Source organism: Fulvivirga imtechensis AK7 (assembly GCF_000331535.1).
Lineage (GTDB): Bacteria > Bacteroidota > Bacteroidia > Cytophagales > Cyclobacteriaceae > Fulvivirga > Fulvivirga imtechensis.
Genome location: NZ_AMZN01000049.1, coordinates 1 through 57671, shown reverse-complemented (window position 1 = coordinate 57671; position 57671 = coordinate 1). Strand labels below are relative to the sequence as shown.

The window sequence follows — 57671 nt, the reverse complement described above, 5'->3', positions numbered from 1 at the left end:
ATGGCATTCATAAGTTATTTAATATTGTAACCAATAAAGAGGGGACGGCAGAGGCAGTATTAATACGGGCTGTGGAGCCTCTGGAAGGTATAGATATTATGTTGGAAAGGCGTGGTTTTGCAGAGAAGGACCAGAGGCTCACCTCAGGGCCGGGTAAGCTGTCGCAGGCCCTTGGTATCGGATTAAATCATGATAAGCTCAACCTCTTTGGTAATAATATCTGGGTAGAGAATGGAAATGGCCTTAACGGGAAAACGGTAATTGAGAAATCGCCCAGGATTGGTGTTGCCTATGCGAAGAAAGATGCCTTACTTCCGTGGAGGTTTTCTTTGAGGGATAATGTATGGGTCAGTAAAGGTAATAACACTTATAATTTTTAAATATTTTATATCATAACCATATATTTGTATTGTGAATAAGATACTATGTCCTGTAGATTTTTCCGAAACTTCGCTCAATGCGATTGAGTTTGCTGCGGAAATTGGTAAAAAATTTCGTTCCACCATTACACTGGTGCATATATTCACCGAGACCGACTTCAATAAAATCGTGGGTGAAGAGCATATTGGCAGGTCTTTTAAGGAATTGCTCAATATGGCTGATGCCAGAATGAAGCAACTCGCAGATGAGATCAATGAAGAATACAAACCCAAAGGGATCAGTCATTGTGATTATCATGTCGGGCTGGGCGATCTTATTGACAGGATACTTTCCTTTGTTGAAGAGGAGCATTACGACCTGATCGTGATGGGTACTACCGGTATCAGCCGTATCAGGGGGGTATTCTTTGGAAGCAATACTGAAGATGTTATTGAAAAAGCGAGGGTTCCTATACTATGTGTTCCTAAAAATGCTTCTTTCCAGGGGTTTAATAAAATAGTGTATGCTTCTGATTTTATGAAAGAGGACCGGATGGCCATTCAGGAGGTCATCTCTTTTGCCACGGTGTTTGATGCCAGGATCAGTGTTTTGCATGTCAATTTGGATGATAGCGATGACAAGTATGAGCAATTCATCGAGGATCTTAAAAGTTTTATGCAATACAAAAAGATCAATTTTGTAAATAAAAACTTCAGAGAAAATATAGGGTTAGGTATCGAGGAATTTATGCAGGAGGAAAACAGCGATCTTTTAGTTGTTTTTAAGAAACAAAGGAGTTTTGTAGGAAGTATTTTTCATAAAAGCCTTACCAAAACTTTGTCATATTCTACTGATAAGCCGTTCTTTGTACTCAAACTTAAGAATAATATTGTAGACTGATTTTCGTTGAGGTCCATATGATAGGAAAGCGCATAACCGGGTTGTTGGTGTTGGTTTTATTTTTTTCAGCAGCTACTTTACATGCTCAGGAAAAGTATTTGTTTGTAAATATCAACACTGAATATGACGAGCAAAACCCCGTATTAAGCCCTGATGGACAAGTATTGTATTTTACGCGTAGCAACCATGCTGAAAATGCCGGGGGCGTATTGGATAAAGGAGATATCTGGTATAGCGAATTGATGCCCGACCGTAGTTGGTCTGTTCCTAAAAATGCCCGGAGACTGAATAATAAAGGCTGGAATGCTGTCCTTGGTTTCTCATCCGATGGCTCAACAATATACCTGCACAATCATTACACAGAGATGAATAACCGGGTTAAAACGCAAGGCATTGCCAAAGCGCAAAGAAGAACCGGTGGATGGTCTGCTCCAGAAGACATTGATATCCCTTATTTCAAGAACCTTTCGGCTATTCAGGGCGGAAGCATCTCCATGGATGGTAAGGTATTGGTGTTGTCTATAGAGTCATATGGGACAAAAGGCGCGGAAGATATATATGTTGTTTTAAAAAAGGGCAATGATCAATGGGGAGAGCCTAAAAACCTTGGAAGCACAGTTAATTCAAAGTATCAGGAATTTACTCCTTTTTTGGCTGACGACAATCGAACGTTGTACTTTTCATCCAACGGACGTGGAGGCAAAGGGAGTAGTGATGTATTTGTAACTCAAAGACTTGATGACAGTTGGACGAACTGGAGTACTCCGCAAGGTGTAGACGAAGTGAATACAAAAGGCAGGGAGTTGGGATACAGGTTGTACGAGGGCTTTGCTATTTATTCCTCAACCATTAGCAGCGATGGTTACTCCGACTTGAAAATACATACTGATAGGCCACTGGACTCGATTATAGTGGTAAAAGAACCAGAAGTTAAATTAGATTCCGGTATCCGAATAGTAGAAGCAGGAAAAGAAACTCTGGTGGCAGGCCCGGCTATCACAGTATATGGAAAGGTAAAAGACGTAAATACTCAAGATCATATTGACGCTATTGTTACCATTGAGCATAAAGATCATGATTTCAAAAAAGAGGTGGCCACGGCAGATGATAATGGGTACTACTCTTTAAGCATACCTGCTGCCGGAATTTATGAGGTCCGTATTGATGCACCGGGCTATATCAGCAAAAGAGAAACACTGGATGTTTACACAAGGGAGATGAAGCTAGTAGAGATGAATTATGAACTGCAGCCCATATCAGTAGGAACTACTGTGAACCTCAAAAATGTGCTGTTTCAACAGTCTACAGCTAATATTCTCGATACTTCGTATGAAGAACTTGACCTGGTGGCAGATATTATGAAGCAAAATCCATCTATGAAGATCAGGTTGGAAGGCCATACTGATAACCGTGGGGTGGCTAAGCATAATCAGAGACTCTCTAAAAAGAGAGTGGAGGCCGTAGAAGAGTATCTGGTGAAAAAAGGTATATCGTCAAACAGGATCTCCGGCAAGGGATACGGAGGCAGCAAACCCATTGCTGATAATGAAGATCCCGAGCTACGCAAGCTTAACAGGAGGGTAGAGTTTACCATCGTGAAAGAATAATTCGATTTACGATTTACGATTTACGATTTACGAATAACCATTAACCATTAACAATTAACCATTAACAATTAACCATTAACCATTAACAATTAACCATTAACCATTAACCTCATATCTAAAAAGCTTCCGATCTGCGACAAAAGGTCCAAAAGGCAGGAGTGAGGCTATGAGCGCCCAGAAAACTTTGGTTATGGTCCATTTAAGTTGTATGGCAACAATTACTACCCAGAGACAATATCCGATAAACAACACGCCATGTGCCATTCCTGCATAAAAGGTGGGCCCGGGTATATTCCAGCCATATTTTAGCGGCATGCATATGCCTAGCAGCACTATAAAACTGATGCCTTCCATAAAGCCAAGTACTCTCAGTCGTCCTAAGTTTGTCATAGTAGTTCATTTTAGAAACAGGCTCCTATAGCCAAAAAACAGGTTGATTCCCGGTGCCCGATACCGATGAAATTTAATCGCCAGCGCCTTATGGACAGTTTCAATTGCCATAATTCCTGAAGTAAGAGGCAAAGAATTTCACGGTGGCGAAATTATGCAATCCACCATGTTTGAACAAAATTAATTGGCTATATGGTTAATTAATATTTTATGTGGTACTTAGTCGTTCATATCTCAGCTACGTGACAAGATAATGCCATTACTAAAATCAAAATATACACCACCGTTTTACCTTAAAAATGGCCATTTAGCCACAGTGATCCCCAGTTCTTTCAGAAAAATACAAGGTGTTGCTTATAAAAGAGAGCGTATTTCCACCCCGGATGGAGATTTTCTAGATCTCGATTGGCTGACTGATGACGCCAGTAAGCTGATCATTATCTCTCATGGCCTTGAAGGGAATACCGACAGGCCCTATGTTAAGGGCATGGCCAAATATTTTCATGAGCATGGCTGGGATGCTCTTGCCTGGAATTGCCGTAGCTGTAGTGGCGAGATCAACAGCAAGGCCAGGTTCTATCACCATGGCGATACTGAGGACCTGACGTATGTAGTGAGTCACGCATTAAATAAGTATAAATATACGGACATTGTGCTAGTCGGCTTCAGTATGGGAGGTAGCATGACGCTGAAATATCTTGGAGAAGCGCCAGAGCATTTGCCTCCGCAGGTAAAGGGTGGCGCAGCTTTTTCGGTGCCTGTAAATTTGGCTTCCAGCGTGGCAGAGTTGGCCAAAGAAGGAAACAACTTTTATAGAAAACGATTTTTAAGCAAGCTGGAGAAGAAGATCAGGGAGAAGGCGCTGAAATATCCGGATCAGATCAAAATGTCGGATTTTCGCCAGGTCCGTTATTTCCCTGATTTCGATAATTTATATACTGCACCTTTGCATGGCTTTGAGAGTGCAGAAGACTTTTACTTCAAAGCCAGTGCCGAGCGGTACATGTATCAAACAAAAGTGCCCACTTTGCTGGTGAATGCATGGAATGACCCCTTTTTACCTGATGAGTGTTACCCGGTATCCGCTTGCAGAGATCACCAGTTTCTTTATTTTGAAGCTCCGCAATATGGTGGTCATGTCGGGTTTACGCTAAAGGGTAGTGAATTTAACTATATGGAGAAGCGTGCGATGGAGTTTTTCGGTAACGGTGAATTATAGCTAAATTCAATCTTCTTTGACATGATTCAGAACTGCCTGGACCCACTTATCTGATAGTCGAAAGTTGGTTTCCTTCAATGGCTTTACTTTTTTAATAACACCTTTATTTCTGGCAGTAATCAATACACCCAGCGAACCCGATATCTCTATTCCCAGCTCTTTTGCTATCTTTCTACCCTTCAATTCATCTATGATCAATAAACAATATTTTATATTCAGAGGCCAGGGATATAGATGTGGCTTCTCCAGCATCAAGAAGGCCAAATAAACCTTTGTGTAAGTCAGACTTTGGATTTATAATTTCAATCCATTGAGGAATAGGTCTATTGAATTCGGATACGACAATCTCCGTGATTGTAATTTGTCCAAGGCCCTCTTTTAGTAGTTCAAATTCGCCAATTCTTTACTTTTATTTGTAAGATAGGTTTTTATAGAAGACGAATTTTCCGGAGGATCAATCCAAAATCTCCTGCACGCGACCGATCTGCCCGTCTTCCAATCTCACTTTTATACCTCTGTGGTGAGTAGGCGATTTTGTGAGCAGGTCTTTTACAACTCCTTCTGTAAGTTTGCCTGTTCTCTGATCCTTTTTTAGCACTATTGCCACCCTAAGTCCTGGTTTTATATCTTTTCTGTTTTTTCCGTTCATGGTTTGTTCTCTTTGTGGCAAAAATACATTTTTAATTGCAACAGCTCATTTTGAAATACGCTTTCGTAAGACTACTTTAGACGTTTAAACCACCAACCGATGATGAAAACAATAGCATTTGCCTTTTTTGCCTTAGTAATTATTTGCTCATGTGACCCTGGGAAGAAGGAGGAAACAACCAAGTTGCCTGAAAATGAAGAGGAAGGTACTCATTACTCTTTAAAAATGGATATGCTGGGCGAATGGCGTAATACCAGCATGAAAGTAAAAATAAATGCAGACAAGGGAGATTCCATTATTAATGTGCCCGAAGGACAATGGGAGGAAAGATTGAAGATCAAGCCGATACGCACGACCTTTAAGGAAGACGGTACTTATACATCAGAATACCGGGACCTGGAAGATGTGGTGATTATGACACGAACGGGCACCTGGTCAGTAAAAGGAGATACTTTGACAATGGGTGAGGAGGGAAACACTTATAGCTATGCCACCAGGATAGTAGGGAACGAGGCAGTATTTGAAGGTTATATCGATTGGGACGAAGATGGACAGGAGGATGATCTTTATTGGGGAAAACAGCAAAAGCAATAATAGTTGTGAGTAACTAGTCGTGAGTATTGAGTTAAGGTCTAAGTGCTCTATACTAACATCTCAATACTGATCTAAACATGAAGAAATTAGTTAAAGTCCTACTACTGGTAATACTCCTGGCAGTTTTTATTTATGTCATTAGTTACGCATGGCGGGCATTCCCGATCATTAGTGGGTATGGGGCCAAAAATTTATGTAGTTGCGTCTATGTTTCGGGAAGAGCTCCTGAATCAGCCATAGCCAATGAGTTGGGCTCGTTTCCACTTTCATTAGGTACTTTTTATGTTGATCCTTCGGATTCATCTGCATATGGAAAGGTTTTCGGGATGGCGACTAAAAAAGCCATTTATCGTAAAGGTTTAGGCTGCACATTGCTATCAGGTTTGGATGAGGGAGAAGTAAGAGGTCAGACTTATCACTTACCGAAGTTTACTTCAGCGCCAGATACTTTACCATGGCCTTATGGTTCTCAAGTCAGGGATACGGTGCCTGAAGGGGTCGATATACTAGCTTTAAAAACAGTAGTACATCATGCCTTTAAGGAGACAGACCCGGAGCGCCCTCAAAACACCAGGGGTGTGGTGGTGGTTTATGATGGTCATTTATTGGTAGAACAATATGCTGTAGGGTTCGATAAAAATACACCTCAAATGGGGTGGTCTATGACCAAGAGCATTACCAATGCCCTCGTGGGTATATTGGTGAAAGACGGAGCACTTAACATTTATGAACCAGCTCCTGTTGAGCAGTGGCAATCAGCCGGTGATCCAAGATCAGCAATTACTACTGATCAGTTGCTGAGAATGAGCAGTGGCTTGTATTGGGAGGAGGAGTATGGAGGGCCCAGTGCCGCCACCGATATGCTCTTTAAAATGGCTGATATGGGCGGTTATGCCGCCAGCTACCCGTTAGAATATGAGCCTGATGCCCATTGGTACTATTCAAGTGGTACTTCTAATATTTTATCGAAAATTATCAGAGATCACATTAAAAAAGATACATATTATGCTTTTGTAAGAACCCGGCTGTTCAATAAACTTGGTATGACGAGCGTTGTTGTGGAACCTGATGCGTCTGGTACTTTTGTAGGGTCTTCCTATGCATATGCTACACCAGGAGACTGGGCTAAGTTTGGGCTACTGTACCTGAATGATGGAGTTTGGAAGGGAGAAAGAATTCTACCTGAAGGATGGGTGAAATATTCATCCACACCTACTCCCGGAGCTCCCAGAGGTGAGTATGGGGCACATTTCTGGCTCAATGCCGGACCCACTGGTAGTCCTGAAGATCGGTGGTACCCTGATGCACCAACCGATATGTTCAGTATGAATGGCTATGAGGGCCAGCGGGTGTTTATTATTCCATCCAAAAAAGTAATTATCGTGCGGACCGGACTTACAAAACGTGGGAATTTTGACTTCAATAATTTTTTAAAGGAAATATTAGCGGCTTTGCCGGAGTAGTGGGCGCATTTAACCGGGTATTAACGTGAGTTCGATATAAAATACTTGAAAATAGACGGTCAACCTGCATGCTCCGAGCTTATTCTCGGGGAGCAACCACCAACCTTCAGTTGATTTTGTGAATAATGACAAGTTAACCGAACGGCCTTGAGAAAATGGCGTCCCGCTGACGGGCACAGCCTTGGATTCTGCTATGTCGAATTCATGTTATTAGGAAGATCAAGCGGAGTGAGAGATAAGAGTGAGGTTCTTTGAGCCTGATTAAGTATTAACTTTGAAACGAAAAAAGCAAAGGCATGCGCAAACAATTAGAGGGTGTGGTGGTTTGTTTTGTATGATGATAACAATAATAACCGTTATAGTTGTGCTTATTACGGTGTTCATAGCTATAGGTTATAAAAAGAAGAAGAACCGTAACCAGAGGTAAACAGGAATGTTTTGGACATAAGACCCTGTCCGCTGCGGTGTTATCCTTGTGCTAATAGCTAAGTCAGTCTGATAGCAGGAGAATTTGGTGTCCATTTGATTTTTACAGCCGACAGTTGATGGGTTTCAAGCCGGGTTTCTATTAGCGGTGTGAATCCATTTTTTATATAGAACAGGAGGGGAGATTGATATATATCACCATTAGTTTTTTTATAACCATTGCTGTCTATGACCCAACCGTTAAGTTCTGCATTATTTGTCTTCGATTTTTTCAATATACGGCTTCCAAAGCCTTTTCCCTGCAATTCATGATGAAGGATCATGGCAAACCATCGGTTGTTGTCCCTGTCAAATTCGGCATACCAGCCCCTCACCTCATTGTTTTCATTGACCAGCAAGATGTACAACTGATTATGTAGCTTCGAAAGATAACTTTCAAACTGTTCTACCGAATCATAATTCAGGCAAGCGGGGTACTCATCATTCCAAAGTTGATAAATTTGCTTTTTTTGCTTCTCATCAAGTGTGGTGGTTTCCAGGAAGTTCATGCATACTATTCGTAGGGGTCGACTCTCAGCGCCTCCGTTTCGAATGATACGGAATAGGTGTAAGCTTCAACAGTTAGCCGGTTTCTGCCAAATGATATAAAAGACCATCCAATAACAATTATTGCCAACAAAACTTCAACTTTTCCCATTTTCAGACCTAAGCTCGCGCCTTACAGCTTCGAGCGTTTCAATTTGCCTTTCAAACATGGTTATAACTTCCCGAAGTTCATCCTGATAGCCGGCCATACGACCATCCGACTCAAAAACTTCTCCATTACCACTGGTGTAGATATCGCTGGCAAAAGCCAGTTGTGCATCTTTATACTGCTTTAAAATTTTGGTTAAGTCATCAATTACTGCGTTGAGACTTGAAATGAATATGGTATTCTTTTCTGAATTCCCACGTTGCTGTTCCATTGTATTTCAGCGATTTAGAACGAAGTTTAAAAAATGAGTTTTATGGTGCTTCCAAACCTTCTAAAATACGGTATAAATACAACCGAACAAATAATTAATGAAAATTTTACATGAGTGGATGCCGGTTAATCCCATAAAGAAGCATCCGCCTGACGGCTACAAACCGTGCAGGCGGGCATTGGGTTTTTATTTTCTGGCTTTTATCTTTCTCTCTACGATCAGGTCTGCCATAACAGGTTGAAGAATAGCCTCTCTTTCATCGTTGATCAGCTTTTTGATCAGTTGCTGCTCTCGTTGTCTTCTTAATGCCCTTAAATGTTGTGTTACCCTGATCTCAAAATCGCTGAGTACATTCATATAGTTGATAAAGGCGAGGTAGGGTGATGAGTAAGGGGTAAAGTATTTATGTACTTCTCCATCAGCCATATCCTTGGTACACATATAGTAGAAGTGGTCACTGGTTTGAAGGTATTTCCAGTCATTGAGTATCTTCTTATCTGTACATTTTTTCACTTTCTTTTTCAGCTTATATAGCGAATCAAAGGCATCATGTTGTAGTTCATTCCCAAGCCATGCGCTTAAATCACGGGCCTCGTCAGCCCAGGATATGGGATTTGATGCGCTCAGGCTGTTTCTAACGTCAAGCTGACGAATAGCTTCCGTGGGGGTGACAAAGGTGAACGGAGATGAGGTCAGTAGCTCGAGTGACAGGCTGGTTAGAAAATCAAAGATGCCATTAGCCGCCCATTGGTGTTCGCCAAAGGTTTCATAATCCATAAAAAGATTCACAATTTGCTGCTCTTCAGGCAGCTCGTTTAGCCATTTGATAAATTTCTGGCTGGTAAGCGGCCATTGCTGCCACGACTGGTCCGAAAACCGGAAGGCAATATCATCGCTAAGCCGGTAATTTTTAAGTAAGAGCTTCAGGTTCGGAGCTGCCTGGCTTTTGTAGATATGATTGGGACTTTGAGGACCCAGGATCTTTTCGGTGCCTTCCGTTAGCATGGCTTCAAAGCCCATCATGGCAACCTTTCTGGCAATTTTATCACTGTATATTAACTCGGTGTTCCTGAAGGTGGTTGGGGTAACACCAAATAGCTGCCTGATCCTCTTGATGTGTCGTTTTACCTGCTTTTTAAATTCATCTCCCGAAACTAAAGATGCCAGGGAATGACTGTAGGTTTCCGCGAGCAGTTCAACATGACCGGTCGCCACCAGTTCCCGGAAGCTTTTAAGCACTTCCGGTGCATAAAGCTCAAACTGGTCCAGAGCAGTGCCGGAAATAGAAAAAGCTACCTTAAACCGGCCGGGATAAGCGCGGATGATATCCATCAGGATTTTATTGGCAGGTAAGTAGCACTTTTCAGCGATCTTACGGATTATACCGGCATTGCTGTGGTTGTCAAAGTAGTTGTCATCCTTACCGATATCAAAGAAACGGTAAGTCTTAAGCCTGAAGGGCTGATGAACCTGAAAATATAAGCATATGGCCTTCATCTACACAAGTTGTTTAGTGGTGGATTCGTAAATATTTTTGATCTTAATACCTGTGTTATCCCAGTTTAGTTTGCGGATATCATCTGTTCCATTTTGCCGGAAAGCCTGAGCCAACCCTTTGTACTGAAGTACTGCAGCGATGGCATCTGCCAGTGCATCTACATCCCAAAAGTCTACTTTTATGGCATTGTCCAAAACTTCCGATACTCCCGATTGCTTCGAGATGATAACAGGTACGTCTGCTTGCATAGCTTCAAGAGGAGCTATGCCAAAAGGCTCTGAAACAGATGGCATGACAAAAACATCACTCATGCCATACATTCGGTCTACTTCATCACCTTTTAAGAAGCCTGTAAAGTGGAAACGCGAACTGATCTTCAATTGCGCAGCTCGTAGTACCATGCGATGCATCATGTCTCCGCTTCCTGCCATTACAAAACGTACATTGGGCACCATCTTTAGTACTTTGTTGGCGGCCTCAATGAAATATTCAGGCCCCTTTTGGTACGTAATGCGCCCCATGAAGGTAACTATCTTATCTTTAACAGGTTTAGATTGCTTTAGATGGAAAGGTTTTGGTAGTATACCGTTATGTACTACCGATACCTTTTCGGCAGGGATGCCATATTTGTTGATGATTATCTGCCTGGTGTATTCACTCACTGCTATAATATGATCGGCTTGCGTCATGCCCTCCTCTTCGATCTCAAAAACCGGCACATTCACATTTTCCCCGGAGCGGTCATATTCAGTGGCATGTACGTGTATGATCAAGGGCTTTCCGCTAACTTCCCGCGCTGCGAGGCCTGCCTGGTAGGTGAGCCAATCATGAGCGTGGATAATGTCGTGATCATATTCAGCGGCTATCTTTGCTCCGATCAGGGCGTATTTTTGCACTTCTTCTAAAAGGTGTTCGTCATACTTACCGGAAAGCTGGAATTTGTGAGAGAATGCGGAGATTGCCTCCTCATGCAACCCTGAAACCCCGGAAGTTATGGTTGTTGCCTGATCGGTGCTGTACGGGGCCAGTGCAGACTGCGCCTCAATGTACTCAAGCCGTTCTTTCCATTTCTGAAACCCTGGCTCAGAAAGGTCAATAAAAGTACCACTCGCACTTACCAGTCGGAAAGTGGCGGCATCTTCATCTCCATAGAGACGGGGAACCACAAAGGTGATCTGCACGCCCTGCTTAAGCAAAGCGGTAGTTATACCATAACAGGCAGTACCAAGACCCCCTGAAATGTGGGGTGGGAATTCCCACCCGAACATTAATATTCTCATCGTCAATCTTGTAACTCCTTTACTTTAGTTGTTTTTCTTTGTTTTCTTTGAGGTTTTGAGGTTTTATATAAATTCAATAGTTGTTTCGTTCTTAAAGCTTCCGCCACGCTCCATGCCTGGGCTATTGCCCCGCCGGGTTTATGGGGTGCGTCTCCTGAATATACTTCCGGTATAGTACCCAGAGCACATTCCACTACCGTTGGTTCCAATCCTTTATACAATTTTTCTATCTGTTTCGCAGCGCTTTTGCCGCGCACCTTCAAACATGCTTCCGCATAGTGGCCGAGCAACCATGGCCAAACAGTTCCCTGATGATAAGCCTTGTCTCTGGCGGGCTGGTCGCCACCGTAGGAGCCTATATATGCGGGGTCTGACGGTGAGAGGGTACGCAATCCTCTTGGTGTTAAAAGTTCCTTTTCTATCATTTGTATGACAGCCTCTTCCATATCTGCTCTTAACGGGCTGTAGGGTAGGGACACAGCAAAGATCTGGTTGGGACGAATCTCCCAGTGAGCCCCGCTGTCGTCTGCGTAGTCTGCCAAATATCCTTTACCTTCATTCCAAAATGTATCTATAAAGGCACTTTCGATCTTATCAGGGTACATGTCCCAGTTTTTAATGAAATCTGTATCATTTGCTGCTTCCGAAGCTTCCAGGCTGAAACAGATGGCGTTGAACCATAATGCGTTAACTTCCACAGGCATACCGAGCCGGGGTGTTACCGGGTATCCGTCTATAATAGCATCCATCCATGTTACCGCATAGTTGGAGTCACCTGCCCATATCAAGCCATTGTCACGGGCTTTGATGTTAAAATCTGTTCCATCTCTGTAATTTTCCAGAATAGAGCGCACGTAGCTACTGTATTCTTGCCAGACACCCGCCAGATTGTTGGTATGGTAGGCATATTGTTGGAGTGCCCATATAAACCACAAGGGCGCATCAACTGAGTTATAGGAGGTTTGTACATTGGGGAACAGTCCTCTTTTAAGGTCTCTGACAGCGGAGTCTATAATGCCTTTGAACAGGCCCGTTTTATTGGTGGTAAGTGTTAGACCCGGTAGAGCAATGAATGTGTCGCGTCCCCATGGACCGAACCATGGCCACCCTGCAACCACAACAGTTCTTTCATTTTGTCTCATTATGAATTGCTCTGAAGCATTGATCAGGCAATCTTCAAAATTGGTTAGCGTATGCCAGGCATTCTTTTCTTTTTGAAAATCCCGCTTAAGTATACGCGGGTTGGTTTCCCTTAGGCCTATGTTGAATATTAGTTCTTCACCTTTTTTGAGTGAGAACTCAAAAAAACCCGGTACGAACAGTGATTCGGTGTATTCATATCCCCTTTCCTTTTCCTTTTGGTATTCGAGATTGTGGTACCAGTCGGGAGTTGTTACGAACGTACCTTTCTTCGAATGTTGGAAAAAGAGTGGTTCATACTGAGGAAACATAGTGAATTCAATGCCATTGTTCAGTGCTTTTGCAACGGCATCGTTATGGGGTGCAACCTGCCGAAGCGTATGAGCATTTCTATAAGCCAGAAAAGGCCTGAGCTGCAGCTTTACAGTTCTTTTTGCTTCCGCCAGATAGTATCTGATCAGCAATCTGTTTTCTTTTTTGCTCAGCACGAGTTCCTTTTCCAATCTAAGGCCATCCATCTCATATACCCATCTGGGAGTAGTTTCATAGATCATAGCTTGTAAATATTGCTGTCCTTCGGGAAAATGTACTCCCGGATATTCATGGACAGCCAGGCTAAAGCCCGAATCCGCAGTCAAAACCGATTCATCCAGGCTGGCCAGCAATACATGCCATTGATCATCAAGCTTAGGTTGTGGCACGGCTAACAGTCCATGATATTTCCTGGTGTTGCAGGTGCAGACCGTAGTACTGCAGTATGCCCCCAGTTCATTGACCAACAAAATCTCTTTTTCTTTAGAGTGGGTCAGGTCTCTTAAAAACGGTTCGGTTAATTTTAAGTAAGACATGGTTAGTTGATTTTTAGTGTCAAAAAACGTTTTTTTTTCATAGATCACAGATGACATCCCTCATCAGTTGCCGGGATAAATGTCATGTTTTGATCTTAGTGGACAATGTATAGGAACTAAACATTTGAGGGTTTTATATGTTTCGGTTTTTGGGTGGGGAAAGGGTGGTTTTTTTTACTATTGAGGAGCATGTTCCTCATCTTCTGTTAGTTAAACAGAAAAGAAAATTTTTGAATTATTAAAAAAAAATGAGACAGGAAAAACATTAATTCCTGAAAGAAAAAGCATGTTTCACCACCTATTTTAATCGACCAGTTATTTTGGGCAAAGTCTTTTTAAGGATCAGATAGCCCATAGAGCCTGATAATAAAGAGGCTATGATAATACTCACCTTTGATGCCTGCACGAATTCATTTGATTTGAATGCAAGACCAGATACAAATAAGGACATGGTAAATCCAATGCCTGCCAATGCACCAAGGCCAATAATATGCCACCAGTTGGTGCCTGGCGGAAGGGAAGCTAGTTTAAATTTGCAGGCCAGCCAGGTAAAGAGGAAGATACCCAGGGGTTTTCCGATAAACAGGCCGGTAATAATGCCCAGACTAACGGGCAAGGTAAGTATGGCTTGTATGTCTCCCGATATGGTGACCCCGGCATTACTCAATGCAAAAATTGGCATGATGAGAAAAATTACCCATGGATGCATGGAATGCTCCAATGATTGGAGGGGTACTTCATACTGGCGGGATTTTTTTTCGATTGCCACAATTACTGTTTGCTGCTGTTTGGAAAGTAGAGGACCTTTTAACCGGGGGGCGCTTTTAAGCTTGTCGATCAAAGGTTGGATGTCGGCAGTGAATTCATCAGTATTTATTGTCATGCGAGCTGGAATAGCAAACGCAGCCAGCACGCCAGCGATGGTGGCATGAACCCCCGAAAGCAGGAATGCCAGCCATAGCCCTAATATACCGGGGAGCGCATAGGCCCACTTTCTTTTCACACCTGCCAGGTTCATTGTTATCATCAGGCCGAGAAAAATCGCACCAATAACCACATTTGAAAAAGTGATCTTTGAGGAATAGAAGAAGGCAATCACCAGCACAGCGCCCAGGTCATCGGCAATGGCGAGCGCTGTAAGGAAGATCTTCAATGTGAGAGGCACTCTCTTTCCCAGCAGAGCCAGGATGCCGAGTGAAAAGGCAATATCAGTAGCCATGGGTACACCCCAACCAGCAGCCGAAGGTGTGTTAGCATTAAAGATAACATATATAAGAGCGGGAATTACCATACCCCCAATGGCAGCAATAATGGGAAGAGAAGCCTTTTTCCAGGAGGAGAGTTCACCCGCCATGATCTCGCGTTTTATCTCCAGCCCGACTACGAAGAAAAACATAGCCATTAGACCATCATTGATCCATAATAGGATTGGCTTTGAAATGATGGCATCTTTTATACCAAAAGTAAGCTTAGTAGCCCAAATTCTGGCATAATCATCTGCCAAAGCTGAATTAGCACAAACAAGGGCTACTATAGATGCAATGATAAGAACAATACCCGAAGATGCTGCATTAGAAGTAAATTGATGAAACAAGCCTTTAAGCCTTGTTCTTATTCTTTTTGACATATCAGTAGAGGTAAATTGTACAAGCGACTACTATTGATATTACCAACTTGTATTCTGTGAAAATGTTCAAAAGAATACACATAGTGTTTCTGAGAAAACTCAATGCTCTTCTATAGTTGGTATAGTTGGTGTAGTATGCCTTAAGATTTGTTTTGTCTCTATATTTGTCGCATCATGCATATCGCTGACTCAGGGCAGAGGTATTTAAATTCTCTACTGCCCATAACGGTTGTGGGAACTTCTGACCGTTCAGTTTTTACAAAGCCAAGCTTGCTGAAAAATCCTTCTGCTGTTTCCGTTAGCAAATAAAGGTTGCTCAGGTTAAGGGCTTTTGCTGTTTTCAAAACCTCTTCAATCAGGGTAGAGCCCAGGCCCTTTTGCTGCTCCCGGGTATCTACAGCAACAGACCTCAGGAGAGCGTACTGTCCGTACAGTTCAAGGGCAGCAATGCCTTTTAGCCTTTCGCCATCGTATGCACCGATCATATGGTGTACGTTCAGGTCAATATCCTCGAAAGGGAGTCTGGTCTCTGCCAGCATGGTCACTACTTGTCTGTGATGTGACTGGTCAAGTTTTTTGAAGGTAATCATAGTATTTCTAACAACAGTTATAGCATTCTACCACACTAGCTTCTAAACCTCTTAAACTGATTAATCAGCCCATTGGTAGAACTATCATGAGACTGCACTTCATCCTTACCAAAAAGCTCAGGAAGTATCTTCTTGGCCAACTGCTTGCCTAATTCAACACCCCATTGGTCAAAGCTGTAGATATTCCAGATCACTCCCTGAACGAAGATTTTATGTTCGTACATAGCGATGAGACAGCCCAGTGTTCTGGGATCCAGCTTTTTGAAGAGGATCGAATTTGTAGGCCTGTTGCCTTCAAAAACTTTGAACGGCTTTAAGGTCTCTAATTCTTCGTCAGGCACTATGCCTTTCAGTTCTGCTATCACTTCCTCTTCTGATTTTCCATTCATTAAGGCTTCTGTTTGTGCAAAGAAATTGGCCAGAAGTTTCTCGTGATGGTCAGCAATAGGGTTGTGAGTGATGGCAGGTGCGAGGAAGTCGCAAGGGATCAATTTTGTGCCCTGGTGTATCAATTGGTAGAAAGCATGCTGTCCGTTGGTGCCCGGTTCTCCCCAGATAATAGGGCCTGTCTGGTAATGCACTTTTTTGCCATTCCTACTCACATATTTGCCATTGCTCTCCATATCGCCCTGCTGGAAATAGGCCGCAAAGCGATGCATGTACTGGTCGTAGGGTAGTAGGGCGTGGGATTCGGCCTGAAAGAAATTGTTATACCAGATGCCCAGCAGCGCCAGAATCACAGGTGCATTACGTTCAAAGGGTTCATTTTTAAAATGGTTGTCCATGGCATGTGCACCGGCAAGCAACTGCTTAAAGTTGTCGAAGCCAATGGTGCATGCAATGGATAATCCAATGGCTGACCATAGCGAGTAGCGACCGCCTACCCAGTCCCAGAATTCGAACATGTTCTGGGTGTCAATGCCAAATTCACTCACCGCTTCTGCATTGGTGGATATAGCGACAAAGTGCTTCTTCACCAATTCCTTTTTCCTGGCATGGTCGAGGAACCAGGCTCTTGCGGTGAGTGCATTGGTCATGGTCTCCTGTGTGGTAAAGGTTTTGGAAGCGATCATGAACATCGTTTGTTCAGGGTCGACATGTTTTAGTGTTTCGGCTATATGGCTTCCATCCACATTCGATACAAAGTAGACCTCCATGTGAGGCTTTTTATAGGGCTTCAAAGCCTCTGTAACCATTACAGGCCCCAGATCGGAGCCGCCAATACCGATATTTACAATGGTGGTTATTCTTTTTCCGGTATATCCTCTCCATGCACCACTGATGATAGCATCTGAAAAGTCTTTCATCTGGGCCAGAACGGCATTCACCTGGGGCATTACATTCTCACCATCTACCTCTATGGGGGTGCCGGATTGGTTTCGAAGGGCTATATGTAGTACAGACCTTTTTTCAGTGGCATTGATCTTTTCACCATTGAACATCGCTTCAATGGCCTTATCCAACTGGCATTCTTTTGCCAGAGCTATCAGGAGGTCTAACGTTTCTGTTGTGATCCTGTTCTTGGAATAATCAAGGAGGATATTTTCAAATTGCAGGCTAAACTTGCTGAAGCGTTCAGGGTCCTTTTTGAACAGGTCCTGCATCTTCAAATGATTATTATCCCGGTAGTGTTGTTCTAGTTTTCCCCATGCGGTCGTCTGGGTAGGATCTATAGTTGGAAACATATTTTCTTGTTCTCGTTGTCTCTTCTTTACTTATTCGCAGGCGAATTTATGAAAGCCGGTGACTTAATGAAAATTTCTGAAAAGAATTGTGTGGTCAGCGGAATACGCAAACGTTGGCATAAACCACTTCCCTGCTGGTTGTCAAATAAATAAGGATGGTCATGCAGAAAGATATTGTTGTTCTTCCTGTGCCATGTGTGAGGGTAATTTAATAGTGAAAATTGTTCCTTTACCCACCTCACTTTCGACATTGATCGTGCCCTGCAGCTTCTCTACCAGCGTCTTCACAATGGAAAGCCCCAGCCCTGTAGAGGTTTCTCCTCCGGTTGGCCGGGCAGACAGGCGTTTAAACTTTTTGAAAAGCTCTTTTTTGTCGCCCTCACTCATGCCTTGTCCCTCATCTTTAACGATAAAGATGACCTGGTCTTCTTTGGCAGCAATCTCAAAATAAATGGCATGGTAGGGGAAGGTAAACTTAATTGCATTCGACAGCAGATTATCCAAAATTCGAGTGAGGTAATCCCTGTCTGATTGGATGTACGTCTGCTCCGGCAACTGACATGTATAATGCAGGGTTATGTTCTTTCGCTCAGCCGGAGCTTTGTAGTTTCTTATCAGGTCTTCGGTAAATTTATTTACTTCAATCGACTTGCATTTGGCAGTGGTGGCTTTGTTTTCTGCCATATTGATCATAAGCAGGTCTTCTATGAGGCTCATGCCATTCTTGCACACATTTTTTATCAGATGGATAAATTCCTGTTGTTTTTCGTTTAGCGGACCAGCATTTCTGATCAGTTCGGTCAGGCCCTGTGTTTTTGCTATGGGGCTACGCAGGTCATGGGCCACCACTCCTATGAGGCCATCCTTTTCACGGTGTAGCTCCTGAAGTTTTATGTTTTTCTCGTTCAGCAGCTTATTTTGATCCTCCACAGTTTCAAGCGTTACCCGCAACTCCTCATTGAAGTGATTCAGTTTCTCATTTTTTTCTTCGATCTCGCTCTTTTGTTTTCTAAGTAGTTGGTTCACCTGCCGTCTTTTCGCAATGATATAGATCAGAACCACAGCTAATAGAAATAGAAAGAAGACTACCACTATAAATAGTTTCCGTTCATTGGAGTGGTTGAGCTGGGCTAATTCTTTAGCCTGATTGAGACGAAGGATCTCATTGTCCTTTTTTTCCGTTTCATAGCGTGCTTTCACTTCGGCTATCTCTTTGCTTTTCAGGTCATTGTTGAGGCCGTCTTTTAAAGAGTCATACTTCCTATACCATTCAAGGGATCCCCTGTAATTGTTTTGCAATGAATCAAAAACAACCATGTGCTGGTAATTTTCCATCAAAAGCTCATTGAAACTGTTATCGATGGCCAGTTTTCTGCCTTCTTTCAAATAGCTATCGGCTGCTGTATAATTTTTTAGTTGTAGATAAACAACCCCCAGGCCATTGAGACAATAAGCCATGGTTTCCAGATTATTTATTTCTTCACTGATCTGGTAGGATTTGTTAAAATATTCCAGGGCTTTATTATTTTGTTTCATGAGCATATACGATTCGCCAATGTTGTACATTAAGATGACTTGAACTCTTTTACTGTCGGTACTGATACTTTTAAGCCCAAGTTCATAATAGTTTATGGCATGCTTATGCTGCTCCAGGCCTGCGTAACATAACCCTATGTTGTTATAATTAAGTGCCAGCGAGGTTTTATGATCACGGGTTTTGTTAAAATTTATTAACTCTTCATATATCTCAATTCCTTCCGTAAATTTCTTTTGTTCATAATATATTAACCCTATGTTATTCAGCAGACGGGCTTTGCTGTCTTCCAGGTCATGGTCCTCAGCGATCTTCAAGCCCCGGTAATAGTTTTCTATAGCATCTGAATACCTGGATTGTCTTCTGTAAGATTCTGCGAGGCTGTTGTATGCCAAAGCTAACCCTGCGTAATCGTTTATATTGCTGTAGATTTCTACAGCGGTTTGTGAGTATTTTCTTCCTTCATCGCTTAATCCCTTGTAGTTGTACTGCATGGCCATGTTCAATTGTGCTTTGGCCATGGCCATCTGATCATTATTTTTTTCTGCAGCTTGCAATGCTTCGGTATAAAAACTTATTGCTTCATCGTGTGCGGATTGATTAGCATGTATTTGCCCGGTCAGTAACAATGTTTCAATGCTCCCGGAACTATTCTTCAGCGCCTGATAGATCGCCAACGCCTTTTTACTGTGGTCAAGTGCAGATGTATAATTATGTATGCTCAACAGTACTTTACCTTTTTGTAAGTGTACTTTAGCCATACCCTCACTGTACGTTAACGCTTCAGCCAGTTTCTCTGCTTCATTGACAAGATTCAGCGCCTGATCCGGTTGCTTGGCTTCCAGCCAATAGTTGGATAGTAGCACAAGACGATTTACACGGAGGGTATCCTGAGGAGATTTTTTGATTGCCAGTGTCAGGCTGTCAATTTTCAATTGAAGAGGATCCTGTGTGAAACCATAGAGGCTGAATATTAACATTAAAAGTAATGTAAGGTAAGTTTTCATCTATAGTTATTTCTTAAAGCTCAACTTAGGTCATATACTATATTCAAAAAGAATACCATATGATTTAGACCAGGTTATGCAAGAGCAGAAATATTATAGGATAAAAAAGTATGAATCGCGTGAGGCTATAATTTTAGGAGGCGCTGCCAACCAGGCTTTTGGAATACAGAGGCATGAGAAATCCCAATTTGGGAATAAATTTTTGTTTTATTGTTCAATGTAGCTTTGAAAGTGATGTAATAAATCAGGGGTACATGATAATTCCCTGCAACTGATGTTGCCTCAACAGAGGCAGGCTCTTACAGTTTAGCTAAGGTCTCACTTTAATAAAAAAGGAATTGTCATGCCGACTTTGGAGGCGTCTTACTAAGCCGTTTCATTCATACTAGTAATCCTCTCTTTCATCCCCGGGCATGCTCTGAGGCAAGCTCGGGACAGGCGTGATGACGCCCTTAACTAAAGAGCATTGATCTCTCTACTACTCTATGTATTGGTGAAGCCTGGGAAAAGATTAATGTTTTAATAAGCCACACTGTGGCCTGAAGTGTTAACACAGGAGCCATATTCAAGCTTCGGGAGAGGTGCTTCTGACCACAACCTCATTTGCCTTTCGTTCAGGAGGAATATAAGAGTATGTGAGTATGAAGTGTCAAAAAGGCCCCCTTGGGCAGAGCATTAGTGGGGCAGGCATAACTCAGACTATTGGCTTTTTCTCAGAGACTCTAAATAGTATTGAGGAGGGAGGGTAGTTGCCGATGGTAATTCTCATCTAATTTGCTTTAACTACTGATAAAAATGTCTAAATTACGAGTTTAGCCAGTGCTTGCAAGAAAGCTCCGGGTGGCTTTAAGAAAACCTCCAGATCAAGCTCGCCTTTGCGTAGCCGCTTTGGCAGATCAACGGCTTGTGTGTACGCACCGAAGTGCTATGGCATACAGGTGAAGTCTTAAAAGTGGAGTCCCCTGGAGTTGTTATAGTTGTCGGGATGCGCATTTTTGGGACATTACGCAGATAAAGGCGTTTTCTTAGAGACACCAACTAAAGAGACTATAGCCGCTTCAAACACTGCTATGAAAGTTTTGCGTTTTAATCCATCATGATTTTATAAATGGGAGAAAAAGAGATATACAAAGCAATATTCGCTTCAGCCCCGGATGCCGTTGTTGTAGTTGATGCTGATGGAAAGATTATAATGGCCAATGATCGTGTAAAAATGCTTTTTGGTTATGATAAGAACGAGTTGATTGGTCAGTCAGTTGAATTCCTGATCCCTGAACGGTACAGAAATATACACGTTTCTCACAGGACAAATTATGTAACAAATCCTAACCTGCGGGAAATGGGAGCAGGGCGCGAACTGATTGTTAAAAGAAAGGACGGTAGTGAGTTTTTTGTTGAAATAAGCCTGAGCCCTCTGGAAACCAGCAAGGGAATGCTGACTTCAGCAACACTAAGAGATGTTTCGGAGCGTATACGAACCAGGAAGCAGTTGGAGCAATCACTGGTGGCTATAGAAAAGAAAAACAAAGAACTGGAGCACTTTGCATATGTGGCTTCACATGATTTACGGGAGCCTCTGCATACCATTATGAGTTTGGTAAATCTGATCGAAAAGGAATATAAAGGTAAACTGGATAAGAATGCAGACAGATATCTTGAGTTTATTCTACAGACCAGTATTCGAATGGAAGCACTGATCAAGGACCTGCTTGATTACTCCAGAATTGGTACAGAACAGGAACAGCAGGATGTAAACTGTAACGAAATTGTAGATGAAGTGCTTCTGGATATGGATGCACTTATACAAAGGACAAAAACCGTAGTTGAAAGAAGTATATTACCCACACTTAAAGGCTATCCCACAGAGCTGAGGCAACTATTTCAGAATTTGATCTCAAATGCTGTTAAATTTCGCAGGCCGGATGCATATTAGTATACATGCCATGTTAAAAGAGGGACATTGGCAGTTTTCAGTTGCCGATAATGGTATCGGCATTGATGAAAAGTACAAGGAAAAGATATTTATGATCTTTCAGCGGTTGCACTCGCGCAAGGAGTACGAAGGGACTGGCATAGGGCTGGCACAATGTCGTAAGATCGTGGAATCTCATGGTGGTAATATATGGGTAGAGTCGGTGCCAAATCAGGGGAGTACTTTTTTCTTTACCATTCCAAATAGTCGGGACCAGCCGGCAACAGATCAGGAAACATGACAAAGATCATGTTTCCGGGTGACCTATCTCTTTCTGATAAGGGCTCCAATTGAGGTACTTTGGGTTGTTTAATATATACAATCCAATGCTTAAAAAAATATTTTTACAAATCACGCGATGGGGCCGGAAGATAGTGGACTACCCTGTTTTAGTTTTAGATAGTATCTTTAAGAAAACCCTAAGTGACTTTAAGAAAACGTCAAGGTCAAGGCTTGTGAAGTCGCCAAAAGCGGGAGGCATGTACAGGTGTCGGGAAGAGCATTTTGGAGGCAAGCGTAACGAAGGCATTGACGTTTTCTTGAGACACCAGATAATTTTTATATCCACCATCAGGGGCAACTATGCCTTTGCAAAGTCAGTATGGTAAGATGATAGCGGCTGAGGAGTATGTAGATGAAAAGCTGAAATGCCATCACTGTGAAGACCTGTGCAGGCAGGAGCATATTGTGTATGACGGGAAGCATTTTTGCTGTACAGGGTGCAAAACGGTTTACGAACTCTTTCAAACGGATGATCTCAGAGAACTTTATGAAAGTAGAAACAAGGCAAACCCGCACCTCGCTGGAAAGTACGATTTTCTTGAGAATGAAGAAATAAGGAACAAACTGCTCCGGTTCCGGTCGGAGAAACATAATATTATTCAACTTTCTTTGCCTGACATACATTGTAGTTCGTGTGTCTATGTGCTGGAAAACCTCTCAGATTTTCATTCTGGGGTGATACAGGCCCAGGTAAACTTCCTTAAAAGGACGGCAGAGGTACATTACAATCCACAAGTGATAAAGTTGCCGGAGTTGGCAGGTTTGTTGTCTTCCATGGGGTATCCTCCGCAGTTCAATATGGACGAGGCTGAGGATAAAAGAAGGAGTTCCGGCAGTTCCGGTCTTGCATTGAAAATCGGTGTGGCTGCTTTTTGCTTTGGCAACATCATGCTATTGAGCTTTCCTGAGTACCTGGGCATTGATGAGTCGATGGATGACTCCTTCAAAACATTTTTTGCTTACCTGAATGTGGTATTGGTGCTGCCGGTTATCTTCTATTCCGGTAAAGGATACTTCCAGTCTGCTTACAAAGGCCTGAAAAGGAGGTTTATCAATATAGACGTGCCGATCGCTTTAGGTATTGTGGCGCTATTTGGAAGGAGTCTGTATGAGATTGTCAGCCAGACAGGGGCCGGTTATCTTGATTCGTTAGGGGGATTGATATTTTTTCTGCTGATAGGTAAATGGTTTCAGAGCAAGACCTATGACAACCTTTCCTTTGAGCGCGACTATAAGTCATACTTTCCATTGGCAGCCACCAGGATCGAACAGGGCATTACGACTGCTATTCCTATTGCTGAATTGAAGCCCGGCGATGAGGTAATGGTGAGAAACCAGGAGATCATACCTGCCGATGCCATACTGTTGAGCGATCAGGCGAATATTGATTATAGCTTCGTGACCGGTGAAGAAAAGGCGGTGGTGGTGAAAGGAGGAGAGCAACTGTATGCCGGGGGACGCCAGGTAGGGGAGCGTATTGTAGTTCGCATCACACGGCCGAGCTCACAAAGTTATCTCACCTCACTATGGAACAATCAGGCTTTTAAAGATACCGATGACCTGGGTACGGAGGAGATCACTAATAAGATCAGTAAATATTTTACTGCGATAATTTTGAGCATTGCCTTTGTAGCCGGATTGGTGTGGTATTTTATTGATCCTGCCGGCATGTGGCAGGTAATCGCTGCTATTTTGATTGTGGCCTGCCCATGTGCATTAGCGCTTTCGGCTCCCTTTACCAACGGCCATACCCTGCGGATCTTTGGCAGAAATAAGCTTTACCTGAAAAATGCATATGCCACGGAAAAGATGGTAGCCGTAGATACTATAGTTTTTGACAAGACAGGCACCCTTACCGAAAGCAGTGAAGGCAAAGTACTTTTTGCAGGCGACCCTTTGTCAGAAAAGGAAGCAGGATGGGTCCGTAAGCTGGTAGAAAATTCTGTGCATCCGATCAGCCAGAAGATCAGGAAAAGCCTGAGAGCAGATACAGAATTTGTTATTACAGAATTTAGCGAAGTGCCCGGGAACGGCCTTTGCGGACGGGTAGACGGGCATGTGCTGAGGCTGGGTAAGGCAGAATTTACAGGGGCCAATCATGAAGGTAAGGCTGGAAGAGTGTATTTGAGTATCGATGGGCAGCAGAGGGGTTACTTTGAAACGAACAACCGCTATCGCGAAGGACTTAAAGCATTGGTGGATCAGTTGACAGGCTATAAATTAGCGGTTTTATCGGGGGATAATGACCATGAGCGTGCGTACCTTCAAACGATCTTTCCCAGGGGCACTGAAATGTATTTCAGGCAGCAGCCGCAAGATAAGTTGAACCACATTAAGGAACTTCAACAAAGAGGCCATAAAGTAATGATGCTGGGTGATGGGCTTAATGATGCAGGGGCGCTGAAACAGAGCAATGTGGGCATAGCAGTCAGCGAGGATGCCTCCTCATTTTCTCCCGCCTGCGATGGTATACTGGAAGGCAACCAGCTTAAGCATCTGGCTAAGTATATGGATTATGCCCGCTATGGCAGAAAAATCGTTATAGCCAGTTTTATTATCTCCTTTTTATACAATGTAGTTGGCTTGAGCTTTGCTGTGGCGGGAGCGCTGACACCCATATTTGCCGCCATACTAATGCCTCTGAGCAGTATTTCAGTGGTAGGGTTTACAACACTTACCAGTAACTTTTTTGCACGTAAAAAACATCTATAGCATGTCGGTAATATTTGTTCTGATCATAGTAAGTATGGTGGTGGCAGGAGGTTTTCTGGCGCTGTTCATTTGGGCTAACAAAAGCGGACAGTTTGATGATACCGTTACACCATCAATGCGTATGCTTTTTGATGATAAGAAGAAACGGGGTACAGAAAATACCAGTCAGCAGGCAGAGGCAACACACCATAACCGTGATGATTAATATGGCATTATTCCTGATCAATTATAAGCATCTCAAGCAGGCTTTTCAGTCCGGAGTTCCGTCAGGATGAGCATTTTGGCGCAAACGTAGCGCAGATCATGGGCGTGTTAAGTCAAGGAAGGACTTCAATTCCAATTCGTTGGAACCGGGGTTTGCAGTCTCGCTTCCTTCACTCTATGCTTCAAAGTAATCGAACTTGCGACTTGCTAATGCTTCAGGACACTACTCCCCGCACATAAGGGACTTTCACCCTCTGGAATTTTTTGGTACCTTCGATTACCTGATGCCCATGCTGGGCACACACAAACACTAAAATGAATATGCGATCAGAGTCCTTTGATTTGACAGTGTAAGTCAGAAACTTCGGTGCTTTTAGCAACTGGAGCGCATACTCATCATAGCTTGATGTTGTATAGAAACGAAATTCAACAAATACTGAATGGAGGGAGATGAAGTCAAAAGAATATCGAGACTGACTGCCATATTAATACAGTTGCAGACCAAAAGAAGGTTGACAGCAGCAAGTCTTGCTGACAAATTTGGTGTCAGCACTCGAACCATCTACAGAGATATCAAAACCTTGGAAAAGGCGGGTGTCCCTATCTTGACTGAAGAAGGCAAGGGGTACAATTTAATGGAGGGCTATAGAATTCCACCAATCATGTTTACCGAAAAGCAAGCCAATGCTTTAATACTGGCAGAACAGCTCGTATTGAAAAGTAAAGATGCCTCTTTTGTACAGGATTATGCAGAGGCAATTGATAAAATCAAGTCGATTCTCAGATATACTATTCAAGATAAAGCCAATTTATTAGCTGATAGAACTCAATATGACGAGGCTCTTAATCAAAAAAGAAACAGCAGCAATTTGTCTGATCTACAAAATGCACTCACCAATTACAAGCTGGTCAAAATACGGTATATCAATAAGGAGGGCATTACCACTGACAGAGAGATTGAGCCATTTGCTATATTAAGTGCTGATAACTGGTACTTGATTGCGTGGTGCCGCTTGCGGAAGGAATTTCGATTTTTTCGCCCGGACCGGATACACAAGATGGAAGTTCTATCAGAAAATTTTGAACCTCACAATTTGACGTTACAAGAGTATTTTGACAAATACCAATAATTCAAACTGACCCTTGACATAGGGCTGTCACCGACCGGTTTTACGTTTGTGTTATATTAATTTTAAACAATAAAAAGAATGACAAACGTAATTAACACAAGATTTATTCCGATCGAATTTCCAAAGCCCACAATGATTTCAGTCAATGGTGTAGAACTGGAAGTATTTGAAGCAGGTAAACAAAATGTTGGTAAACCTATCGTACTCTGTCATGGCTTTCCAGAGCATGCGTTTTCCTGGCGTTATCAGATTCCTTCCCTTGTCAAAGCCGGCTACCATGTCATTGTTCCAAATCAGCGTGGTTATGGTAACTCTTCTCGTCCGACTGAAGTAACGGATTATGATATTGAACACTTGACCGGGGATCTCGTAGCACTCCTCGATCACTACGGATATGAAGACGCTACGTTTGTCGGTCATGATTGGGGCGCCAATGTCGTTTGGAGCCTGTCACTATTGCAGCCAGAGCGGGTAAACAAAGTGATAAACCTGGCTTTGCCTTATCAGGAGCGTGGAGAAAAACCCTGGATCGAGTTCATGGAAGAAGTATTTGGAGGAGATTTCTATTTTGTTCACTTCAATCGACAACCGGGAGTAGCAGACGCTATATTGGAAGAAAAAACATCGCAGTTCCTTCGCAATATGTTCCGCAAAAACTTACCTCCCGCACCGCCTGAACCAGGAATGTTGATGATCAATCTCGCCAACACAGAAAAACCACTCGGTGAGTCTATCATGAGCGACAGCGAACTGGCCGTTTTCGTTTCATCTTTCGAATCATCAGGGTTTACAGGAAGTATAAATTGGTATAGAAACCTTGACCGCAACTGGCACTTATTAGCGGACGTGAACCCAATCATCCAACATCCGACACTTATGATCTATGGCAATCGTGATATGATTCCTAAGTCAGAAAGATTACCAGAGTTTGTGCCCAATGTGGAAGTGGCAAGTATAGATTGTGGTCACTGGATCCAGCAAGAAAAACCGGATGAAACAAACCAGATAATTTTGAACTGGCTGGAACAACAGGATGCTAAATAGTCTCTATAAACTCCAAGTGGCTTTAAGAAAACGTTCCTCGTAAACAGCGGGATGAAGTCCCAAAAAACGGAGCCCCCTGTGGATGAGTATTTTTGGGACAAGCGTAACGCAGACATTGACGTTTTCTTACAAACACTAATTAGCGTCTTTATCTTTTTCTGTGGTAAAAAACAATGGCTTGATAGTGAGCATGAGCCATGCCCAGTTGCTGGTCTCATTTTTGTTGCCGCCTTTCACTGCCTCCATGGAAGAAGTGGCCAACATATGTGAATAACCACCTTGTAAGCTGATATCTTTACCGGTATTGAAGGTGAAGAAAAGATCAACCTCAGTGCCAAGGTATTTATCCAGTGTTTCATTGTTTTGAATGTTGTATGGTGCTTCAGCCGCGCTAAAGAAGTGTGTAGATAGGTTGGCAGATACGTTACCCATTTTTTGGTTGAGTGTTATAAATATATCCTGAAGCCCTACGCTACCGAGATGATTACCAACATAGAAGTAGTCCATGAGACCATTGAATTTATGATTAGTGCCATAAAAGGGGTTAAAGGCATTGTTTTCGTTATCAATATCGGTGGGGTTATTTCCTGTGAGGTACTCAAGTCCGGCCGTGACGGAAGTATTTTCCATTACAGAATAAGTAAGATCCAGCCCAATGTATGTAGCATTGATGTCCGTACTTGCATCGGGTTCCTCACCAGTTTGTTTATAAACTGCAAAATTGACCTTAAAATTGCCGCGGTTGTAGCCGGTACGTGGGCCAAAAGTCTGGCTGTAGTAGGTTTTAAAGTCATCGGGCGATCCACCTTGCCTACCGTTGTTGAGTAGTAAAGCGCTGATCTGAATATTTCCAAATTTCCGGTTTCCCCAGAGGTACTGGAAGGTTTTATAGCTGTTAGCAACAGTATAAAAAGTGGTGTTGAGCTGAGGCCCATCCTGGTTGTATGCCAACCCCAGGTTCAGCTCCATATTTTTCGGTTTGAAAATGAAAATAGCGGCATCATGGCTTCTGGCCTGTTGCGCCCAGTCTACGTTACCAAATATGCGATGATCATCATAAACAATTTCCTGTCGGCCAAGCTTAACGGCAACATGATCAAACAACTGTACCCGTGCCCACGCCTCGTGAAGGGTAGTCAGGCTTCCATCATTATCCGCCAATTGAGGTTGACTTCCCCACGTTCTTACATCCTGGAAAACTATCTTTAAATCATACTTTTCGTCCACGTAAGACAGGTTGAGCCGCGTTCTTTGGTCGATAAAGAAAGCCTCTTCCTGGCCCGCCACCGGCAAATTTTTGAAGCCGTGCCTATACTCTGCCCTTGGTCTGAACTCTCCTGAAACAGAAAACTGAGCCTGGGAAATATTGATGGTTCCTGTAATAACTACCAGTAAAATGATATAGATCTTCACCATAAGAAATAATTGTTTTCATATGGGTTCGAAGTTTTCAACTTTTTGGGGCTCAAACTATGAGCAGGTTCATGTGATGATATGATCCTGGTCAGTAATATGCTGAAAAGATCCACTGGTATTGCTTACCTGTGCATCCCTCTTCCTGCCGTGGGCCCTAAAACTTCAGGTAAACAGATTATAAAGATGGGCATAGAATAGTTGCTTTTTTATGCTTTGAGTCATAAGAGCAGGGCTGATCCCTTCTGAACTTTGATAAAATTTAAAAATCAAATTCAGATCATGGAACATTTAAAAGATAAAAAAGTAGGAAGACTTGTGGCGGAGGATTACCGGTATGCTGATGTATTCAAAAAATATGGAATAGATTTTTGTTGTGGTGGAGGTGTGAGTATAGAAGAGGCCTGCCGGAAAAAGAAACTCGACTGTAACAATATCATTGACGAGCTAAATCGTGTGATTGTCAATAAGGATCACGATCAGGATTTTGACAGTTGGTCGCCTGATCGTCTTGCAGATTATATCATTGAAATACATCATGCTTATGTGAAAGAGCACCTTCCACTACTGGTACAGTATTCATACAAAGTATCTCGTGTACATGGTGGTGCACATCCAGAGACGATCGAGGTTAACAGGCAGATCCATGAATTGGCCAGTGAACTGCTTCCTCACCTGCAGAAAGAAGAGGTAGTGCTTTTCCCTTATATTAAAAAGCTTGTTGCAGCAGCAAGAGGCGGAGTTGACCTTGTTCCGGCATCGTTCGGTTCATTGGAAAATCCTGTGAAGATGATGATGGAAGAGCATGACAATGCCGGAGAGATCATGAGGTCTATCTCAGAGCTAAGCTCCGGGTACACACCACCGGCAAGCGCCTGCACTACCTACAGAGTGCTTTACCAGAAGTTGCGCGATTTTGAAAATGACCTGCACCGTCATATACATCTTGAAAACAACATCCTTTTCCCCAAGGTGATAGAAATGGAAAAGCAAGAAGGTGTCTAACATCATGTTTGATAATGATTAAAGTCATGTATTACTAAATTTCTCCCAGCGTATTTTACTCAACCTTAATTTTATAAAAATGAAAACAAAACATAAGATTCCCGTACCGGTGCTGATCTTGCTCTTGGGAGTATTATTAGCAGGCTGCAGTCAATCTGTGGCAGACAACAAACCGGAGCCTACTGATCCCGCAGAAATAGAAGTGGTGGGAGAGTTGGTTGCTGACCTTACCGCTCCACCCATGGTTTCGCCATCAGTGGTAAAAAGGCCTGCAAAAAAGCTTATCGTTAATATGGAGGTGGTAGAGAAGGAAATGGAGATGACCGATGGCGTCAAGTATATCTATTGGACTTTCGGAGGTAGTGTGCCCGGTAGTTTTATCAGAACACGCGTGGGTGATGAGGTGGAATTTCACCTGAAGAATCACCCGGACAACAAGCTTCCCCACAATATCGATTTGCATGCGGTTACCGGCCCGGGTGGTGGGGCTACATCCTCATTTGTAGCTCCGGGACATGAAATACAGTTTTCATTTAAGGTATTGAATGAAGGCCTGTATGTATATCACTGTGCTACTGCGCCGGTAGGTATGCATATCGCCAACGGAATGTACGGCCTCATACTAGTGGAGCCGGCAGGAGGGTTGCCCCCGGTTGATAAAGAATACTACATCATGCAGGGCGACTTCTATACTAAAGGTGAATATGGCAAACGAGGCCTGCAACCCTTTGATATGAATAAAGCCATTGACGAAGATGCGGATTATGTGGTATTTAATGGTAGTGTGGGCGCTCTTACCGGTGATAAAGCCATTACAGCTAATGTTGGCGAAACGGTGAGACTGTATGTAGGAAATGGAGGACCCAACCTGGTTTCATCATTCCATGTGATCGGGGAGATCTTTGATAAAGTTTATGTAGAAGGTGGTAATCTGATCAATGAAAATGTGCAAACCACGCTGATACCGGCTGGTGGAGCCGCCATTGTAGAGTTTAAAGTGGATGTTCCCGGCACATTAATTCTTGTAGATCACTCCATTTTCAGAGCTTTCAACAAAGGAGCGCTGGGTATGCTCAATGTTCAGGGAGAAGAAAACAAAAGGATCTATTCAGGGACTCAGCAAACCGGTATCTATGAGCATGAAGGAGGTGGCGCTCAGGAAATGCCTGCCGAACCTGGTACAGGAGGCGAAATAGTCGCTTCTTCAGTAAAAGAGCAGATTGAATTCGGTAAGCAGGTATATGCCAGAACCTGCCTGGCCTGCCACCAGGCGAATGGCGAAGGTATTGCCGAGGCATTTCCTCCATTGGCCAATTCGGATTACCTGAACGCTGATGTGAACCGGACCATCGATATCGTGCTAAATGGTAAATCAGGCAAAATCGTGGTCAATGGCAAGGAGTATAATAGCGTAATGACCAGGCAGGTGCTTTCCGATGAAGAAGTGGCTAATGTATTGACTTATGTGTATAACAGTTGGGGTAATAACAAAAAAGTAGTTACACCAGCCATGGTCAAGACAGTCAGACAAAAACAAGATGCGCTATAAAAGTACATTTACAATGGTCGTGTTGCTCACATCTTTTTTGGGTGTGAGCAGCCAGGGCCAACCTACGTCTGTTCTGATAGAGGGAGGAAGTTTTGTGCCAATATATGGATCTGAGGACGTGCTGGTGGCTTTGGAAGATTTCAAGATGGACGTTTACCCTGTTACCAATGACGATTTCCTGCAATTTGTAAAAGAGCATTCCGAATGGCAAAAATCCAACGTAAAGCGACTTTTTGCCGACAAAAGCTACCTTTCAGGATGGGATAGTGACCTCACCTATGCCAATTCCCTTCCCAATAGCCCGGTCACCAATGTGTCGTGGTATGCCGCCAAAGCATATTGTGAAAGTAAAGGCCAGAGACTACCAGCCGTAGATGAATGGGAATATGCTGCCATGGCAGATCAGAAACAAAAAGACGCTCGCAAAGACAGCACCTATAACCAGTATATTCTTAGCTGGTATGAAACCCCAAAAACATATACCAATGAAATAGGAAAGACATTTAAAAACTACTGGGGCCTTTATGATATGCACGGCCTGGTCTGGGAATGGACAATGGATTTTAATTCCGTGATGATCTCCGGTGAATCCAGAGGAGATGCAGACCTGGACCGTAACCTTTTTTGTGCGGGCGGAGCGGTAGGGGCCACCGACCTGATGAACTATGCAGCCTTCATGCGGTATGCTTTCAGGGGCAGCCTTAAGGCCAGCTATACCGGGAAAAACCTGGGTTTTAGGTGTGCTGAAACTGTAAATACAAAAACGCAATGAGATACTTAATAATAATGCTCCTCCTTTTGGGTTGTGCACAGCCACAGCTCGAAGAAGAACCGGATATGCACGACACAGCGCTTCCGGAACTCTCAATATTCCATCTACCATCTGTATGGACCACACAAAACAACGAAACGATACAACTAAAGGATATGCAAGGCAATGTACTGGTGATGGTGATGATCTACACCTCCTGTCAGGCAGCATGTCCAAGGCTTGTTGCGGATATGAGAAACATTGAGTCTAAGGTCAAAGGTAAAGTATCCGCAGACATCAGGTACATTCTGGTAAGCATCGACCCTGAAACGGATACCCCGGCGCGTCTTAAATCTTTTTCTAAGGAGAACCTGATGAATGGCGACCAATGGTTGTTTTTACGAGGCACTGAGGAAAACACCCGGGAGTTTGCCAATGTTTTAGCTGTAAAGTATAAGAAAATATCCCCTATGGATTTCAGTCACTCCAACATCATAAGCGTCTTTAATCAACAAGGTGAATTGGTTCATCAGCAGGAAGGGCTGGGCGTTGACAATAAAGAGATAATAGAAGCTATAATTGAACTAGCCAAATAATTGCTGTTGAGAAAACCTGATAAATATCATGCTTCAGCATGATATTCCGCAATGGATATGAATCATCAAACAATGAATTTTACACTCAAATTAAACTATTAAAGTTATGTATGTACGTCTTAAATATTTGATCGCTTTATTAACCCTACCACTTCTGATAGTGGCCTGTGGCGGAGGTGAAGAAAAAGAAAAGAAAACCCTGCCACCCCCAAAACATGCTTCTGAATCTTCCGCTGCTGCCAAGCCTGGGGATCCGATGAAGGACTGGAAAAATAATAAAGGCATAGGCCCTGTAAAATCTTTAGCTCTAGGGGAAATAGACCCTAAAATGGCGGAAGAAGGAAAAGTTATATATGAAGAGCTTTGTACCGCCTGCCATAAAATAGATAAAAAATTCATAGGTCCCGCACCAAAGGGGATCCTTGATAGGAGAACTCCTGAGTGGATAATGAATATGATCCTCAATCCGGAAGAAATGATCCAAAAAGATCCTATCGCCAAGCAGTTGCTTATGGAAGCTAACGGTGCCCCGATGGCTAACCAAAACCTGACCGAGGATCAGGCCAGAAAAGTCCTTGAATATTTCCGAACTCTTTAATCTTAACCTTTATAATAACACTATGAAAACGTATTTGAATTTAATTGGAGCTGCAATATTGATCACCCTATGGGGGTGTGGTAATAATGGCGGCTCTGATAAGAAAGGAGCCATGAGCAATGCCAAGGCTGCCGAAAAAGTATATGTGGCCCCTGGAGAATATGATGAGTTTTATGCTTTCATGTCCGGTGGCTTTAGCGGACAGCTAAGTGTATATGGTCTGCCTTCGGGTAGGTTACTGAAAGTTATACCTGTATTCTCACAAGATGCCGAAAAAGGATATGGCTATAACGAGGAGACAATTCCTATGCTGAATACATCATACGGGTTTGTGCCCTGGGATGATGCTCACCACCCTGAGCTTTCGCAAACTGATGGTGTACCCGATGGTCGCTGGATCTTTATCAACGGTAATAATACGCCACGTATAGCCAGAATAGACCTCACCACTTTTGAAACTACTGAAATCGTAGAGATCCCTAACAGTGGTGGTAACCACAGCTCACCTTTCATTACGGAAAATTCCGAGTATGTGGTGGCAGGTACCCGGTTCAGTGTGCCTTTTCCTCAGAAGGATGTGGCTATTAGCTCGTATAAAGAGAACTTCAAAGGTTCGATTTCCTATATCAGAGCTGATGAGCCTGGAAAAATGGATGTGGCCTTTCAGATCCTGGTTCCGGGGTTTGACTACGACCTTGCTCACTCAGGTAAGGGCAAGTCACACGGATGGACTTTCTTTACCACTTATAATAGCGAAGAGAGTTATACACTGAAAGAGGTGAATGCATCGCAAAATGATAAAGACTTTATTGCTGCGGTGAACTGGAAAAAAGCCGAAGAATATCTGGCCCAGGGCAAAGCAAAAGAAATGCCTGCTGATTACATGCATAACTATTATGATGAAGAAACGCACATGGCTACTTCCACCAAGAAGAAGAGCGTAAAGGTGCTGATCCCATCAGAGTGTCCCGGTATGATCTACTACCTGCCCACACCGAAGTCACCACATGGTGTAGACGTGGACCCAACAGGTGAATATATAGTTGGTAACGGTAAACTTTCTGCAGACCTGACAGTACATTCATTCGACAAAATGATCAAAGCCATAGAAAATGAGGCATTTGATACTGAGATAGACGGTATTCCCGTGCTGAAATTTGAAGATGTAGTGATAGGTACAGTACAAAGTGGTGGCTTGGGCCCTTTACATACTGAATTTGATGGAAAAGGTAACGCTTACACTACATTCTTTATTTCTTCGGAGGTGGTAAAATGGAAGCTGGGTACCTGGGAGGTAATAGACAGAGCGCCATGCTACTACTCTGTTGGTCACTTGATGATCCCCGGTGGGGACTCCAGGAAACCGTGGGGTAAATACCTCGTAGCGCTCAATAAGATCACTAAAGACAGGTATCTTCCTACTGGCCCTGAAATGAACCATTCTGCACAGTTGTATGATATTTCAGGAGAGAAAATGGAGTTGTTGCTTGACTTCCCGACTATTGGCGAACCTCACTATGCACAGGCTATTGCGGCTGATGTGGTAATGAAGAATTCTAAAAAGATATATCCCATCGAGCACAACAAACACCCTCATGCTATTAAAAAGGAAAGTGAGGCGAAAGTGGTAAGAGAAGGTAACGTGGTAAGGATTTATATGACTTCTATTCGAAGTCACTTCAACCCTGACAATATCGAAGGTATTAAGGTTGGTGATAAGGTTTATTTCCACCTGACTAACCTGGAGCAGGATTGGGATACACCTCACGGATTGAGTGTAATGGGTGCACGCAACGCTGAGTTGCTGGTGATGCCAGGGCAGACAGAGACACTTCTTTGGGAGCCTCAAAGGCCTGGTATATATCCTTTCTACTGTACCGATTTCTGCTCTGCACTTCACCAGGAGATGCAGGGATACATAAGAGTATCTGAGGCCGGGGCCAATGTGCCCATCAAGTGGTCATTAGGCGAGGATTAAATCGAGAATTTAGTCATATTTCACAGGTGGGGGCCACCTGAAAATTGGTGGCCCTCTTTTTCTAAAAAAATATTATGCAAAAGTTATCAAAAGTATTGATGTTGGTGGGGTCGTTGCTTCTGCTCTTGTTGTTTGTTACACCATTGTGGCGGATAACTCTGGAAGCGCCACAATATCCGGGAGGTATCACTATGTACATCTGGATCAATAAGATCACCGGTGATACGCCATATACGCTGCAAAATATCAATATTCTGAACCATTATGTTGGAATGCAGTACATAGAGCCTGATTCTATTCCAGAGTTGAAATATTTTCCGTATGTGATCGTGGCGATGGTCATTTTTGGAGTAGTTACCTCACTTACAGGTAAAAGGAAGTTGATGCTGACCTGGGTGTTAGTCATGGCAGCATTGGGCGCTTTGGGGTTGTACGACTTCTATCTATGGGAGTATGACTACGGACATAATCTGGACCCGAATGCACCTATAAAAGTACCGGGAATGGCATATCAGCCACCCGTAATAGGATCAAAAATGCTTTTAAATTTCAACGCCATATCCTACCCTTATTGGGGAGGGCTTTTTCTCGGCCTTTCAATGCTAATGGCTGCAACGGCCTTCTTTATAGGAAAAAAGAAAGAAAGCAAGAAAGAGGAAAAAGCAGTTCATAAACACAGTTTCGCAACACAGGGATGAGACATCTATTAAAATATTTTAGCTACGGTCTGCTGTTGGTGGCGCTGGTGTCATGCCAGCCAACACCAGAACCCATAAACTATGGTCATGATGGTTGCAGTTATTGTAAAATGACTATTGTTGATCAGCGTTATGCAGCAGAGCTGGTGACAGATAAAGGCAAAGTATATAAATTCGATGCCATTGAATGCCTCATTAACTATCAAAATGAGCATCAGAAAGCCACCTTTGCACATATTCTGGTCTCCACTTACAACAATAAAACATTAACGGACGCTGCCGGATGTTCCTATCTCAGGAGTGAAAATCTGCCCAGTCCGATGGGCATGTACATCACGGCTGTCTCGGATAAGGGCACAGCAGAAGAGCTCAGGCAAGATCAGGGTGGACAGATATACTCATGGGAAGAGCTGAAAAAAAATTTTAATCAATTGCCGGTCATAAAGCCACAGGCATTACACTAGACAGTAGCAACTGTGAAACGAATCATCTTTTTAATCGTAATAAGCCTTGTTTTATTTACTTCACCAGGAAGGGCAGCAATACTTTCCGTATGTAATTTATGTGGCCACACATCTATCACTGCAGCTATAGAAAAAGCGGCTCCCGGTGATACAGTTCTCGTAAAAAAGGGCATTTATAAAGAAGGAAATATCATTCTCAATAAGCCTTTGGTGCTGATAGGAGAGGGCTTTCCTGTTGTTGATGGGGAAAATGATTCGGAAATATTTACCATCTCGGCAGACAATGTGGTGATTGCCGGCTTCCGGATCCAAAATGTAGGCACGAGCTATACTGTAGACAGGGCAGGAATAAATGTGATCAGAAGTAAGGGTGTGGTGATCAGGAATAACAGGCTGATCAATACCTTTTTTGGTGTTTATCTACAGAAATCATCTGATTGTATTGTGGAGGGAAATATTATGGAAGGACAGGCGGTAGAGGAGATGTCGTCAGGAAATGCCATTCATCTCTGGTATTGTAAAAACATTGAAGTGAAGAACAATACGGTAAAAAAACACCGTGACGGGATATATCTCGAATTTGTAGACAACAGCCTGGTCGAAAACAACATTAGCGAAGGAAACATACGCTATGGTCTGCATTTTATGTTCTCCAACCATGATGATTATATCGGAAATACTTTTCGCAATAATGGCGCTGGCGTGGCAGTGATGTTCTCCAGGTTCATCACTATGGATGATAACCTCTTTGATCACAACTGGGGCACTACCGCTTACGGTTTGCTGCTCAAAGAGATCTATGATGGGGAGATCAGCAACAACAGGTTTGAAAAAAATACTACAGCCATTTATGGCGAAAGCGCTACCAGAATGAAGATCCATAATAATACATTTAATCAAAATGGATGGGCTCTGCGTCTGCTTGGCAGTTGCATGGATAATACCATTACAGCCAATAATTTTTTAAATAATACCTTTGATGTCACTACTAACAGCATTAGGAACTATAACGACTATACCGGGAACTACTGGAATGAATATACCGGCTACGACCTTGACAAGGATGGCATAGGCGATGTTCCTCACCATCCGGTGAAGCTTTTTTCATATGTTGTGACACGTACAGAATCATCTATTATTTTATTACGCAGCCTGTTCATTGATATATTGAATTTTGCTGAGAAGGTGACCCCCGTATTTACTCCGGCAACACTGGTGGATGAAAAACCTTTAATGAAACCCGTTTTATGATTACGATAAATAAACTTGAAAAGTCTTTTAATAAAAACCACGTACTGAAGGGGGTTGACCTGGAAGTAAGGGGCTCCGGTATTTTTGCCATACTTGGTCCTAACGGTTCGGGCAAAACGACTATTATTAAAACCATTCTTGGTATGGTCATTCCTGATGGTGGCAGTATTGAGTTGGACGGGAAGAATATTAAAGGCAACTGGAGCTACCGGAACAGTATTGGTTATTTACCTCAGATCGCTCATTTTCCGGAAAATCTCACCGTAAAGGAGGTAATCAAAATGGTGAAAGACATTCGCGGTAAGCGAGGAGATGAACAACCGCTGGTGGAGCGGTTTGGGCTCCAGCCGTTTATGAGTAGCAGGCTGCGCAATTTATCAGGAGGAACACGCCAGAAAGTAAATATTGTGCTCTGTTTTATGTTTGATTCGAAGTATATCATTCTGGATGAGCCTACTGCCGGTTTGGATCCTGTCGCCATGATCACACTGAAAGAGCTGATCCATGAAGAAAAAAAGAATGGAAAAACCATTTTGCTGACCACGCACATTATGGAGTTGGTCGAGGAATTGGCTGATGAGATCGTTTTCCTTCTGGAAGGTAAAATATTTTTCAGGGGTACGCTACAGGATATGCAGGAAATGACAGGGGAGGCCAAGCTGGAACGATCAATTGCACGAATTTTATTGAGAAATAATCATGAGTCTAAAGAAGTTATAACCGTAAAAGCATGATCAAGATATTTAAATACAGTTTTTTCGACTTGATGAGAAGCAGGTGGAGCCTGATCTACTTCTTGTTTTTTGCCATTACGGCCGCAGCTCTGTTGTATTTAAGCAATGATGTGAGCAGGGCCATTATCAGCCTGATGAACATAATCATCATACTTTGTCCGCTGATAGGTACTATGTTTGGGGTGATGTACTACTACAATTCCCGCGAATTTGTAGAACTATTATTGGCACAGCCTATTAAAAGGAGATCTATTTTTCTTGGGCAGTACCTGGGGCTTACAGTATCTCTGCTGCTCAGTTTTGTGGCAGGTATGGGGTTGCCATTTATCTTTTATGGCATTTTGGCTTCGCCAGAGTTATCCAATTTCCTGGTATTGCTGCTCACGGGAGGTTTACTCACCTTCACCTTTGTTGCGTTGGCATTTTTGATAGCCGTTAAAAATGAAAACAAGATCAAAGGCTTCGGTTTTGCCATAGTAGTATGGCTGTTTATGGCCGTGCTGTATGATGGGTTATTTTTACTTTCACTCTTCATTTTCGAAGATTATCCCCTAGACAAATTTTCCCTGGCAATGACGGTTTTAAACCCAATAGACCTTTCTCGCATATTGATCATGCTACAACTTGATATCTCAGCGCTGCTGGGTTATACAGGAGCGGTGTTCAATAAATTTTTTGGTACCTCCCTCGGTTTTATTATCTCTTTGGCCTGCGCGCTGTTGTGGATTGTGGTACCGACTATTTCTATGGTAAGGGTGGCACGAAGGAAGGATTTTTGAGATAGATATGAGAGATGTGAGAGGGGCTTACTTCCGTGCTTTTTTCCAAAAATCGATTGCTCTCGCTCTCGCTCGTTTTAGCTCGTTCTAGTGCGGAAGTTACTTCCGTGCTTTTCTCAACGGAGGCACGGAAGTAACTTCCGCGCCAGTTGGTGCCACTTCCACCAGTTGGTACCGGTTGGTATAAAATACAGGTTTATTGCTTACTGTTAAAGCTTGCCGGCAGCACTGAGGTAACCTTTCTTTTCCGATTTTTTTTCCTGATATAAATCAGGTTTATCGCTAATCATCATCATGTTTCACCTGCCAGGGTGTAAGTACCTTCGCTGTTGATAATTAACTAAATAGCACGCTAACTTATGGAACTTGAAAAATTTAGCTATGACAATAAAGTCGTTAAGTATTTTATCATAGCTACAGTAGTTTTCGGAGTGGTTGGGATGTTAGTAGGACTAACAGCAGCCATTCAGCTTTTTTATCCAATTTTTAACTTTGATACTGCGTATACTACTTTCGGTCGTATTCGCCCACTTCACACCAATGCAGTGATTTTTGCATTTGTCGGTAACGCTATCTTCGCGGGGGTCTATTACTCGATGCAAAGACTGTTGAAAACCAGGATGTATTCTGATACATTAAGCTGGATCAACTTTTGGGGATGGCAATTGATCATTGTGGCAGCAGCTATTTCGCTACCACTGGGCTACACTACTTCCAAGGAGTATGCCGAGCTGGAGTGGCCAATCGATATTGCCATTACGATCATTTGGGTAGTATTTGGTATCAACATGATCGGTACAATCCTGAAAAGACGGGAGAAGCACATGTATGTTGCCATTTGGTTTTACATAGCTACTTTTGTAACAGTAGCGGTACTCCATGTGGTCAACTCTTTTGAAATGCCCGTGACCTTCATGAAAAGCTACAGTTGGTATGCGGGTGTGCAGGATGCTCTTGTTCAGTGGTGGTATGGCCACAACGCTGTGGCATTCTTTTTAACGACCCCGTTTCTTGGGTTGATGTACTACTACCTGCCTAAGGCGGCCAACAGACCGGTTTATTCATACAAGTTATCAATCATACACTTCTGGTCGCTGATATTTATTTACATCTGGGCCGGCCCTCACCATTTGCTGTACACGGCTTTGCCTGACTGGGCACAGTCGCTTGGCGTGGTGTTCTCAGTAATGCTTATAGCGCCAAGCTGGGGCGGTATGCTTAACGGATTGCTTACCCTTAGAGGTGCCTGGGATAAGGTGCGCGAAGATCCTGTTTTGAAATTTATGGTGGTGGCAGTTACCGCATACGGCATGGCTACATTTGAAGGCCCCATGCTTTCGCTGAAGAACGTGAATGCCATTGCACACTTTACCGATTGGATTGTAGCTCACGTGCATGTGGGAGGTTTGGGCTGGAATGGATTCCTCACTTTTGGTATGCTCTATTGGATGGTCCCACGAATGTGGAATACCAAATTATATTCAGTGAAGCTCGCCAATATGCATTTCTGGATAGGCACACTGGGCATTATCTTCTATGCATTGCCTTTATACGTAGCGGGCATCACCCAAAGTTTGATGTGGAAAGAATTTAATGCTGAAGGTTTTCTTGAGTACAAAAACTTCCTTGAAACGGTAGTGCAAATACTGCCTATGTATATGCTGAGGGCTATTGGTGGAGCGCTCTACCTTACAGGTGCTTTTATAATGACTTACAACCTTATCAAAACCGCTAAGAGTGGAAGTTTTGTAGCCAATGAAGCGGCAGAGGCTGCTCCTTTGGAAAAACAGAAAAAGCATGCAGATGGCCACTGGCATAGTGTATTGGAAAGAAAACCAGTATTGTTTACCGTGCTTACCACAGTTGCAATTGTTATCGGTGGTGTTATAGAAATGGTTCCTACATTCCTGATCAAGAGCAATGTGCCGACCATCAGCAGTGTGAAGCCATATACACCGCTGGAACTACACGGTCGTGACCTTTATGTGCGTGAGGGCTGTGTAAGCTGTCACTCTCAGATGATCAGGCCTTTCAGATCTGAAACCGAACGCTACGGTGAGTATTCCAAAGCCGGAGAATTCGTATACGACCACCCGTTTTTATGGGGTTCTAAGCGTACAGGTCCCGATCTGCACAGAATCGGAGGTAAGTATCCCGACAGTTGGCACTATTATCACATGTTAGATCCTGCTTCTGTTTCCGCAGGTTCTATTATGCCTCCTTACCCATGGCTTTTTGAAAGCGTAATTGACAAAACTGAGACAGCAGGCAAAATTCGCGCTATGCGGAAACTGGGGGTACCATATGCAGAGGGCTATGAAGAGATTGCCAATGACGTATTGGATGAACAGGCTGCGTTGATTGTTAGAAACCTGAAAGAGCAGGATGGAATAGAGGTATATCCTGAAACGGAAATAGTAGCCCTGATCGCATATCTGCAAAGATTGGGAACAGATATCAACGTTAAGACTGAATCACAAGATTCTGAATTAGAAGCATCTAAAAAGTAATACCATGTTTAAGCATTATTTCGAACAAATACACTCTGTGGAGATATGGCCGATTATTTCCCTGACCATTTTCTTCGTATTCTTTATATGCCTGGTCCTTTGGGTGATAAAGGCAGACCAGGGGTATATTAATAAAATGAAGCAGTTGCCGGTGGAAGACGAGGGAAAGGGATTATCTACTTTAAAAAATGAGAAATCATGATAAGAGTTAGTAAATATATAAAAGGCCTTGGCCTGATGGCATTGTTGCTGGCAGGTACAGACACTATGGCACAGTCCGAAGATTCATTGCTATCAGGACCTGTAACCTTCTATATTGTTATGGGCTTTGTGCTTGTCACGGCCTTGGTGGTACTTGCTGTGGCAGTTATTGTTCTTCAGTTGTTACGCACAATGGTAAAGCAGCAGGAAGAAGCTGCGGGCATAGTACATGCTGAGGAGAAGAAAAAGAACTGGTGGTCGAAATTCCTGACCAAAGCCAATGACGCAGTGCCGGTAGAACGGGAAGAGGAGGTTATGCTTGACCATAACTATGACGGCATCAGAGAACTGGATAATCACCTGCCACCATGGTGGAAGTGGTTATTCTATATTTCCATCGCCTGGTCAGTGGTTTACCTGGCGGCTTACCATGTATTCGATACCATGCCACTGCAGCTCGAGGAATATCAAACGGAAATAGCAGAGGCAGAGCAGGTGGCGCTGGCGCGTAAGGAGAAAACACCAGCGAGCAATATTGATGAAACCAATGTACAGCGGGTGACTGATCCTGATCGGCTGGCTGATGGCAAACAGGTATATATCAATAACTGTGCGGCTTGTCATAAAGAAGATGGCGGAGGTGGAATAGGTCCTAATCTGGCAGATGAGTACTGGCTGCATGGTGGAGACGTGAAAAGTATATTTGCCACTATTAAACATGGTATTCCGGAAAAAGGTATGATTTCTTGGGAGCCGCTGCTTTCTCCGAATCAGATGCAGAATGTTACCTCCTATATTATGAGCCTTGGCGGTACTAACCCTCCGAATGCCAAAGGGCCGCAGGGGGAATTGTACCAGCCACAAAATGACGAAGCAGATGAACCTGTATTAGAAGAAGCCAGTTTATAAAAAAGATTGAAGAGAAGATTTTGAGTAGAGAAAATAGGAGCTATGGAGAATCTGTATGAGTTTGATCAGGAGTTTAAGAATACCATTGCTACCGTAGATGAAAAAGGTAAGCGCGTTTGGGTATATCCCAAGAAGCCCTCGGGGAAGTATCACAAACTGCGGATAGCGGTGACTATAGTGTTATTGGCTATCCTTTTCGGTGGACCTTTTATCACAATTGACGGACGTCCGTTTCTATTGCTCAATATATTTGAGCGCAAGTTTGTTATCCTGGGGCAGGCATTTTGGCCCCAGGACTTTTTCCTGCTGGCACTGCTGCTGATCATCTTTTTCGTTTTTATCATCTTATTTACCGTAATCTTTGGCAGAGTATGGTGTGGTTGGGCTTGTCCGCAGACACTTTTTATGGAGATGGTATTCAGAAAAATAGAATATTGGATAGAAGGGGATGCCAATCAACAACGGAAGCTGGATAAGCAGTCGTGGGATTTTGAAAAGATCCGCAAAAAGGGATTTAAGCACTTTATTTTTATTGGTATTTCACTGCTGATCTCACACACGGTAATGGCTTACCTTATAGGTATTGATCAGGTGGTAGAGATCGTTAGTCAGCCACCCTCTGAGCACCTGGCCGGATTCATTGGGCTGATGTTTTTTACAGGCGTGTTTTACTGGGTATTTGCATGGTTTAGAGAGCAGGCTTGTGTGGCTGTGTGCCCCTATGGCCGGTTGCAGGGTGTGTTGCTTGATAAAAAATCAATAGCTGTTATGTACGACTGGCTGAGAGGAGAACCCAGAGGCAAATTAAAAAAAGGGACTGAACAGGAGTTGAAAGGTGATTGTATAGACTGTAAACTCTGTGTCCACGCTTGCCCTACGGGTATTGATATTAGAAATGGAACACAATTAGAATGTGTCAATTGTACAGCTTGCATTGACGCTTGCGATGATGTCATGCTAAAGATCAATAAACCAAAAGGATTGATCAGGTATGCTTCTCATGAGGCGATAGAGAAAGGTAAGCAGAAGTTGTTTACCCCACGCGTAGCTGCATATTCATTTGTACTCCTCTTTTTGATGAGCATTTTTATTTTTTCGCTGACTACCCGTTCAGATATTGAGACTACGGTGCTCAAAGTTCCCGGGCAGTTATATGAGAGAACTGAAGATGGTAAGATCACTAATCTTTACAATGTACAATTCGTCAACAAAACTTTTGAGGAAGTAAACCTGGAACTGAAAATAGAGGACGAGCCGGATGCAGTAATCTCCAAAGTGGGTAATGGAGAAGTGGTAGTGCCGGCCAATGGTCTTGCTGAGGGAGTATTTTTTATCAGCATACCGCATGAGAAAATTGGATCGGCAAAAATGAAGTTGACCATCGGTATTTACTCTAATGGACAATTAATAGAAAAAACAAAAACAAACTTCTTGGGACCGGTTTCCTTGAATTAGGGAACTGCAAGAATCATTAAGATAAACGAAATAATATGAACTGGGGAACAAAAATTGTTATTGTATTCGTCCTTTTCGCAGGCCTCATAGTTACTTTGGTGACTATAAGTATGAAGCAGGACGTTAGCCTGGTAGCCAAAGACTATTACGTACAGGAAATTGCCTATCAGGATCAGATAGAGCGTATTAAGAATTATAAGAAACTGGGCGCTGAACAACTGCGCATAACCTATGATGACTCCAGATCGGTGGTGGTGATAACAGCGCCTGGAAATCATAAAAGGGAAGGGGAGGTGCATTTTTTCAGGCCTTCCGATGCTTCGCTCGACAGCAAATACGCGCTAAAGCCCAATGGCGATGGTCATCAATATTTTGATGTTAAGAATTTCAAGAAGGGGCTGTGGAAGATCAAGATCAGTTGGCAGGAAAACGGCAGGGAGTACTACGAGGAAAAAACATTGGTGATCTAAAGCAATATGAACGGATTGTTTATCTCAGGTGTATTGACAGGCCTGCTGGGTAGCCTACATTGCGCCACCATGTGCGGGCCACTGGCTATGACGGTATATAGCAAAAGCACTCTTGCCCGGCAACTGATCTACAATGGGGGCCGGTTGAGTACCTACGTTATGTTAGGGCTGTTGTTTGGATCACTTGGGCAGGGACTGGCTATATTTGGTATGCAGCGGGTATTGTCAGTAGCCATGGGTGTATTCGTAATTCTCCTGGCTTTATTTCCGCGATACCAGCATAAACTACTGCAGTCTGCGTGGCATCAAAAAATTATTACTCCACTCCGAAACCTGTTAAGAGGTCTGGCGGCCGGCAAGAATAGCTTCAGTATTTTTCTTATTGGATTTCTCAACGGACTCTTGCCATGTGGCCTGGTTTATATGGCTTTATCCCTTGCCACTGCGTCAGGCAGTATCAATAGTGCTGCATTGGTCATGCTGGGGTTTGGCCTGGGAACAACACCCATGATGATGGCGTTTGCCCGTCTGTCAGGCCTGTTGAAATTTAAACGACCGTTTGCCTATCAGTATATAATTCCTTCCGTAGCCATTTTGATGGGAGCTTTATTAATAGTAAGAGGCATGGCGCTTGATATTCCATACCTGAGCCCTGCCATGGCTGCCGTAGGTTTCGATTGGGGTATGACCACTTGTAATCCTTAACATCAGGACGCTTTCGAATTCTAAGTGAACAAATAACAAAGCTTAAATAACGTGAGTACAATGTAGTAGAGCCGGTTAAATTGTATTCGTATCTAAAATATCGAACTCACGTTAAATTATTTATGAAGGCCTTCCGGAAAGCAGGGAATTACCCCGTATTCTCCGGATGGCCTTTTTTCTCTCGGTTAACCTGCAAAGTTATTCTTTGACAAATTTTCTGGTCACGTGCTGATCCCCTGAAGTAAATCTTACAAAGTAGGTTCCGGGAGCCAGCTTAGATACATCTATTTGATCATAAGTACCCTGATCCTTTATATCTGTTACCAACAAACCATACATTGAGAATATCCGGATATGATCAATGGACTGCTCTTTCAACCGGATATTCAATGTGCCTTTAGTAGGGTTAGGGTAGATTTGGAACAGGTCTGTTTCATCACCTGCCAGCGCATGCGTTCTCAACTGAGCAGTCTGACCTTCAACGCAGAATTCCGTTGATTCTGAGCTGCCGAAGTTGCCACCTGTTGCAATTGTTCCCTGAGCGCTGGATAGTGTATATGAGCCATTTCCATAGCCACAACAGATACCATCACCATAGCTGTCATTGATGGTGAAAGTATAGGTGTCAGGCGCCAGTCCGCTAAACGTTCGGGTAACGGTAGAACCGTCAGGGTTGGCAGTAGAGTAGCTTTCAGAGTCAACGGTAGTACCTGCTGAGTTCTTTAGCGTCCAGGAAGTTTCCTGCGGGTAATTGTCAAGCGTTATGCTCAGTTCCACATCTCCGGAAACGCAATCTGTACCCGTATCGCCTGTGGTCAGAGTCACATTGTCAACAGCTACATCAGCCTGCCATGTGCCGCCTGTTACTCTGTTGAAACGAAGCTGTACACTACCGCCTACATAAGCCGCCAGGTCTATATTCACGTTTTTCCAACTGTTACCCTGGTTGCCTGTCTGGCTCCATATGCTTGTCCATGACTGGCCATTATCAGCGCTGGCTTCCAGTGCAAGACTACCCATATTGGAGGAACCATACATATGGTATTTGAAGTTAAAAGAGGCTTCTGTAACACCACCCAGATCAAAACATGGCGAAGTAATAATAGCGCGTTTGTTAGGATACCCGCTTCCGGAGGCTTCTACGTAAATGTAGTATGATCCTTGTGCTGCACTTGAAGGGCCCGTTCCACTGGAGGGGGTACCATTGGCATCTACAGTCCAGTTCACATCATCGTCAGTGGATTGTGTCCACGCTCCAATGGTGTTTTCAAAACCTTCATTATAAGGATAAGCACTGATACCTCCTGTACAGCCCGCAAGGTCCAGGGTAGTGATATTAACACTGTTACTCATGCCTGATTCGTTATTGGCGGCATCACGCGCACTAACGGTGAAAGTATAGCTGGTTTGTGGTGATAATCCGGTTACGGTATGGCTGGAGCCGCTTACGGTAGTTAGTAAAGTACCCCCGCGATAAATGTTATACCCGGTTACCCCTACATTATCGCTTGAGGCATTCCAGCTAAGGTTAACAGCAGTAGCAGTTACGTTGGAAGCAGTCAGACCGGTAGGTGTTGTTGGCGCTTCTGTGTCCGGTACACCCGTACCCAGTTTAAATGCTGCTACATGACTTCTTCTTATATTGGTGCCCTTAAAATACTCACCGATGTGCCAGAATGTAAGGTCATCCAGGGGATCCACAGTCATTTGTGCATAATCACCATAACGTCCGTCACCCCGGTTTTCTTCTGAATCCCCATTTACAACTACCTGCTCTCCCAGCGGCATTGTTCCGAGAGGATCTGTAGCCAGACGGCCAGTGTAACGCAGCGAAGTATAGACTGTACTGCTAACAATGGTATAACCCAGGCCAATATTACCTTCACTATCCATGGCAATACTTCCGCTATATGCGCTGTGACCGTCAGGTTGCAGGTAAGTTCCCTCCTGGTAAATGGTCCATGGGTCGCCATCACTGTTTTGCCGCAATTCATACCAGCGAATACCAGCCCTGGTGTCATTTCCACTTACATCTACTACAAAGTTGAGTACCACGGAGTTGTGCGTGACGAACCGTCTGTAGTTGGTCATGAACATCATGACCGCCTGCAAGGCATCCAGGTCGGGGCCATTGCCAGGCTCGTCAAGGTTTTGGAATGAGCCACCGTCAAACACACCATCAAAAGGTGCTGTGTTGAGTACCTGTGGAGACGAAATCGTTGAGTTGGACGGTGTTGTCCAGTCTACGCTGGTGGTCCATATTTTCAGATGATCCTGAGAAACACCGGACCAGGAGTCGTCCTGCATGTAAATAACCGAATGCCCGACACCCAGCGGAGGAAGCGCTGTACCTGTAGCATTAAAACCTCCCGGGCTATAAAATCCACTGGTCCTTATACCTGGTAGCGGGAAGCCGATCATCCGGGCTGAAGCACCTGTAAGCATCTTATCCCTCTCCAGCGCAAATACCACCTCGCTGGTTGAAGCGCTGTTTTGATCTTTGTTAGCCGTGATATAATATCCGTCACTCCAGATAGACATCTTTTCATAGTCAGGGAAAGTGCCGGTGTTGAAGCGATAGGTATACCAGCCGTCATTCACCGGATCAGGACCCTGGCATACTGCTACCAGGATGCCGTTAGGAGAGTTGCTGAACTCCATGACAATAAACCTGTCTGCAAAATTATCATACATCACCACGGGGTCACCCAGCGTTTCACCGGGAAATAGTGTGCCAAGTGAGGCTTCGGGCGCCAGCACATTGCCGGAGCGGTCAAGGATGCCAAAGCCCGAATTAAAAGCATAGACATAATGATTAGGTCCTATGGCTCCTGTAGGGTCATTGAGCACAGTGCCGATGTGGGCATCAAAGGAGGCTACAGGTGCTGCCAGTAGCGTTTCAGATGCCGTTCTCTGAACACTTCTTTGTCTTGCCGCCAAAGGATCTTCTCCGATGGGGAGACCTTTGCCAGGTACAAACGTGTTGGTCCCACGTCTCTTGGGTGGCGCTATGTGCTCCTCACCTTGCGCAGCAATGATATTATCCATAGAAGATAGTGCTGGTATCTCACGGACATACGTACTGCTGACATGGTAAGTAGCGTGCTGAACTTGCTGGTCTTGCTGTTGGGTTTGTTGTGCGCGTACGCCATAACACATGACGAATACGGCACAAAAACAAAGTAATTTTGTTTTCATGATGTTAGGTTTTTAGGTTGTAAATGGTTTAAAACTAGGTGCGCCCAAATTAATCACTAAATGCAATTCGATTGCATGAAAAGGATCAGGTTATAGTACATGAGTGACTTTCTCTTTATACTAAGCTGTCATTTGAATAGATTTTTATTGAATATTATTGTTTGGAATTGATCTGAACTGAAAATCGCCAATTTCAGAATAGATTACATCAATATTGTCTCGAAGAAAATTATTCAAACAGATTCTCAAGCACCCAAAGGAATTAATCCGGGCATTTTTCCGTCTAAAATGCTATATTGAATACAATGTTCGGAGGCACCAAGGGAGAGATATATACATCTTTGAAGCAGTTATTTATGCATAGTTCCCTCTCCCGATATGCAATGTATGAAATAGGGATAGGATGACGGTTATAGCTTTAATGGCATTGATATTGAATAGATAAATTTAACCAACTAAAAACCAATTGTTATGAAAAAATTTAAAATCAATGAGATCAAAGTCAAAAGTTTTGTCACAGCGCTGAATGCTCATGTCAGCGAAACTGTGAAAGTACAAGGAGGAGCTACCCAAATCTTGTGCACGCCTCCCCAAAGTGCCGGTCCGGGTATCCTTACCCACTGCTGTGCCGATACTGCGTACCGGTGTGAAAGTTAATAAATAGTAATGCAAAGGGGAGTAGCGAACTCCTCTTTGCATTTACATTTACAGCCGGAAAAGCAACACTAGTGTGACGATCACTAAATTCATGGACTATTTTCACCCTCCTTTCTCCATAATACCGCGTTAAAATTTGGAACCCCAATTTGGCATTCTGCACACTGGAAGTTTCAATGTAATGTTAGTATCATCAACCAGTCATTATATCTGCCTTTTACATCTTTATCTCTCATAGATTTAGAAATTTACCTTTGGATTATAATAATTAAAAGAAAAGTTTTAAATTTGTGGCTTCCAATGATCTGCCTGTGAGAAGAATTTACACTTTGCTAGTTCTAATACTTTCTGTTTCAGTAGCAACAGCACAAGAAGAAAGCGATAGCCTGAAAACAGAAACGAAAACAGACACACTAAAAAGTCAGGCAAAGGAGGTGGTGCTGGATTCCCTGGGGTCTCGTGCGGGCACGGTAGTGGATAGCACTATTGTGGATGAGGCGAAAGCTATTGTTAACCAGGCAGCAAAGGATTCTCTCAACAATTATGTTGACATTCCTGATGTGGCATTGGATTCAACGCTCGATGACCGGGCAAAATCAGCCGCAAAGACACGGGTAAGATCTGAAATTGAAAATGAGGTGGGCGTGAAACTACCGGATGTTGCCCTGGACTCCACCGCTAGTGATCAGCTTAAATCAGAAGCTAAAAGCAGGACCAGGGCCATGGCTGAAGAAAAGCTCGGAACCGATATCCCTGACGTAACTATTGACTCCACTACTACCCGTCAGGTAAAAGATGAAGCTGTGAAACGTGGCGAAGAAATGCTGAAAGACACGGAGGAGTTTAAAGCGATCAACGATCTGCCAAAGGACTCGGAACTAGGGCAACTTGACGACTATAAAAACAAACTGGAGCAAACCCAAGAAGAACTCAGACAGGCCGCAGCAAAACAGGAGCTGAAGAAAAAAATGGCCTCACATGCCAGGGAATATATCTCTCAGAATGCTGACAAGATACAGCAGGTACAATCTCAAATGGGCGAACTAAAGAAAAAGTACTCCTACATGCCCAACAGCAATGACCTGAGCAGTGCAGTGAAAAGAACCTCGTTAAAAGGAGAGTCATTCTGGAAGCGCCTTGTACTTGGTGGTAACTTCAACATCAGTAAAACCAACCCGCTAAGCATTGATCTGTCACCTGTTGTAGGATATAAGGTCAATAAGCTGTTTGAGGTGGGCATAACTGGCGCTTATAGAACCAAATTCAGGGCGGATAAGTATGGCGTAAACCAGCAGATCAATGACGAGGTATACGGCTATAGTGCTTTTGCTAATCATATGGCCTTTAAAAACTTTTTCGGTTACCTGGAAGGGGAGAGAATGCGCACTTCGAACCTGAATAGTGAGCTTCCTGAGAGAACATGGAAACAAACACTGCTTATTGGGGTGGGCAGAAAATTCAACGTTGCCAAATGGTTGGAAATGCAGGCGATGGTGCTATTCAATGTGCTCCACGACAATCAAGATGGCCTTTATAATAGCCCGGTGGTATTCAAAACAGGTGTCAGGTTGAGGAAGTAGTTGCTTTTCTGAAAAGCCCTCTACAGGTGTATCCCGAACAATATATACCAGGACAATGCTGCACAATGTAACCGAGCAGTGCAGGTAATGGTACTATTACAGCACATCATAGAGAAAATATTAAAGCGATTTACTCTTTTTTATATGCAGATTGGCACTAACGGATTAGCTGTAACTCATGCCATGAAACAAAATAATCACCTATGACATCCGGATACAGGAATTAGGTTGGAATAGCACATTAGACAGGACAGTTAGATATGGGTAATTCTTTAATGATGTTGTTGAGTTGGAAAAAAGGTGTAATAATCAAGGAAATCTTACTTCACCGGCCCGAATTTTGCCAAATGGCTAAACCCCGATCGTTAATGGCCTGCTTCTCGTCCTTGCACGCTTTCTGATAAGCCTTTTCAATTTTTTTGAGATTTACTATTTCTAATTTCAAACTAATCCTTAATTTGTCTTTTACATTAATAGCAACCTACAACATTTAACCTTTATGAGTTATATCAGTGATATCTGGCGAAAATTGTCACGTGTTGGTGTAGAGGAGGATATGGACTTTCAACTACAGCATAGAGTAATTCTTTCGAACCGTTTGGGAGTGATCATTGGCGCCATGATCATTATTTTTATGATCATTTTTTCTTTTCGTGAGAATGGCAACTATCTGTTATTCTCAATTATCCTGGCTGTAACTCTGGGAATCATTGCCCTTAATAAATTCAAACTTCATAGCATTTCGCGGCTGATGGTCAGCCTCATACCTGCTATTGGCATACTTTGGCTGAATATCAGCATTAAGTTCGATCATCCTGAAAATATTGAACTTGTCCACTACATTTCTCCAAGAATGGTGATAGTGAGCAGCCTGGTCTTGCCTTTCACTCTATTTGCCACCAGAGAGAAAATAATGCTGATCATTGGGGTGATTTTTATCATGGCCGTTTCAATCTTTTACGATACTATCCATACTTCCCTTGGCATCAATCATAAGCAACTTGGCATAGAAAGCCTCCATTACGATGTAGTTTATGAAGATATGTTCATAATCATGGTGGTGTTACTTTGTGCAATGGTGTTTTTATTTAACCTTAATCACCAGTATGAAAAAAAGAACGCCCGGCTGTTTGAGGAAGCTCACGCAAAAAATGAAGAGGCAGCGAAAAATGAGGAGGAGCTGAAAAAGACGCTAAAAGAAATAGAGGTGGCCCGTGCTGAAGACGAAAAACGAAACTGGGCTACGACAGGTCTGGCGGAAATAGCAGGTTTGCTCCAGTCAAAAATTGACAGGGAAGAGTTATACGACCGCCTTATTTCTAAACTAGTAAATTATACTAAGGTTAATCAGGGCGGACTTTATATTATAAATGATGAGGACCCGGACGCCATGACTATTGATCTGGTGGCTGCGTATGCCTATAGCCGTAAAAAGCATATTGAAAGTAGCTATGAAGTAGGGCAGGGGCTGATCGGTCAGACATACCTTGAAGGAGAAACCTGTTATTTGAAAGATGTACCCCAGGATTATATTGCTATCACTTCCGGCCTGGGTGAGGCTACACCTTCTCATGTATTGATCGTACCATTGAAAATAAATGAAAAGATAGAAGGAATACTTGAGTTGGCATCCTTTAAGGAATTTGAACCTTATCACATAAACTTTTTGGAAAAGGCAGGAGAGTCTATCGCTTCTTCCATCTCTACTAACAAAGTAACCTCCAGAACGGAGACACTGCTCAGTTCCTCTCAGCAAATGACGGAGGAGATGCGTGCTCAGGAAGAAGAGATGCGTCAGAATATGGAGGAACTTTCAGCTACCCAGGAGGAAATGGCGAGGAAGGAAAAAGAATATATAGCCCGCATCGAGGAACTTGAAGGCCAATTGATAGCGCTGCAAAAACAGTAACAAAAGTTTAAAGGCATTCCGAAAAGAATATTTATACGGAGATCTTGACTTGCTATTTAAAATTATATTTGCCTCCTACATTTGATGCCATGATAAAACCTGTAACACTATTAACCATCTGTTGCTTGCTGTGGGCATGTAACGATGACGAAGCACCGGCACCAGTCACTTTTAATAAAAAAGTTGAGTTTATACTTCAAACAGACATTGATTATAACCACTCTTCATATGCCGAATTGGAAATATCTGTTTATCTGGCTGTTTCTAGAAATCTGTACAATGGGGGAGGTGAAATAGTTTGGGATACACTGATATCTGAGCTTGCCGCACATGAATTTGAACTCATCAATGGTTATGAAAAAGAAGTGCTTATAAAGGATGTTGAGGTAGATAACCAATCGATCTCTTACAGCAGGAACATATTGTATAATAACAATGGTAGTGAAACATTTAGTGCCAAAACAAGCTATCTGGGCCGTATGGATTTAGAGCATGTGGAAATAGTGCATTTCTGAGTTTCCCAATGTGTATATAATTTACCGTGAGTTCGATATGGTAGAACCGATTAAATTGTATTCTTATAACAAAACAGGCCTAAAAACTGACTGCCCTTTATTTCCAACGGCTACAACCCTGTCCCGATCTACTACGCCTACTACCGGGATTTGTAATGATTAAGGATAACCAGTTATGCTCATTGCATTCGGATAAATTGTTGGATAAGGTGTGTCCGGGTGAAAGGTAAAACAAAAGAATTATCTTCGACCCGGAAGAAGAATTTCAGGCTTGTACCTACGCTATACACTAAGCGTCAGGCTCTATGCCCTCAAGGCTTCTCTTTGCTCGGCAACCCTTTCGCTAGAGATATATTCATCATAGGTCATGAGTTTATCCATAAAGCCATTAGGCGTCAGCTCCACAATCCTGTTGGCAACGGTTTGTGTGAATTCATGATCGTGTGAGGTAAACAAGACCGTTCCGGGAAAATCTTTAAGGGCATTGTTAAAAGCAGTGATAGATTCAAGATCCAGGTGGTTTGTTGGCTCATCAAGTATGAGCAGGTTCGCCCCTGATAACATCATTCGTGAGATCATACATCTTACTTTCTCACCTCCTGAAAGTACATTACATTTCTTTAATGTTTCCTCTCCTGAGAATAGCATCTTGCCCAAAAAGCCACGAATGAATATTTCATCCTTTTCCTCATCGGAAAATTGTCTTAACCAGTCGATCAGGTTATCATTACTCTTGAAAAACTTTTCATTATCGTTAGGCAGGTAGGTGTTTGTGATCGTCTGGCCAAATTTGAAGGATCCCGAATCTGCTTTTTCCTCGCCCATCAGGATCTGAAACAGTGAAGTGACAGCCAGGCTATCTTTGCTTATGAAAGCAATCTTATCCCCTTTATTCACAAACAGATCAAGGTTTTTGATCAGTGTTTTTCCATCTGCTGACTTATTGAGTTTTTCGATCTGTAATATCTGGTCTCCCGCATCCCGCTTTTGATTAAAGATAATGGCGGGATAGCGCCTGTTCGAAGGCTGGATGTCATCAATGTTAATCTTCTCCAGTAGCTTTCTTCTGCTGGTAGCCTGCTTTGATTTGGAAGCATTGGCGCTAAATCTTGCGATGAACTCCTGCAGCTCTTTTTTCTTTTCTTCGGCCTTCTTATTGGCTGCGGACCTTTGGCTCAGCGCTAGCTGACTTGACTGATACCAGAAAGAATAGTTGCCCGTATATAATTTGATAGCCCCGAAATCGATATCCGCTATATGGGTGCATACCGTATCTAAAAAGTGACGATCGTGCGAAACAACAATAACGGTGTTCTTAAAATCAAGAAGGAAATCTTCCAGCCAGCTTACAGTATGGATATCCAGGTCGTTGGTAGGCTCATCCAGGATCAGTATATCAGGATTGCCAAACAGCGCCTGGGATAGTAAAACCCGTACCTTCTGGCTACCGTTAAGCTCTTTCATCAATTTGTAGTGATCAGCCTCATCGATACCTAGCCCACTGAGCAAGGCTGCAGCATCTGACTCTGCGTTCCATCCATCCATCTCTGCGAACTCTGCCTCTAGTTCCGAGGCTCTGATACCATCTTCTTCCGAGAAATCGGGCTTGGCATATATGGCGTCTTTTTCCTGCATAATTGCCCAAAGCTTGGTATGGCCGCGCATTACAGTGTCAATTACTGTAAATTCATCAAATTCAAAGTGGTTTTGCTTTAAAACCGCCATCCGCTTGCCCGGCTCTATAGATATATGGCCCGAAGTGGGCGTAATATCTCCTCCCAATATTTTCAGGAAAGTGGATTTACCCGCCCCGTTGGCGCCTATTACGCCATAACAGTTGCCCTGACTGAATTTGATGTTAACCTCGTCAAAAAGAACCCTTTTGCCGTATTGTAAAGAAACATTATTAGCTGCGATCATACCTTCTCCGATTTTCAGGGTGCAAAGTTACTTGAAATAATGATCAGTTCACAGTTTACCCTCCAAGTTTTCAGTTTCTCCACCAAAGACATTAAATATTATCAATCGGCAGTAGACATGTAGAGTCTGAGTATTTGGTCGTGAGTATTGAGTAGAATGCCGATTTACTTAGCCTATAAGGACTAATAAAGCTTTCCTCGCAAAGGAAGTAACCTAAACGAAGCCGGGAGTCTGAAGACCGAAGTCGGAAGCACGGATAGCTGCAAGCTTTGAGTTTCAAGCTGTGTGCAAAATATCAATCGTCAAACCAGTAAAAGCAACATTGCAAGAAACCAGAAACTAGCAACCTGCTACAAGTACCAGCCACCAGCAGCCAAACATGCAGTTTATCTACAATTTCAGCAGTTCGTCTGTTAATATGACGCTTTAACGGTATAAACTTCCCAGTTATAAACGATCGTTATATCTTAGTATCAATTAAAGCCAACTATAGACAACAAAAAACTCCCTGAGGGCAAGGCCTTCGGGGATTTTTTTTAACTGATCTCAAAGCGCTATCTGCACCCTTACCTTCTTCTTTTTTAGTTTCTGATTATTGACTTTCTTTAGCAACTCATTCACTCTTGTTCGTTTCACAGCAGCATAAGAGAAATTATCCTTTACCTCGATAAGTCCCAACTCTTCTTTATCTAATTTTCCTTTTTTTAGGAACAAACCCACAATGTCTACTTTGTTGATCTTGTCTTTTTTGCCTCCACTGATGTATAATGTCTCCCATTCCGGCTGAGCGGGGAGATGCGCATCCTGCGGAACTTGTATATCTATCGTTTTACCCTGGATATAATCCGGTTGGTCATCATTTTCTGTAATGATCAGGTAAGCTGTACCTGAGGCATTCATCCTGGCCGTTCTTCCGTTTCGGTGAATGAATGCGTCTTCCTTTTGCGGCAACTGATAGTGAATGATGTGCGAAATACCGGGTATGTCCAGCCCTCGTGAAGCGAGGTCTGTTGTTATCAACACATGGTGACTCCCATTTCTAAATTTCAACAAAGCACGCTCACGTTCTTCCTGTTCCATTCCTCCATGAAATACTTCATGTACGATCCCCCGTTCGAATAATAGCTCACTGATCCGGTCTACAGCTTCTCGGTGATTGCAGAATACAAGCATGGGTTCAGTCCCGATATGGCAGATCAGAGCGAAAAGTGTTTCAAGCTTCTCGGCAGAAGTAGTTGAGACGGTAACCAGTTCTAATAGAGCAGAACTATGGTCCATAGTATAGTTAAGCACCTGAAGGTTTGATGTTCCCACAAAAGGGGGTATCCTGGTCATGTTGGTGGCCGAGGTGAGAATTCGACTATTTAATGCCGGTAGCTGACGAACGATAAAAGTCATATCATCTTCAAAGCCAAACTCCAATGACTTGTCGAATTCATCGAGAACAAGAATACGTACACCGGTGGCTGAAAAGCTTTTTCTTTTCAGATGATCTGCAATACGTCCTGGTGTGCCAATCAGTACTGCCGGAGGGTGCATTAGGTTGTTCATCTCCGTTTTCATGCTATGCCCACCGTAGCAGCAGTTTACTTTAAAGCCGGTATTCATCGTTTTAAAAACATGCTCTAGTTGCAGCGCCAACTCACGAGAGGGAACCAGTACCAACGCCTGAACTTCATTTTGTTCCAGATCAAGTTGACCGATCAGAGGAAGGAAAAATGCCAGGGTCTTACCTGTGCCGGTAGGTGCCAGTAGCAACATATCCTGTCCGGAGTCGTACCTTTCCAGCGACTCTTTTTGCATGTTATTGAGATCGGTAATATTTAGGGGGGTGAGAAATCTTTTGAGATCAGGATGTGTTAGCATGATGCAAAGGTAATAAATCTGAAATCAGAAAAGAGGAAATGCCATAATGTGTTACCTGGTTAATTCATTTTAGGCATGTTTATTGAACATAAGCACATTATGAGTACAGCAAGAAAGATATCACAGGCAAAATATATCGAGCAGGAGGACCTGGAGCAATTTGCGAACAAGAAGGTGATCCCTGAAATCCTTCGAAAGGAAATACTGACAGCGCTGTCGTATTATCCTATGTTGAAGGACACGACCATTACATTTGCTTTTAAGGAAAGCTTCAGGAAGCACTTTATGCAGGCCCAGCCTGTGATAAGTACCATGTTCAGAAGACGTGAGGAGCGGGAGTATATCATTTTGATGAATAAGTATTTCGAAATTGAAGATGAACGAATATTTATTGATTCAATGCCGGTTGACGTACTGGTAGGTTGGATCGGCCATGAATTGGGCCATATTGTCGACTACACACACCGGGGTTTCTTTTCACTGATCAAATTTGGTATCGGCTATCTGATCAGCAAATCGTTTATTATCGGGGCTGAGCGCGTTGCTGATACCTATGCCATTCATCAAGGCCTTGCAGGGCACCTTATCCAGACAAAAAACTACATTTTGAATCATACACATCTGCCAGATCGTTTCAAGAGCAAAATAAGAAGGCTATATATGCCTCCCGAGGAAGTAATGATGTTGGTTGAAAAAGCTCATAAATAGCTAGTGGGTAGAATGCTAATTTCCCAAACTAATTTTCTTCCTATTTTCCTTTTTTCTGCGTTAATTTTTTTCGTTAAACTCTAAACTCTAAACTGGAAACTCTAAACTGGAAACTCTAAACTGGAA

General features: G+C 43.1%; 50 protein-coding genes (1 of these 50 running past the window's edge). 34 read left to right on the top strand and 16 right to left on the bottom strand.

Going from position 1 to position 57671, the window contains the following annotated elements; translation table 11 throughout:
* The 3 genes in view from C900_RS14635 to C900_RS14625 are tightly spaced (at most 47 nt apart) and all read left to right on the top strand, a layout consistent with a single transcriptional unit that may run on beyond the window.
* A protein-coding gene (locus tag C900_RS14635; protein ID WP_009580772.1) for a DNA-3-methyladenine glycosylase crosses the window boundary here: on the top strand, window positions 1-380 show its 3' portion. 232 nt of this gene lie to the left of the window's left edge; the window shows 380 of its 612 coding nt (coding positions 233-612); its start codon lies beyond the left edge, outside the window; the stop codon is at window positions 378-380.
* A 31-nt stretch (window positions 381-411) separates the two neighbouring features.
* The gene (locus C900_RS14630) at window positions 412-1260 is read left to right on the top strand and encodes a universal stress protein (protein WP_009580771.1); all 849 of its coding nucleotides are present in this window, start codon (window positions 412-414) and stop codon (window positions 1258-1260) included.
* A gap of 47 nt (window positions 1261-1307) precedes the next feature.
* A complete protein-coding gene (locus C900_RS14625; RefSeq protein ID WP_009580770.1) occupies window positions 1308-2867 on the top strand; it encodes an OmpA family protein in 1560 nt (519 codons plus the stop codon).
* 96 nt (window positions 2868-2963) lie between these two features.
* On the opposite strand, the gene C900_RS14620 is transcribed toward C900_RS14625, so the two are convergent.
* Entirely contained in the window at window positions 2964-3257 is a 294-nt protein-coding gene (locus tag C900_RS14620; RefSeq protein WP_040496843.1) for a DUF3817 domain-containing protein, read from the bottom strand.
* Window positions 3258-3510: 253 nt separating this feature from the next.
* On the opposite strand from C900_RS14620, the gene C900_RS14615 reads away from it, so the two are divergent.
* A complete protein-coding gene (locus C900_RS14615; RefSeq protein WP_009580768.1) occupies window positions 3511-4476 on the top strand; it encodes a YheT family hydrolase in 966 nt (321 codons plus the stop codon).
* 6 nt (window positions 4477-4482) lie between these two features.
* On the opposite strand, the gene C900_RS14610 is transcribed toward C900_RS14615, so the two are convergent.
* Entirely contained in the window at window positions 4483-4728 is a 246-nt protein-coding gene (locus tag C900_RS14610; protein ID WP_051052852.1) for a PIN domain-containing protein, read from the bottom strand.
* A gap of 202 nt (window positions 4729-4930) precedes the next feature.
* Window positions 4931-5125, bottom strand: a complete 195-nt coding sequence (locus C900_RS14605) for a YwbE family protein (RefSeq protein WP_040496842.1) — start codon at window positions 5123-5125, stop codon at window positions 4931-4933.
* 99 nt (window positions 5126-5224) lie between these two features.
* On the opposite strand from C900_RS14605, the gene C900_RS14600 reads away from it, so the two are divergent.
* Both C900_RS14600 and C900_RS14595 read left to right on the top strand, forming a co-directional pair.
* Window positions 5225-5719: a lipocalin family protein gene (locus tag C900_RS14600; protein ID WP_009580765.1), complete on the top strand. Its 495-nt coding sequence runs from the start codon at window positions 5225-5227 to the stop codon at window positions 5717-5719.
* A 77-nt stretch (window positions 5720-5796) separates the two neighbouring features.
* Window positions 5797-7182 (top strand): serine hydrolase domain-containing protein, encoded by a 1386-nt coding sequence (locus tag C900_RS14595; RefSeq protein WP_009580764.1) that lies wholly within the window; start codon window positions 5797-5799, stop codon window positions 7180-7182.
* Window positions 7183-7667: 485 nt separating this feature from the next.
* Here C900_RS14595 and C900_RS14590 read toward each other — a convergent pair whose 3' ends face one another.
* The 9 genes from C900_RS14590 to C900_RS14550 form a co-directional block, all read right to left on the bottom strand.
* A complete protein-coding gene (locus C900_RS14590) occupies window positions 7668-8156 on the bottom strand; it encodes a GNAT family N-acetyltransferase (protein WP_009580763.1) in 489 nt (162 codons plus the stop codon).
* Between the two features lie 135 nt (window positions 8157-8291).
* Window positions 8292-8573 carry a hypothetical protein gene (locus C900_RS14585; protein WP_009580761.1) on the bottom strand — a complete coding sequence of 94 codons (282 nt, stop codon included), beginning with the start codon at window positions 8571-8573 and terminating at the stop codon, window positions 8292-8294.
* A 186-nt stretch (window positions 8574-8759) separates the two neighbouring features.
* A complete protein-coding gene (locus C900_RS14580) occupies window positions 8760-10070 on the bottom strand; it encodes a glycoside hydrolase family 57 protein (protein ID WP_009580760.1) in 1311 nt (436 codons plus the stop codon).
* Window positions 10071-11351 carry a glycosyltransferase family 4 protein gene (locus C900_RS14575; RefSeq protein WP_040496841.1) on the bottom strand — a complete coding sequence of 427 codons (1281 nt, stop codon included), beginning with the start codon at window positions 11349-11351 and terminating at the stop codon, window positions 10071-10073. It abuts the gene before it with no gap.
* A gap of 2 nt (window positions 11352-11353) precedes the next feature.
* Window positions 11354-13339, bottom strand: coding sequence for an amylo-alpha-1,6-glucosidase (locus tag C900_RS14570; protein WP_009580758.1), 1986 nt, complete (start codon window positions 13337-13339; stop codon window positions 11354-11356).
* Window positions 13340-13637: 298 nt separating this feature from the next.
* Window positions 13638-14966 (bottom strand): Na+/H+ antiporter NhaA, encoded by a 1329-nt coding sequence (nhaA, locus tag C900_RS14565; RefSeq protein ID WP_009580757.1) that lies wholly within the window; start codon window positions 14964-14966, stop codon window positions 13638-13640.
* A gap of 158 nt (window positions 14967-15124) precedes the next feature.
* Window positions 15125-15556, bottom strand: coding sequence for an arsenic resistance N-acetyltransferase ArsN2 (arsN2, locus tag C900_RS14560; RefSeq protein ID WP_009580756.1), 432 nt, complete (start codon window positions 15554-15556; stop codon window positions 15125-15127).
* A gap of 35 nt (window positions 15557-15591) precedes the next feature.
* Window positions 15592-17241: a glucose-6-phosphate isomerase gene (gene pgi / locus C900_RS14555; protein WP_009580755.1), complete on the bottom strand. Its 1650-nt coding sequence runs from the start codon at window positions 17239-17241 to the stop codon at window positions 15592-15594.
* A 159-nt stretch (window positions 17242-17400) separates the two neighbouring features.
* A complete protein-coding gene (locus tag C900_RS14550) occupies window positions 17401-19782 on the bottom strand; it encodes an ATP-binding protein (RefSeq protein ID WP_009580754.1) in 2382 nt (793 codons plus the stop codon).
* Between the two features lie 1108 nt (window positions 19783-20890).
* Here C900_RS14550 and C900_RS14545 point away from each other — a divergent pair.
* The 6 genes from C900_RS14545 to C900_RS14520 all read left to right on the top strand — a co-directional run bounded on the left by C900_RS14545 (window position 20891) and on the right by C900_RS14520 (window position 27126).
* Entirely contained in the window at window positions 20891-21715 is an 825-nt protein-coding gene (locus C900_RS14545) for a sensor histidine kinase (RefSeq protein ID WP_009580752.1), read from the top strand.
* Window positions 21705-21995 (top strand): sensor histidine kinase, encoded by a 291-nt coding sequence (locus C900_RS28500; RefSeq protein WP_009580751.1) that lies wholly within the window; start codon window positions 21705-21707, stop codon window positions 21993-21995. The genes C900_RS14545 and C900_RS28500 overlap by 11 nt, the downstream gene beginning before the upstream one ends.
* A gap of 341 nt (window positions 21996-22336) precedes the next feature.
* Entirely contained in the window at window positions 22337-24748 is a 2412-nt protein-coding gene (locus C900_RS14535) for a heavy metal translocating P-type ATPase (RefSeq protein WP_083867503.1), read from the top strand.
* A 1-nt stretch (window position 24749) separates the two neighbouring features.
* Complete coding sequence (ccoS, locus tag C900_RS14530; RefSeq protein ID WP_009580748.1) at window positions 24750-24953, top strand: cbb3-type cytochrome oxidase assembly protein CcoS; 204 nt, start codon at window positions 24750-24752, stop codon at window positions 24951-24953.
* A 439-nt stretch (window positions 24954-25392) separates the two neighbouring features.
* A complete protein-coding gene (locus C900_RS14525) occupies window positions 25393-26082 on the top strand; it encodes a helix-turn-helix transcriptional regulator (protein ID WP_009580747.1) in 690 nt (229 codons plus the stop codon).
* Window positions 26083-26160: 78 nt separating this feature from the next.
* Window positions 26161-27126 carry an alpha/beta fold hydrolase gene (locus tag C900_RS14520; protein ID WP_040496838.1) on the top strand — a complete coding sequence of 322 codons (966 nt, stop codon included), beginning with the start codon at window positions 26161-26163 and terminating at the stop codon, window positions 27124-27126.
* 135 nt (window positions 27127-27261) lie between these two features.
* Here C900_RS14520 and C900_RS14515 read toward each other — a convergent pair whose 3' ends face one another.
* Window positions 27262-28542 (bottom strand): alginate export family protein, encoded by a 1281-nt coding sequence (locus tag C900_RS14515; protein WP_009580745.1) that lies wholly within the window; start codon window positions 28540-28542, stop codon window positions 27262-27264.
* A 279-nt stretch (window positions 28543-28821) separates the two neighbouring features.
* Here C900_RS14515 and ric point away from each other — a divergent pair, with 279 nt between their 5' ends.
* From ric to C900_RS14430, 17 genes are all read left to right on the top strand, one after another.
* Window positions 28822-29544: an iron-sulfur cluster repair di-iron protein gene (ric, locus tag C900_RS14510; RefSeq protein ID WP_009580743.1), complete on the top strand. Its 723-nt coding sequence runs from the start codon at window positions 28822-28824 to the stop codon at window positions 29542-29544.
* Window positions 29545-29623: 79 nt separating this feature from the next.
* Complete coding sequence (gene nirK, locus C900_RS14505) at window positions 29624-31093, top strand: copper-containing nitrite reductase (RefSeq protein ID WP_009580742.1); 1470 nt, start codon at window positions 29624-29626, stop codon at window positions 31091-31093.
* A complete protein-coding gene (locus C900_RS14500; protein WP_009580741.1) occupies window positions 31083-31865 on the top strand; it encodes a formylglycine-generating enzyme family protein in 783 nt (260 codons plus the stop codon). Before nirK ends, C900_RS14500 begins: the two co-directional genes overlap by 11 nt.
* On the top strand, window positions 31862-32440 hold the full coding sequence (locus C900_RS14495) for an SCO family protein (RefSeq protein WP_040496836.1): 579 nt from the start codon (window positions 31862-31864) through the stop codon (window positions 32438-32440). Before C900_RS14500 ends, C900_RS14495 begins: the two co-directional genes overlap by 4 nt.
* Before the next feature lie 106 nt (window positions 32441-32546).
* On the top strand, window positions 32547-33038 hold the full coding sequence (locus tag C900_RS14490) for a c-type cytochrome (RefSeq protein WP_009580739.1): 492 nt from the start codon (window positions 32547-32549) through the stop codon (window positions 33036-33038).
* 22 nt (window positions 33039-33060) lie between these two features.
* Window positions 33061-35016, top strand: a complete 1956-nt coding sequence (gene nosZ, locus C900_RS14485) for a Sec-dependent nitrous-oxide reductase (protein WP_040496853.1) — start codon at window positions 33061-33063, stop codon at window positions 35014-35016.
* A gap of 74 nt (window positions 35017-35090) precedes the next feature.
* Window positions 35091-35714, top strand: coding sequence for a hypothetical protein (locus C900_RS14480; RefSeq protein WP_009580737.1), 624 nt, complete (start codon window positions 35091-35093; stop codon window positions 35712-35714).
* Entirely contained in the window at window positions 35711-36178 is a 468-nt protein-coding gene (locus C900_RS14475) for a nitrous oxide reductase accessory protein NosL (RefSeq protein WP_040496835.1), read from the top strand. The genes C900_RS14480 and C900_RS14475 overlap by 4 nt, the downstream gene beginning before the upstream one ends.
* A gap of 12 nt (window positions 36179-36190) precedes the next feature.
* Window positions 36191-37429, top strand: coding sequence for a nitrous oxide reductase family maturation protein NosD (locus C900_RS14470; RefSeq protein ID WP_009580735.1), 1239 nt, complete (start codon window positions 36191-36193; stop codon window positions 37427-37429).
* Complete coding sequence (locus C900_RS14465) at window positions 37426-38163, top strand: ABC transporter ATP-binding protein (RefSeq protein ID WP_009580734.1); 738 nt, start codon at window positions 37426-37428, stop codon at window positions 38161-38163. The genes C900_RS14470 and C900_RS14465 overlap by 4 nt, the downstream gene beginning before the upstream one ends.
* Window positions 38160-38942 carry an ABC transporter permease gene (locus C900_RS14460; protein ID WP_009580733.1) on the top strand — a complete coding sequence of 261 codons (783 nt, stop codon included), beginning with the start codon at window positions 38160-38162 and terminating at the stop codon, window positions 38940-38942. Before C900_RS14465 ends, C900_RS14460 begins: the two co-directional genes overlap by 4 nt.
* A 359-nt stretch (window positions 38943-39301) precedes the next feature.
* Entirely contained in the window at window positions 39302-41452 is a 2151-nt protein-coding gene (gene ccoN, locus C900_RS14455; protein WP_009580732.1) for a cytochrome-c oxidase, cbb3-type subunit I, read from the top strand.
* 4 nt (window positions 41453-41456) lie between these two features.
* Complete coding sequence (locus tag C900_RS14450; protein ID WP_040496834.1) at window positions 41457-41654, top strand: hypothetical protein; 198 nt, start codon at window positions 41457-41459, stop codon at window positions 41652-41654.
* Window positions 41651-42562 carry a cbb3-type cytochrome c oxidase N-terminal domain-containing protein gene (locus C900_RS14445; protein ID WP_009580730.1) on the top strand — a complete coding sequence of 304 codons (912 nt, stop codon included), beginning with the start codon at window positions 41651-41653 and terminating at the stop codon, window positions 42560-42562. The genes C900_RS14450 and C900_RS14445 overlap by 4 nt, the downstream gene beginning before the upstream one ends.
* A gap of 42 nt (window positions 42563-42604) precedes the next feature.
* Window positions 42605-44017: a cytochrome c oxidase accessory protein CcoG gene (gene ccoG, locus C900_RS14440; RefSeq protein ID WP_009580729.1), complete on the top strand. Its 1413-nt coding sequence runs from the start codon at window positions 42605-42607 to the stop codon at window positions 44015-44017.
* Window positions 44018-44052: 35 nt separating this feature from the next.
* Window positions 44053-44487, top strand: coding sequence for a FixH family protein (locus C900_RS14435; protein WP_009580728.1), 435 nt, complete (start codon window positions 44053-44055; stop codon window positions 44485-44487).
* A 6-nt stretch (window positions 44488-44493) separates the two neighbouring features.
* Window positions 44494-45192, top strand: coding sequence for a sulfite exporter TauE/SafE family protein (locus tag C900_RS14430; RefSeq protein WP_009580727.1), 699 nt, complete (start codon window positions 44494-44496; stop codon window positions 45190-45192).
* A gap of 198 nt (window positions 45193-45390) precedes the next feature.
* On the opposite strand, the gene C900_RS14425 is transcribed toward C900_RS14430, so the two are convergent.
* Window positions 45391-48390, bottom strand: coding sequence for a T9SS-dependent choice-of-anchor J family protein (locus tag C900_RS14425; RefSeq protein WP_040496833.1), 3000 nt, complete (start codon window positions 48388-48390; stop codon window positions 45391-45393).
* Between the two features lie 471 nt (window positions 48391-48861).
* On the opposite strand from C900_RS14425, the gene C900_RS14420 reads away from it, so the two are divergent.
* From C900_RS14420 to C900_RS14405, 4 genes are all read left to right on the top strand, one after another.
* The gene (locus C900_RS14420) at window positions 48862-49047 is read left to right on the top strand and encodes a pinensin family lanthipeptide (RefSeq protein WP_040496832.1); all 186 of its coding nucleotides are present in this window, start codon (window positions 48862-48864) and stop codon (window positions 49045-49047) included.
* Between the two features lie 329 nt (window positions 49048-49376).
* On the top strand, window positions 49377-50627 hold the full coding sequence (locus C900_RS14415; RefSeq protein ID WP_157494035.1) for a hypothetical protein: 1251 nt from the start codon (window positions 49377-49379) through the stop codon (window positions 50625-50627).
* Between the two features lie 499 nt (window positions 50628-51126).
* Window positions 51127-52536 (top strand): GAF domain-containing protein, encoded by a 1410-nt coding sequence (locus C900_RS28495; protein WP_009580722.1) that lies wholly within the window; start codon window positions 51127-51129, stop codon window positions 52534-52536.
* 89 nt (window positions 52537-52625) lie between these two features.
* Window positions 52626-53051, top strand: coding sequence for a hypothetical protein (locus tag C900_RS14405; protein ID WP_040496831.1), 426 nt, complete (start codon window positions 52626-52628; stop codon window positions 53049-53051).
* Window positions 53052-53354: 303 nt separating this feature from the next.
* Here C900_RS14405 and C900_RS14400 read toward each other — a convergent pair whose 3' ends face one another.
* Window positions 53355-54971, bottom strand: a complete 1617-nt coding sequence (locus C900_RS14400) for an ABC-F family ATP-binding cassette domain-containing protein (protein ID WP_009580719.1) — start codon at window positions 54969-54971, stop codon at window positions 53355-53357.
* A gap of 546 nt (window positions 54972-55517) precedes the next feature.
* The gene (locus C900_RS14395) at window positions 55518-56837 is read right to left on the bottom strand and encodes a DEAD/DEAH box helicase (protein WP_009580718.1); all 1320 of its coding nucleotides are present in this window, start codon (window positions 56835-56837) and stop codon (window positions 55518-55520) included.
* Window positions 56838-56936: 99 nt separating this feature from the next.
* Between C900_RS14395 and C900_RS14390 the strand changes: the two genes are divergently transcribed.
* Window positions 56937-57545, top strand: a complete 609-nt coding sequence (locus C900_RS14390; RefSeq protein ID WP_009580717.1) for a hypothetical protein — start codon at window positions 56937-56939, stop codon at window positions 57543-57545.
* Window positions 57546-57671: the final 126 nt, after the last annotated feature.

Bases quoted from the DNA above. Each gene is read 5' to 3' on its own strand.
- C900_RS14480 (WP_009580737.1), top strand. From the start codon at position 35,091: ATGCAAAAGTTATCAAAAGTATTGATGTTGGTGGGGTCGTTGCTTCTG.
- C900_RS14580 (WP_009580760.1), bottom strand. From the start codon at position 10,070: ATGAAGGCCATATGCTTATATTTTCAGGTTCATCAGCCCTTCAGGCTT.
- C900_RS14395 (WP_009580718.1), bottom strand. From the start codon at position 56,837: ATGCTAACACATCCTGATCTCAAAAGATTTCTCACCCCCCTAAATATT.
- C900_RS14435 (WP_009580728.1), top strand. From the start codon at position 44,053: ATGAACTGGGGAACAAAAATTGTTATTGTATTCGTCCTTTTCGCAGGC.
- C900_RS14460 (WP_009580733.1), top strand. From the start codon at position 38,160: ATGATCAAGATATTTAAATACAGTTTTTTCGACTTGATGAGAAGCAGG.
- nirK (WP_009580742.1), top strand. From the start codon at position 29,624: ATGAAAACAAAACATAAGATTCCCGTACCGGTGCTGATCTTGCTCTTG.
- C900_RS14425 (WP_040496833.1), bottom strand. From the start codon at position 48,390: ATGAAAACAAAATTACTTTGTTTTTGTGCCGTATTCGTCATGTGTTAT.
- C900_RS14605 (WP_040496842.1), bottom strand. From the start codon at position 5,125: ATGAACGGAAAAAACAGAAAAGATATAAAACCAGGACTTAGGGTGGCA.
- C900_RS14535 (WP_083867503.1), top strand. From the start codon at position 22,337: ATGCCTTTGCAAAGTCAGTATGGTAAGATGATAGCGGCTGAGGAGTAT.
- C900_RS14525 (WP_009580747.1), top strand. From the start codon at position 25,393: ATGGAGGGAGATGAAGTCAAAAGAATATCGAGACTGACTGCCATATTA.
- C900_RS14390 (WP_009580717.1), top strand. From the start codon at position 56,937: ATGAGTACAGCAAGAAAGATATCACAGGCAAAATATATCGAGCAGGAG.
- C900_RS14490 (WP_009580739.1), top strand. From the start codon at position 32,547: ATGTATGTACGTCTTAAATATTTGATCGCTTTATTAACCCTACCACTT.
- C900_RS14400 (WP_009580719.1), bottom strand. From the start codon at position 54,971: ATGATCGCAGCTAATAATGTTTCTTTACAATACGGCAAAAGGGTTCTT.
- C900_RS14615 (WP_009580768.1), top strand. From the start codon at position 3,511: ATGCCATTACTAAAATCAAAATATACACCACCGTTTTACCTTAAAAAT.
- C900_RS14545 (WP_009580752.1), top strand. From the start codon at position 20,891: ATGGGAGAAAAAGAGATATACAAAGCAATATTCGCTTCAGCCCCGGAT.
- C900_RS14475 (WP_040496835.1), top strand. From the start codon at position 35,711: ATGAGACATCTATTAAAATATTTTAGCTACGGTCTGCTGTTGGTGGCG.
- C900_RS28500 (WP_009580751.1), top strand. From the start codon at position 21,705: ATGCATATTAGTATACATGCCATGTTAAAAGAGGGACATTGGCAGTTT.
- C900_RS14515 (WP_009580745.1), bottom strand. From the start codon at position 28,542: ATGGTGAAGATCTATATCATTTTACTGGTAGTTATTACAGGAACCATC.
- ccoN (WP_009580732.1), top strand. From the start codon at position 39,302: ATGGAACTTGAAAAATTTAGCTATGACAATAAAGTCGTTAAGTATTTT.
- ric (WP_009580743.1), top strand. From the start codon at position 28,822: ATGGAACATTTAAAAGATAAAAAAGTAGGAAGACTTGTGGCGGAGGAT.
- C900_RS14575 (WP_040496841.1), bottom strand. From the start codon at position 11,351: ATGAGAATATTAATGTTCGGGTGGGAATTCCCACCCCACATTTCAGGG.
- C900_RS14420 (WP_040496832.1), top strand. From the start codon at position 48,862: ATGAAAAAATTTAAAATCAATGAGATCAAAGTCAAAAGTTTTGTCACA.
- ccoS (WP_009580748.1), top strand. From the start codon at position 24,750: ATGTCGGTAATATTTGTTCTGATCATAGTAAGTATGGTGGTGGCAGGA.
- nhaA (WP_009580757.1), bottom strand. From the start codon at position 14,966: ATGTCAAAAAGAATAAGAACAAGGCTTAAAGGCTTGTTTCATCAATTT.
- arsN2 (WP_009580756.1), bottom strand. From the start codon at position 15,556: ATGATTACCTTCAAAAAACTTGACCAGTCACATCACAGACAAGTAGTG.
- C900_RS14500 (WP_009580741.1), top strand. From the start codon at position 31,083: ATGCGCTATAAAAGTACATTTACAATGGTCGTGTTGCTCACATCTTTT.
- C900_RS14450 (WP_040496834.1), top strand. From the start codon at position 41,457: ATGTTTAAGCATTATTTCGAACAAATACACTCTGTGGAGATATGGCCG.
- nosZ (WP_040496853.1), top strand. From the start codon at position 33,061: ATGAAAACGTATTTGAATTTAATTGGAGCTGCAATATTGATCACCCTA.
- C900_RS14550 (WP_009580754.1), bottom strand. From the start codon at position 19,782: ATGAAAACTTACCTTACATTACTTTTAATGTTAATATTCAGCCTCTAT.
- C900_RS14595 (WP_009580764.1), top strand. From the start codon at position 5,797: ATGAAGAAATTAGTTAAAGTCCTACTACTGGTAATACTCCTGGCAGTT.
- C900_RS14445 (WP_009580730.1), top strand. From the start codon at position 41,651: ATGATAAGAGTTAGTAAATATATAAAAGGCCTTGGCCTGATGGCATTG.
- C900_RS14600 (WP_009580765.1), top strand. From the start codon at position 5,225: ATGATGAAAACAATAGCATTTGCCTTTTTTGCCTTAGTAATTATTTGC.
- C900_RS14620 (WP_040496843.1), bottom strand. From the start codon at position 3,257: ATGACAAACTTAGGACGACTGAGAGTACTTGGCTTTATGGAAGGCATC.
- ccoG (WP_009580729.1), top strand. From the start codon at position 42,605: ATGGAGAATCTGTATGAGTTTGATCAGGAGTTTAAGAATACCATTGCT.
- C900_RS14520 (WP_040496838.1), top strand. From the start codon at position 26,161: ATGACAAACGTAATTAACACAAGATTTATTCCGATCGAATTTCCAAAG.
- C900_RS14430 (WP_009580727.1), top strand. From the start codon at position 44,494: ATGAACGGATTGTTTATCTCAGGTGTATTGACAGGCCTGCTGGGTAGC.
- C900_RS14465 (WP_009580734.1), top strand. From the start codon at position 37,426: ATGATTACGATAAATAAACTTGAAAAGTCTTTTAATAAAAACCACGTA.
- C900_RS14570 (WP_009580758.1), bottom strand. From the start codon at position 13,339: ATGTCTTACTTAAAATTAACCGAACCGTTTTTAAGAGACCTGACCCAC.
- C900_RS14590 (WP_009580763.1), bottom strand. From the start codon at position 8,156: ATGAACTTCCTGGAAACCACCACACTTGATGAGAAGCAAAAAAAGCAA.
- C900_RS14585 (WP_009580761.1), bottom strand. From the start codon at position 8,573: ATGGAACAGCAACGTGGGAATTCAGAAAAGAATACCATATTCATTTCA.
- C900_RS28495 (WP_009580722.1), top strand. From the start codon at position 51,127: ATGAGTTATATCAGTGATATCTGGCGAAAATTGTCACGTGTTGGTGTA.
- C900_RS14495 (WP_040496836.1), top strand. From the start codon at position 31,862: ATGAGATACTTAATAATAATGCTCCTCCTTTTGGGTTGTGCACAGCCA.
- C900_RS14610 (WP_051052852.1), bottom strand. From the start codon at position 4,728: ATGCTGGAGAAGCCACATCTATATCCCTGGCCTCTGAATATAAAATAT.
- C900_RS14405 (WP_040496831.1), top strand. From the start codon at position 52,626: ATGATAAAACCTGTAACACTATTAACCATCTGTTGCTTGCTGTGGGCA.
- pgi (WP_009580755.1), bottom strand. From the start codon at position 17,241: ATGTTTCCAACTATAGATCCTACCCAGACGACCGCATGGGGAAAACTA.